The 48,729-nt window shown below is 73.1% G+C and carries 43 protein-coding genes, 2 tRNA genes, 1 pseudogene and 1 riboswitch (1 of these 47 cut by a window edge); of the genes and pseudogenes, 20 read left to right on the top strand and 26 right to left on the bottom strand.

The features are described 5' to 3' along the window. Positions 1–46: 46 nt before the first annotated feature. Positions 47–1,516 (bottom strand): FAD-dependent monooxygenase, encoded by a 1,470-nt coding sequence (locus ACIQGZ_RS06365; protein ID WP_402599666.1) that lies wholly within the window; start codon positions 1,514–1,516, stop codon positions 47–49. A 127-nt stretch (positions 1,517–1,643) separates the two neighbouring features. On the opposite strand from ACIQGZ_RS06365, the gene ACIQGZ_RS06360 reads away from it, so the two are divergent. Next, positions 1,644–2,297, top strand: a complete 654-nt coding sequence (locus ACIQGZ_RS06360; RefSeq protein ID WP_402599665.1) for a TetR/AcrR family transcriptional regulator C-terminal domain-containing protein — start codon at positions 1,644–1,646, stop codon at positions 2,295–2,297. Between the two features lie 90 nt (positions 2,298–2,387). On the opposite strand, the gene ACIQGZ_RS06355 is transcribed toward ACIQGZ_RS06360, so the two are convergent. The 5 genes from ACIQGZ_RS06355 to ACIQGZ_RS06335 all read right to left on the bottom strand — a co-directional run bounded on the left by ACIQGZ_RS06355 (position 2,388) and on the right by ACIQGZ_RS06335 (position 8,297). Further along, positions 2,388–3,449 (bottom strand): SIS domain-containing protein, encoded by a 1,062-nt coding sequence (locus tag ACIQGZ_RS06355; RefSeq protein ID WP_402599664.1) that lies wholly within the window; start codon positions 3,447–3,449, stop codon positions 2,388–2,390. 25 nt (positions 3,450–3,474) lie between these two features. Further along, positions 3,475–5,031, bottom strand: coding sequence for a glycoside hydrolase family 3 protein (locus ACIQGZ_RS06350; RefSeq protein WP_402599663.1), 1,557 nt, complete (start codon positions 5,029–5,031; stop codon positions 3,475–3,477). Between the two features lie 8 nt (positions 5,032–5,039). Then, complete coding sequence (locus ACIQGZ_RS06345) at positions 5,040–5,870, bottom strand: carbohydrate ABC transporter permease (protein ID WP_402599662.1); 831 nt, start codon at positions 5,868–5,870, stop codon at positions 5,040–5,042. After that, positions 5,867–6,883, bottom strand: a complete 1,017-nt coding sequence (locus ACIQGZ_RS06340; RefSeq protein ID WP_402599661.1) for a carbohydrate ABC transporter permease — start codon at positions 6,881–6,883, stop codon at positions 5,867–5,869. Before ACIQGZ_RS06340 ends, ACIQGZ_RS06345 begins: the two co-directional genes overlap by 4 nt. Positions 6,884–6,989: 106 nt before the next feature. Continuing rightward, on the bottom strand, positions 6,990–8,297 hold the full coding sequence (locus ACIQGZ_RS06335) for an extracellular solute-binding protein (RefSeq protein ID WP_402599660.1): 1,308 nt from the start codon (positions 8,295–8,297) through the stop codon (positions 6,990–6,992). 332 nt (positions 8,298–8,629) lie between these two features. On the opposite strand from ACIQGZ_RS06335, the gene ACIQGZ_RS06330 reads away from it, so the two are divergent. The 4 genes from ACIQGZ_RS06330 (at position 8,630) to ACIQGZ_RS06315 (ending at position 12,417) form a co-directional block, all read left to right on the top strand. Beyond that, positions 8,630–9,418 carry a GntR family transcriptional regulator gene (locus ACIQGZ_RS06330; protein ID WP_402600005.1) on the top strand — a complete coding sequence of 263 codons (789 nt, stop codon included), beginning with the start codon at positions 8,630–8,632 and terminating at the stop codon, positions 9,416–9,418. A 306-nt stretch (positions 9,419–9,724) separates the two neighbouring features. Further along, a complete protein-coding gene (locus ACIQGZ_RS06325) occupies positions 9,725–10,003 on the top strand; it encodes a DUF3311 domain-containing protein (protein WP_402599659.1) in 279 nt (92 codons plus the stop codon). After that, positions 10,000–11,634, top strand: coding sequence for a monocarboxylate uptake permease MctP (gene mctP / locus ACIQGZ_RS06320; protein WP_402599658.1), 1,635 nt, complete (start codon positions 10,000–10,002; stop codon positions 11,632–11,634). The genes ACIQGZ_RS06325 and mctP overlap by 4 nt, the downstream gene beginning before the upstream one ends. A gap of 84 nt (positions 11,635–11,718) precedes the next feature. Continuing rightward, positions 11,719–12,417, top strand: coding sequence for a histidine phosphatase family protein (locus ACIQGZ_RS06315; RefSeq protein ID WP_402599657.1), 699 nt, complete (start codon positions 11,719–11,721; stop codon positions 12,415–12,417). A gap of 176 nt (positions 12,418–12,593) precedes the next feature. Here ACIQGZ_RS06315 and ACIQGZ_RS06310 read toward each other — a convergent pair whose 3' ends face one another. After that, positions 12,594–13,556 carry a helix-turn-helix domain-containing protein gene (locus tag ACIQGZ_RS06310; protein ID WP_402599656.1) on the bottom strand — a complete coding sequence of 321 codons (963 nt, stop codon included), beginning with the start codon at positions 13,554–13,556 and terminating at the stop codon, positions 12,594–12,596. A gap of 322 nt (positions 13,557–13,878) precedes the next feature. Here ACIQGZ_RS06310 and ACIQGZ_RS06305 point away from each other — a divergent pair, with 322 nt between their 5' ends. The 3 genes from ACIQGZ_RS06305 to ACIQGZ_RS06295 all read left to right on the top strand — a co-directional run bounded on the left by ACIQGZ_RS06305 (position 13,879) and on the right by ACIQGZ_RS06295 (position 18,168). Next, positions 13,879–14,421, top strand: a complete 543-nt coding sequence (locus ACIQGZ_RS06305; protein ID WP_402599655.1) for a GNAT family N-acetyltransferase — start codon at positions 13,879–13,881, stop codon at positions 14,419–14,421. Between the two features lie 77 nt (positions 14,422–14,498). Then, positions 14,499–14,621, top strand: a riboswitch (cobalamin riboswitch). 155 nt (positions 14,622–14,776) lie between these two features. Next, on the top strand, positions 14,777–17,152 hold the full coding sequence (locus ACIQGZ_RS06300; RefSeq protein WP_402599654.1) for a ribonucleoside-diphosphate reductase subunit alpha: 2,376 nt from the start codon (positions 14,777–14,779) through the stop codon (positions 17,150–17,152). Between the two features lie 59 nt (positions 17,153–17,211). Beyond that, positions 17,212–18,168: a ribonucleotide-diphosphate reductase subunit beta gene (locus ACIQGZ_RS06295; protein WP_402600004.1), complete on the top strand. Its 957-nt coding sequence runs from the start codon at positions 17,212–17,214 to the stop codon at positions 18,166–18,168. Positions 18,169–18,250: 82 nt separating this feature from the next. Here ACIQGZ_RS06295 and def read toward each other — a convergent pair. The 9 genes and pseudogenes from def to ACIQGZ_RS06250 form a co-directional block, all read right to left on the bottom strand. Beyond that, positions 18,251–18,793: pseudogene (gene def / locus ACIQGZ_RS06290) on the bottom strand (peptide deformylase); the annotation flags it as partial. A gap of 226 nt (positions 18,794–19,019) precedes the next feature. After that, positions 19,020–19,994, bottom strand: coding sequence for a tetratricopeptide repeat protein (locus tag ACIQGZ_RS06285; protein ID WP_402599653.1), 975 nt, complete (start codon positions 19,992–19,994; stop codon positions 19,020–19,022). 177 nt (positions 19,995–20,171) lie between these two features. Next, positions 20,172–20,375, bottom strand: a complete 204-nt coding sequence (locus ACIQGZ_RS06280) for a hypothetical protein (protein WP_402599652.1) — start codon at positions 20,373–20,375, stop codon at positions 20,172–20,174. A gap of 116 nt (positions 20,376–20,491) precedes the next feature. Next, on the bottom strand, positions 20,492–21,910 hold the full coding sequence (locus ACIQGZ_RS06275) for an HD-GYP domain-containing protein (protein ID WP_402599651.1): 1,419 nt from the start codon (positions 21,908–21,910) through the stop codon (positions 20,492–20,494). Continuing rightward, positions 21,907–23,439, bottom strand: a complete 1,533-nt coding sequence (locus ACIQGZ_RS06270; RefSeq protein WP_402600003.1) for an HD-GYP domain-containing protein — start codon at positions 23,437–23,439, stop codon at positions 21,907–21,909. The genes ACIQGZ_RS06275 and ACIQGZ_RS06270 overlap by 4 nt, the downstream gene beginning before the upstream one ends. Positions 23,440–23,717: 278 nt before the next feature. Further along, complete coding sequence (gene rsrA, locus ACIQGZ_RS06265; RefSeq protein ID WP_402599650.1) at positions 23,718–24,029, bottom strand: mycothiol system anti-sigma-R factor; 312 nt, start codon at positions 24,027–24,029, stop codon at positions 23,718–23,720. Then, positions 24,026–24,670, bottom strand: coding sequence for a sigma-70 family RNA polymerase sigma factor (locus ACIQGZ_RS06260; protein WP_402600002.1), 645 nt, complete (start codon positions 24,668–24,670; stop codon positions 24,026–24,028). The genes rsrA and ACIQGZ_RS06260 overlap by 4 nt, the downstream gene beginning before the upstream one ends. A 344-nt stretch (positions 24,671–25,014) precedes the next feature. Beyond that, positions 25,015–25,686 carry an alpha/beta family hydrolase gene (locus tag ACIQGZ_RS06255; RefSeq protein WP_402599649.1) on the bottom strand — a complete coding sequence of 224 codons (672 nt, stop codon included), beginning with the start codon at positions 25,684–25,686 and terminating at the stop codon, positions 25,015–25,017. Between the two features lie 62 nt (positions 25,687–25,748). Beyond that, on the bottom strand, positions 25,749–26,522 hold the full coding sequence (locus tag ACIQGZ_RS06250) for an SOS response-associated peptidase (RefSeq protein ID WP_402599648.1): 774 nt from the start codon (positions 26,520–26,522) through the stop codon (positions 25,749–25,751). 491 nt (positions 26,523–27,013) lie between these two features. Between ACIQGZ_RS06250 and ACIQGZ_RS06245 the strand changes: the two genes are divergently transcribed. The 6 genes from ACIQGZ_RS06245 to ACIQGZ_RS06220 all read left to right on the top strand — a co-directional run bounded on the left by ACIQGZ_RS06245 (position 27,014) and on the right by ACIQGZ_RS06220 (position 32,812). After that, complete coding sequence (locus tag ACIQGZ_RS06245; RefSeq protein ID WP_402599647.1) at positions 27,014–28,426, top strand: FG-GAP repeat domain-containing protein; 1,413 nt, start codon at positions 27,014–27,016, stop codon at positions 28,424–28,426. Positions 28,427–28,608: 182 nt separating this feature from the next. Next, on the top strand, positions 28,609–29,337 hold the full coding sequence (locus ACIQGZ_RS06240) for a M50 family metallopeptidase (RefSeq protein WP_402599646.1): 729 nt from the start codon (positions 28,609–28,611) through the stop codon (positions 29,335–29,337). Positions 29,338–29,412: 75 nt separating this feature from the next. Further along, positions 29,413–30,747 (top strand): 3-phosphoshikimate 1-carboxyvinyltransferase, encoded by a 1,335-nt coding sequence (gene aroA / locus ACIQGZ_RS06235; protein ID WP_402599645.1) that lies wholly within the window; start codon positions 29,413–29,415, stop codon positions 30,745–30,747. A gap of 58 nt (positions 30,748–30,805) precedes the next feature. After that, positions 30,806–31,861 (top strand): ribosome small subunit-dependent GTPase A, encoded by a 1,056-nt coding sequence (gene rsgA / locus ACIQGZ_RS06230; protein ID WP_402599644.1) that lies wholly within the window; start codon positions 30,806–30,808, stop codon positions 31,859–31,861. A 129-nt stretch (positions 31,862–31,990) separates the two neighbouring features. Continuing rightward, positions 31,991–32,314, top strand: a complete 324-nt coding sequence (locus ACIQGZ_RS06225) for a DMT family transporter (protein WP_402599643.1) — start codon at positions 31,991–31,993, stop codon at positions 32,312–32,314. Positions 32,315–32,488: 174 nt separating this feature from the next. Beyond that, entirely contained in the window at positions 32,489–32,812 is a 324-nt protein-coding gene (locus ACIQGZ_RS06220) for a DMT family transporter (RefSeq protein WP_402599642.1), read from the top strand. Between the two features lie 13 nt (positions 32,813–32,825). Here ACIQGZ_RS06220 and ACIQGZ_RS06215 read toward each other — a convergent pair whose 3' ends face one another. Beyond that, positions 32,826–33,323 (bottom strand): MarR family winged helix-turn-helix transcriptional regulator, encoded by a 498-nt coding sequence (locus ACIQGZ_RS06215; RefSeq protein WP_402599641.1) that lies wholly within the window; start codon positions 33,321–33,323, stop codon positions 32,826–32,828. Positions 33,324–33,439: 116 nt separating this feature from the next. Here ACIQGZ_RS06215 and hisN point away from each other — a divergent pair, with 116 nt between their 5' ends. Next, positions 33,440–34,234 (top strand): histidinol-phosphatase, encoded by a 795-nt coding sequence (gene hisN, locus ACIQGZ_RS06210; protein ID WP_402599640.1) that lies wholly within the window; start codon positions 33,440–33,442, stop codon positions 34,232–34,234. A gap of 178 nt (positions 34,235–34,412) precedes the next feature. Next, positions 34,413–34,808, top strand: a complete 396-nt coding sequence (locus ACIQGZ_RS06205; RefSeq protein ID WP_402599639.1) for a cyclic nucleotide-binding/CBS domain-containing protein — start codon at positions 34,413–34,415, stop codon at positions 34,806–34,808. 148 nt (positions 34,809–34,956) lie between these two features. Here ACIQGZ_RS06205 and ACIQGZ_RS06200 read toward each other — a convergent pair whose 3' ends face one another. Beyond that, positions 34,957–36,429 (bottom strand): catalase, encoded by a 1,473-nt coding sequence (locus ACIQGZ_RS06200; RefSeq protein WP_402599638.1) that lies wholly within the window; start codon positions 36,427–36,429, stop codon positions 34,957–34,959. Positions 36,430–36,552: 123 nt separating this feature from the next. On the opposite strand from ACIQGZ_RS06200, the gene ACIQGZ_RS06195 reads away from it, so the two are divergent. Continuing rightward, positions 36,553–36,975, top strand: a complete 423-nt coding sequence (locus ACIQGZ_RS06195; RefSeq protein ID WP_402599637.1) for a Fur family transcriptional regulator — start codon at positions 36,553–36,555, stop codon at positions 36,973–36,975. 54 nt (positions 36,976–37,029) lie between these two features. Here the strand turns inward: ACIQGZ_RS06195 and ACIQGZ_RS06190 are convergent, their stop codons facing one another. The 4 genes from ACIQGZ_RS06190 to ACIQGZ_RS06175 form a co-directional block, all read right to left on the bottom strand. Next, positions 37,030–39,105: a tetratricopeptide repeat protein gene (locus tag ACIQGZ_RS06190; protein ID WP_402599636.1), complete on the bottom strand. Its 2,076-nt coding sequence runs from the start codon at positions 39,103–39,105 to the stop codon at positions 37,030–37,032. 245 nt (positions 39,106–39,350) lie between these two features. Further along, positions 39,351–39,424: transfer RNA gene (locus tag ACIQGZ_RS06185), tRNA-Met, on the bottom strand. A 223-nt stretch (positions 39,425–39,647) separates the two neighbouring features. Then, positions 39,648–39,721: transfer RNA gene (locus ACIQGZ_RS06180), tRNA-Met, on the bottom strand. 67 nt (positions 39,722–39,788) lie between these two features. Continuing rightward, positions 39,789–42,770 (bottom strand): UPF0182 family protein, encoded by a 2,982-nt coding sequence (locus tag ACIQGZ_RS06175; protein ID WP_402599635.1) that lies wholly within the window; start codon positions 42,768–42,770, stop codon positions 39,789–39,791. 214 nt (positions 42,771–42,984) lie between these two features. Here ACIQGZ_RS06175 and ACIQGZ_RS06170 point away from each other — a divergent pair, with 214 nt between their 5' ends. Next, positions 42,985–43,545, top strand: coding sequence for a PPA1309 family protein (locus ACIQGZ_RS06170; RefSeq protein ID WP_402599634.1), 561 nt, complete (start codon positions 42,985–42,987; stop codon positions 43,543–43,545). Between the two features lie 46 nt (positions 43,546–43,591). On the opposite strand, the gene ACIQGZ_RS06165 is transcribed toward ACIQGZ_RS06170, so the two are convergent. From ACIQGZ_RS06165 to ACIQGZ_RS06150, 4 genes are all read right to left on the bottom strand, one after another. Next, entirely contained in the window at positions 43,592–44,677 is a 1,086-nt protein-coding gene (locus ACIQGZ_RS06165; RefSeq protein WP_402599633.1) for a PDZ domain-containing protein, read from the bottom strand. 86 nt (positions 44,678–44,763) lie between these two features. Continuing rightward, positions 44,764–44,946: a hypothetical protein gene (locus tag ACIQGZ_RS06160; protein WP_402599632.1), complete on the bottom strand. Its 183-nt coding sequence runs from the start codon at positions 44,944–44,946 to the stop codon at positions 44,764–44,766. Positions 44,947–45,059: 113 nt separating this feature from the next. Next, positions 45,060–45,494: a molybdenum cofactor biosynthesis protein MoaE gene (locus tag ACIQGZ_RS06155; RefSeq protein WP_402599631.1), complete on the bottom strand. Its 435-nt coding sequence runs from the start codon at positions 45,492–45,494 to the stop codon at positions 45,060–45,062. A gap of 56 nt (positions 45,495–45,550) precedes the next feature. Further along, positions 45,551–46,642 (bottom strand): NAD-dependent epimerase/dehydratase family protein, encoded by a 1,092-nt coding sequence (locus ACIQGZ_RS06150; RefSeq protein WP_402599630.1) that lies wholly within the window; start codon positions 46,640–46,642, stop codon positions 45,551–45,553. A 334-nt stretch (positions 46,643–46,976) separates the two neighbouring features. Between ACIQGZ_RS06150 and ACIQGZ_RS06145 the strand changes: the two genes are divergently transcribed. Continuing rightward, on the top strand, positions 46,977–48,566 hold the full coding sequence (locus tag ACIQGZ_RS06145; protein WP_402600001.1) for a zinc-dependent metalloprotease: 1,590 nt from the start codon (positions 46,977–46,979) through the stop codon (positions 48,564–48,566). Next, positions 48,563–48,729, top strand: the beginning of a protein-coding gene (locus tag ACIQGZ_RS06140) for an NUDIX hydrolase (RefSeq protein ID WP_402599629.1). The gene runs 406 nt beyond the window's last position; the window shows 167 of its 573 coding nt (coding positions 1–167); the start codon lies at positions 48,563–48,565; its stop codon lies beyond the right edge, outside the window. Before ACIQGZ_RS06145 ends, ACIQGZ_RS06140 begins: the two co-directional genes overlap by 4 nt.

Raw genomic sequence — 48,729 nt, 5'->3', positions numbered from 1 at the left:
GTCCGGCTCACCACCTGAGCCGCCTGCCCCGGCCCGCCAGGACGGCTCAGCCCGTGAAGCGGGCGAGGTAGCCGGAGAGGTCGGCCGGGTCGGTGGCGGCCAGCCCGAGGTAGCCGTCGGGGCGTACCAGGAAGAGCCCCGCTCCGTAGGCGGCGCGGACGGCCGGGCCGTCCACCCGGTGGGCGCGGACGAAGGGGTGCCCGACGGCGGGCAGCGCGGTGCCCACCGCCAGCAGGGTGAAGTGCGGGCCGCGGAAGGCGTCGAAGAGCCGCAGCGGGGCGCCGTCCGGGGTGGTGCCCAGCGCGTCGGGGGCCCGGTCGCCCGCGTGCAGCGCGTCCTCGGGCAGGTCGGCGCGGTGCTCGGCGGCCAGCGGGCCGCCCCGGTAGCCGACGCCGAGCTGCCGCGTCTGCGGCCCGCTCCGCGCCATCCAGGCGGCCTGGCCGCCCTCCATGCCGGAGTGCAGGCGGGTGCTGATGCCCAGGACGTCGGCGGCGACCGGCAGCCGTTCGGCCTGGTAGCTGTCGAGCAGATCCGGGTGGGCGCCGTGCCGCAGCACCTGGCCGAGCTTCCAGCCGAGGTTGTACGCGTCCTGGACGCTGGTGTTCAGCCCCTGGCCGCCCGCCGGGGAGTGGATGTGCGCGGCGTCGCCCGCCAGGAAGGCGCGGCCGACCCGGAAGCGGTCGGCCAGTGCGGCACGCGGGCGGAAGTCGGAGGCCCAGCGCACCTCGGTGACCTGCTCAGCGGTGAGGTGGCTGCGGGCGGCGAGCACCGCCCGGACGCCGTCGGGGGTGGTGTCGGGGACGGCCTGCGGGTCGACGTACCGGGCGACCAGCTGGAACTGGTCGGTGCCGGCCAGCGGGCAGAGCAGCAGCTGACCGACCTCGGGGACGTGCCAGACGTGCCAGTTGCGCCGGTCCAGGCCGTCGACGCGGACGTCCGCGACCAGCATCGGCGCCGGGTCGACGGTCTCCCCCGCCATGCCGATGCCCAGCGCCCGGCGGACGGTGCTGCGGCCGCCGTCCCCGCCGACCAGGTAGTCGGCGCGTACGGTCACCGCCGGGCCGCCGCCGGTCGACAGCCGGGCGTGCACGGCGTCCGCGTCCTGGTCCAGCCCGGTCAGCCGGGTGCCGAACTCGACGCTGCCGCCCAGCTCCCGCAGCCGGTCGTACAGGATCTCCTGGGTGCGCCACTGCGGCAGCATGCAGGCGTCGCCGTACGGCACCCGGGGGTCGGCGGGGAAGCTCTCCTCCAGCGCCCACTCATGGCCCCGCTCGCCGTCCTGCCAGTGGACCAGCAGCGGGTACGGTCCGCCGTCCGCGAGCACGGCGTCGATCACCCCGAGGTCGTCGAAGACCTCCTGGGTGCGGGGCTGGAGCCCCTTGCCCCGGGAGCCGGGGAAGAGGCCGGGGGCGGCCTCCACGATGCGGGCGCGCACCCCGCGCCTGGCCAGGTCGCAGCCCAGGACGAGGCCGGTCGGGCCCGCGCCCACGATGAGGACGTCCGGGTGGGTGGTCATCGGCGATCTCCTTAACAGCGTTAAATCCGATGCCCCCAGCGTCTCCTTAACGCCGTTAAATTGTCAACCCGCCGATCGGCACCCCCGGGCACGGCGGCGGTCGGGGCGGGCCTGCGAGGATGAGGGGGTGGCAACGCGACTTGACCGGCTGACGGTGGTGGAGACCGCCCTGCGGCTGCTGAACGAGACCGGTCTCGACGGGCTGACCCTGCGCCGGATCGCCACCGAGCTGGACGTCAAGGCGCCCGCGCTCTACTGGCACTTCGCCGGCAAGCAGGCACTGCTGGACGAGATGGCCACCGAGATGCTCCGCCGGATGGTGCGCGCCGGGGAGGCGGCCCAGCAGGCGGAGCCGCCCTGCTGGCAGCAGTGGCTGGCCGACGGGATGCGGCAGCTGCGCGCCACCCTGCTCTCCTACCGCGACGGCGCCAAGGTGTTCAGCGGCACCCGGCTCACCGACAGCAGCCACGCCCCGCCGATGGAGCGGACGCTGCGCACACTGGTGGACCAGGGGTTCAGCGTCGAGGCGGCCGGACGGGCCTGGTTCACCGGGTACACGTACACCATCGGCTTCGTGATCGAGGAGCAGGCGGTGTACCCGGCGCCCGGCGAGCGTGACCCGCGCTATGAGTCCGAGCGGCGGGCCGGGCAGCTCGGCCCGGAGTACCCGCTGGCCGGCGCGGTCGGGCCGACCTTCTTCACCGGGCACGACGAGGGCTTCGAGGCGGGCCTGGCGATCATCGTGGCCGGGATCGAGGCCACCCTGCACGGGCGCGGGTAAGGCGGGAGGGCCCCGGCGGATCGGGTGATCCACCGGGGCCCTCCGGGTCGTACGGGTCATGCGGGGTCGTACGGGTCGTACGGGCAGCCGTCAGCGCGTCTCGGTGACCTTGGCCAGTGCACGCGGCGCGTCCGGGTCCTGGCCACGGGCGATGGTGACCTCGTAGGCCAGCAGCTGGAGCGGCAGGATCTCCAGGATCGGCTGCACCTCCTCGGGCACGCCCGCCGGGAGGACGAACCCGGCCGAGGCCGCGTCCACCTGGTCCTGCGGGCCGACGACGACCAGGTCGGCGCCCCGGCCGCGCAGCCGGTCCAGCACCGGCTGGAGGGCCGCGCCGCCCTTGCCGTCCGGCACGATCGCGATCACCGGCGAGACGTTGTCCACCATGGCGAGCGGGCCGTGCAGCAGGTCGGCGCCGGAGAACGGGGAGGCCGGGATGTACGTGGTCTCCATGAGCTTCAGCGCCGCCTCACGGGCGGTCGGGTAGCCGTAGCCGCGCGAGGTGAGCACCAGCCGCTGCGCGAAGCGGTACCGCTCCGCCAGCGTGCGCACCTCGCCCTGCCGGGCCAGCACCGCCGCCGCCAGCTCCGGCAGGTCCTTGGCGGCCGCCCCGTCGCCGCCGCGCAGCCCCTCCACGAAGAGGTAGAGGGCGAGCAGCTCGGCGGTGTATGTCTTGGTCGCCGGGAGGGCCTTCTCCGGGCCCGCGAGAACGTCGATGTGGTACTCGGAGACCTCGGCCAGCGGGGAGGCGGCGTTGTTGGTGACGGCCAGCGTGATGGCCCCGGCCTCCCGGGCGGCCCGGGTGGAGGCCACCAGGTCCGGCGAGCCGCCGGACTGGCTGACCGTGATCACCAGGCAGTCGGTGAGGTCCGGCTTGGCGCCGTACGCGGTGGTGGTGGACATCGAGGTCAGACCGGCCGGCTTGCCGAGCAGGACCTCGATCAGGTACTTGGCGTACAGCGCCGCGTTGTCGGACGTGCCGCGTGCGGTGAGCAGCACGAAGCGCGGGTTGCGGGCCGCGATCTCGGCGGCGATCTCGCGAATCCGCGGGGCGCCCTCGTCGAGGATGCGCCGCAGGACGGCCGGCTGCTCGGCCATCTCCCCCGCCATGATGCGGCCGGGGGCGGGAGGGACGGCGAGAGTGTCGGGCATCTGGTGGGCCTCCAGAGAGATGGTTCTACCCCAGCGCGGGCGGCTGCCCGGTGAGGACCTCGACGGCGGCCAGTCCGCACACACGGGCCGCGCCATGGGTGGCGATGTGCAATGCCCCGACCGGCGGCGCCTGCGGGACGCCCATCTCGACGACGATCGCGTCGGGACGGGCGGACAGCAGGGCGTCCACCGCGGCAGCCATCCAGGCGTGCCGGTGCACATCGCGTACTACGAGCACGATCCTACGGTCCGCCGCGGCGGCGAGGACAGCGCCCACCAGCGCGGGAATCCGCTCCGGGGTGGCGTCGTCCGGTCCGAAGCTCTCCGCGCGGGTGCCGGGGAAGCGGGCGGCGAGCATGCCGGCCACGCCCCAGGGGGTCTCCGCGCCGACCGCGATGTTGGCGACCGGCGAGAACGAGGCGACGTACGGGCGCTCCAGCACCGGGGTGTAGAGCCGCCCGGGGGCGCGCACCACCCGCAGGGCGCGGCGGGCGGCGCGCAGCCCGATGGCGAGGTCGGGCTCGGTGCCGTCGGAGTCGGTGGCGGCGGCCCTGGCCCAGGCGCCGAGGGTGCGGACCCGCTCGGCGGCCTCCGCGAGGCGCTGCTCGGGAATCCGCCCGGAGCGCACGGCCGCCACGATGGCGTCGCGCAGCAGCAGCACCGTCTCCTCGTCGGCCAGCCCGCCGCCGACGCAGATGGCGTCGGCCCCGGCGGCCAGGGCCAGGACGGTGCCCTCGGCGGTGCCGTAGGTGTCGGCGATGGCGCCCATCTCGATGCCGTCGGTGACGATCAGGCCGTCGTAGCCGAGGCCGCCGTCCTCGGGGCGGGCCCGCAGCAGGTCGTGCAGCACGGCGCGGCTGAGGGTGGCCGGGTGGTCGGTGTCCAGCGCGGGGACCACGATGTGGGCGGTCATCACGGCCTTGGCACCGGCCTGGATGGCGGCCTTGAACGGGACCAGGTCCCGGGAGTGCAGCAGGTCGACGTCGGCGTCCACCACCGGCAGGCCGAGGTGGGAGTCGACGGCGGTGTCGCCGTGGCCGGGGAAGTGCTTGGCGCAGGCGGCGACGGCGGCCGACTGGAGGCCCTCCACCCAGGCGGCGGTGTGCCGGGCGCACAGCTCGGGGTCGGCGCCGAAGGAGCGCACGCCGATGACCGGGTTGCCCGGGTTGGAGTTGACGTCGGCGGACGGCGCCCAGTTGTAGTTGACGCCGCAGGCGGCCAGCGCGCGGCCGAGTTCGCGGGCGACGTCGCGGGTGAGGGCCGGGTCGTCGATGGCGCCGAGGGCGAGGTTGCCGGGCCAGGAGGAGCCGGAGCCGGCCTCCAGCCGGGTGACGTCGCCGCCCTCCTCGTCGATGGCGACCAGGATGTCCGGGTTGTCCTCGCGCAGCGCGGCGGTGAGGGCCGCGAGCTGTACGGGGTCGGTGACATTGCGGGCGAAGAGGGCCACCGAGCCGAGGCCGGCCGCCAGGTGGCGGCGGAGCCAGTCGGGCGGGGTGGTGCCGACGAAGCCGGGCTGGAGGACGGTGAGGGCGTCCCGGTGCAGCGAGCCTGCGTCCGGGGAGGCCGGAATGAGGATGCTCACGGCAGGTGTCAGCCCTTCACGGCGCCGGAGGTGAGGCCGCCGACGGCCTTGCGCTGGAGGAAGAGGAAGACGACGAGGACCGGAATGGCGAAGAGGCTGGAGGCGGCCATGGTGGCGCCCCAGTCGCTGCCGAAGTTGGTCTGGAACTGGGTCAGCCACACCGGCAGGGTCTGCGCCTCGGCCTGCTTGTTGAGGATGAGCACCAGTGGGAACTCGTTCCAGGCGGTGATGAAGCCGAACAGCGAGGTGGACATCAGGCCCGGGGCCAGCAGCGGGAAGATCACCTTGATGAACGCCTGGGTGCGGGTGCACCCGTCGACCATCGCGGACTCCTCCAGCTCCCGGGGCACCGCCGCGATGAAGCCGCGCAGCGTCCAGATGGTGAACGGCAGCACCATCATCATGTAGAAGAGGGTCAGCGGCACCAGGCTGTTGAGGTAGTCGGCATCCCGGACGATCATGTAGATGCAGATCGTCATGACCTCCCAGGGCGCCATCTGGGCCAGCATGATCACCACGATGAACGCCTTGCGCCCCTTGAACCGCATCCGCGCGATGGCGAAGGACGCCAGCAGCGCGATCACCAGCGAGCCCAGCACCGCGATGACGGTGACGGTGAAGCTGTTGCGCACCAGGGTCCAGAAGCCGGCGGCGTGGAACGCGGTGGAGAAGTGCGAGAAGGTGCCGTGCAGCGGCAGGAAGACCGGCGTCTTGCTGATGATGTCGTTGTTCTGCTTGAAGGCGGTCGACACCATCCAGTACACCGGGAAGGCGAAGACGGCGAAGAGGACGACGGCGACCGCGTTGGGCCAGATGCGTCCGGCGAGGGAGCGCCTCACAGCTCGTCCTCCTGCTTGACGATGATCCGGAAGTAGTAGGCCATCAGGGCCACCAGCATCAGGATGGTGAGCACCGAGATGGCGGCGCCCATCCCGTAGTGCTGGTTGCTGATGCCCACGACATAGGCGTAGACGGGGAGGGTCTGGGTGGTCCCCTCGGGTCCGCCGCCGTTGATCGCGAACACCTGGGTGAAGCACTTGAAGACCCAGATGACCTCAAGGAACGTGGTGCTCAGGAAGAACGGCTTCAGCACCGGGAACGTCACCTGGCTGAAGGTCCGCCGCGCGGTGGCGCCGTCCATCGCGGCCGCCTCGTAGAGCTCCTTGGGGATGGTCGTCAGACCGGCGTACATGTTGAACGCCACAAACGGGATCGAGCCCCAGACGATCAGCAGGGTGATCACCGTGAAGGTGGTGAACTGGGTGCTCATCCAGTTGTACTCGGCCATGCTGTGCCAGCCGAGCTTGTCCAGGAACCAGTTGACGACGCCGTACTGGGAGTCGAACAGCCAGGTGAAGACGGTGGTGGAGGCCACGATCGGCATCGCCCAGGCCAGGATCAGGCCGATCGACAGCAGCAGCCGCATCCGCTTGCCCAGCTTGTTCAGCAGCAGGCCGACCAGCGTGCCGCCGACCATGATGAGGGCGACGTTGGCGACCGTGAAGACCAGCGACCGCAGCGTGGTGTGCCAGAAGTCCGGGCTGGAGAGGACTTCCCGGAAGTTGTCGACGCCGTTCCACTCGGTGAGGTGCTGGATCAGCTGCCGCATGTTGAGGTTCTGGAACGACAGCAGCAGGTTCTTCAGCAGCGGGTAGCCCAGCAGCCCCACCGTGGCGACGATGGCCGGCAGCAGCAGCAGGTAGGGCGTGCTTCTGCCGAGGACGCCTCGGCCGTCGTCGGCGCGCCTGCGTCTGCGCCCCCGATTCCGGTGCTCGGCCGGGTCGGCCGAAACGGCGGCACTCTGCTGCCCGCCGGAGGAGCGTGTCTGCACCCGCTCCGCATCCACAGCCATGTGGTTCTCTCTTCTCTCTGCCCTGCGCCCTGCTGCTGCCGGCGTGGCGGCGCCGTCCGCCCGCCCCGCCGGGTGGGGCGGAGCGGGCGGACGGCGCCGCGCGGTACTACTGCTTCTGCGACAGACGCTTGTTCATCTCGTCGTCGTACTTCTTGGCCGTGGAGTCGTAGTCCTTGCCCTGGAGAGCCGCGGTCAGGAAGTCCTTGATCGGGTTCGGGGTGTTCTCGACGGCGGCCCACTCCGGGACGCCCGGCGTGGTGGCGCCGGAAGCGGAGGCAGCGATGGCCGCGACGGCGAAGGGGTTGTCCTTGGCCTGGTCGTTCAGCTGCGGGTTGTTCGGGACGATGCCGGCCTCCTTGGCCATGGCGCCCTCGAACTGGTCGGACAGCGCCAGCTTCAGGAAGCCCTTGGCCAGCTCGGGGTTCTTGCTGTTGGCCGAGATCGCCAGGTTGGAGCCGCCGAGGAAGACGCCGGCCGGCTTGCCCGCCTCCTTGCTGGGCAGCGGGAAGTAGCCGATGTCGTCCTTGAGCGCGGGGTTCGCGGTGATCGCGCCGCCGGCCTCCCAGCCGAGGCCGATCATGGCGCCGACGTTGCCCTTGGCGAAGACGTCGGACTGCTGCGGGGTGGCCTCGTCCTTGTCCTTGGGCGCCTTGCTGAAGCTCTGCAGCTTGGCGTACGTCTGGAAGGCGGCCTTGGCGGCGGGGGTGTCCAGCGCGCCGACCCACTTGTCACCGGACAGCTGGGCGACGGAGCCGCCCTCGCTCAGCACCAGGCCGAAGTAGGTGTACCACTCCTGGCCCGGCAGGTAGAGGGCCTGGTCGACACCGCTGGTCTTGTTGAGCTTGCCGAGGTCGTCGTAGAACTCGTCCAGCGTCTTCGGGGTGTCGCTGAGCCCGGCCTTCGACCAGAGCTTCTTGTTGTAGATGACCACGCGGTTGGCGAAGTACCACGGGGCGGCGTACTGCTTGCCGTCGTAGACCGACGCCTTGTTCAGGTTCTCCGCCCAGTTGTCACCGCCCAGCGAGGACTTGTCGGCGGTCAGGTCCATCAGGCCGCCGGTGGCCGCGTAGCTGGCGGTCTGGGTGTTGCCGATCTCCAGCACGTCCGGCGGGGTGTCCTCGGACAGCGCCGTGGTCACCTTCTGGCCGATGCCGTTCCAGCCCTGGACCTCGATCTTGAGCTTGGCGCCCGGGTACTGCTTCTCGAAGGCGGCGGTCAGGTCGGTGGTCCACTGCTTGGGGTTGGACCCGTCCATGAACCAGACGGTCAGGGTCTTGCCGCTGTAGTCGGCCGCCTTGCTGCTGCCACCGGTCGCCTTGCCCGCATCGGAGGTCTTGTCACCATCCGAACTACAAGCCGCAACACCGACCACCATGGCCGCGACGCCGACTGCCGCGATGAGCTGACGCTTCACGCCATCCTCCTGGGATGCCCGAGGTTTCCCCCTCCCGTAGGCGAGCGACGGCCTTCGGGACGAAGGTGAGGGTGTCGCGTGCCCGAACTGGTCCGGGGATTATGCTGTCTCATTGGTCTAAACCAATGAGTTGGAGCTTGGCCTAGACCAATGCCGGTGTCAACGCCTCCAGGGCAAACCGCCGCAGCCGTTACCAAGCCGACACCGCTCCAGCGTCATCATGTGATGCACGACTCCGGCCCGGCGGCGGAGTCAGGGTGGACCATGCAACGATGAGCACCGCAAGCGAGGCGGAGGAGCCGGTGACGGCAGGGCGAGGAGTGATCGCGGCGATGACCACCGACGGGGAAGCCGGCCAGTCTCCGGCGGCAGTGCCCGGCACCGAGAGCGGAGAGGGCGCCGAACGCCCCGTCGCCCGGGTGCCCAAGTACTACCGGCTGAAGAAGCACCTGCTGGAAATGACCGACACGCTCCCGGCCGGCACACCCGTGCCCCCGGAGCGCACCCTCGCCGCAGAGTTCGACACCTCCCGCACCACGGTACGACAGGCACTCCAGGAACTGGTGGTCGAAGGCCGGCTGGAGCGCATCCAGGGCAAGGGCACCTTCGTCGCCAAACCCAAGGTGGCGCAGGCGCTCCAGCTCACCTCCTACACCGAGGACATGCGCGCCCAGGGCCTGGAGCCCACCTCCCGGCTGCTGGACGTGGGATACATCACGGCCGACGACCGACTGGCGACGCTGCTGGACATCAAGCCCGGCGGCCGGGTGCTGCGCATAGAGCGGCTGAGACTGGCCAACGGCGACCCGATGGCGATCGAGGCGGCCCACCTGTCGGCCAAGCGCTTCCCCGCACTCCGCCGCAACCTGGTGAAGTTCAACTCGCTCTACACCGCGCTGCGCGACGTCTACGGCGTCACGGTGGCCGAGGCGGAGGAGACCATCGAGACCTCGCTGGCCACCCCCCGCGAGGCGGGCGTGCTGGGCTCGGACGTCGGGCTGCCGATGCTGCTGCTCTCCCGGCACTCCTACGACGCCGACGGCGAGCCGGTGGAGTGGGTCCGCTCCCTCTACCGGGGCGACCGCTACAAGTTCGTGGCCCGACTGAACCGGCCGGAGTAGCCGGCACAATCCGGAATCATCCATTCCGGATTCTCCCAGCGCATCGGCAATCGTCGGACGGTGTTCAGAATCACCGGTTCGAGGGAATTCCGGGACGGCGACCAGGCACAGTCCGCTAATCGCGCGACAAATGCCGTGATTCACCCGACCGGTACGGGGGATTCCCAGGCCAAACCCGTGACATGGACACCAAAGATGCCCTAGATTCCGGGCCGTCAGACTTGCCGATCATCAGCGACGCCGCTCGGCGGGCACGGCGGTGACTCCGTGCTGCGGCGGCGCGGGTGCCAGACGCTGGAGCCGCTCATGACCGAGACACCGCAGGCCCAGGCACCACCGGGCCGCCCGCCGATCGTCACCCCCGCCCGGGTGGTGGCCGGGCTCTGCCTGCTCGCGCCGTTCATCGGCACACTCTGGGTGTCCACGTACGCCAGGACCGGGCCCGAGCTGGGCGGGGTGCCGTTCTTCTACTGGTACCAGCTGCTCTGGGTGCCGCTCTCCGCCGCGCTGACCGTCTCCGCCTATCTGCTGATGCGCCGCGAGGAGCGGCGGCGCAGGGCGTCGGAGGCGGGTGACCTGCGATGAAGGACGGCGTCAACACCCTCGCCCTGGTCATCTTCATCCTGTTCTTCGCGGCCGTCACCGTGATGGGCTTCCTGGCCGCCCGCTGGCGCCGGGCGGACAACGCGCTGCACCTGGACGAGTGGGGGCTCGGCGGCCGGAGCTTCGGCACCTGGGTCACCTGGTTCCTGCTCGGCGGCGACCTGTACACCGCGTACACCTTCGTCGCCGTCCCGGCGTTGATCTACGGCGCGGGCGCGTCCGGCTTCTTCGCGGTGCCGTACACGATCATCGCCTATCCGCTGGTCTTCCTCTTCCTGCCACGGCTCTGGTCGGTCTCGCACCGGCACGGCTACGTCACGCCCGCCGACTTCGTCCGCGGCCGGTACGGCTCCCGGGGGCTGTCGCTGGCGGTGGCCCTCACCGGCATCCTGGCCACCATGCCGTACATCGCGCTCCAACTGGTCGGCATCCAGGCGGTGCTGGACGTGCTCGGGGTCGGCGGCGGCGCCGGCAGCAGCTGGTTCGTCAAGGACCTGCCGCTCTTCATCGCCTTCGCGGTGCTCGCCGCCTACACCTACTCCTCGGGGCTGCGCGCCCCGGCGCTGATCGCCTTCGTCAAGGACGGGCTGATCTACCTGGTGATAATCGTCGCGGTGATCTACATTCCGCTGCGACTCGGCGGTTACGGGCACATCTTCGACGCCGCCGCGCATAAATTCTCCACGGTCAATCCGGCCACCGGGAAACCGCTGGGCTCACTGGTCACCGGGCCCAACGCGCAGTGGGGCTATGCCACGCTGGCACTGGGCTCCGCCATGGCGCTGTTCATGTATCCGCACTCGGTGACCGGCGTACTGGCCGCCAAATCGCGGGACACCGTACGGCGCAACACCGCCATCCTGCCCGCCTACTCGCTGATGCTCGGCTTTCTGGCGCTGCTGGGCTTCATGGCCATCGCGGCCGGGGTCGGCTCCGGCGTCAAGGGCTACAACGCCCAGCTGGCGGTGCCGCAGCTGTTCGAGAACATCTTCCCGGACTGGTTCACCGGGGTGGCCTTCGCCGCCATCGGCATCGGCGCCCTGGTGCCCGCCGCAATCATGTCCATCGCGGCGGCCAACCTCTTCACCCGCAACGTCTACAAGGAGTTCCTGAAGCGCGACGCCACCCCCGAGCAGGAGACCAGGGTCTCCAAGCTGGTCTCCCTGGTGGTGAAGGTCGGCGCGCTGGCCTTCGTGCTCGGCATGGACAAGCAGTTCGCGATCAACCTCCAGCTGCTGGGCGGCATCTGGATCCTCCAGACGTTCGTCTCCATCGTGGCGGGCCTGTTCACCCGCTGGTTCCACCGCTGGGCGCTGCTGGCGGGCTGGGCGGCCGGCATGGCGTACGGCACCTGGAAGGCGTACGAGATCGCCACGCCCGCCACCAGGCACTTCGGCGGCAGCTCCGCGAACATCCCGGTGATCGGGCAGATCGGCTACATCGGTCTGACCGCCTTCGTCCTCAACCTGGTGATCGCGGTGCTGCTCACCCTGGTGCTGCGGAGCGCCAAGGCGCCCGAAGGCATGGACGAGACCACCCCGGGCGACTACACCGCGGAAGCCGGTGCGCCCCAGGTCGTGGAGGAGAAGCCGCTGGTCGCCCCGGCCGGCTGAGCGATCCGACTGCGATCCGACCGCCGCCTCCGGGAGACTGGGGGCGGCGGTCCCACGTCGGGGCCCGGACGGAGGGGTACGGCGATGGGTCACCCGGAGCGGCGGCCGGCCGCGCTGCTCGCGGTACGGCACGGCGAGTCCACGGCCAACGCGGCGTTCGCCGTCGCGGAGGCGAGCGGCGCCACCGAGGTACCGATCAGCTGCCGGGACGCCGACATCCCGCTCACCCCGCTCGGCCACCGGCAGGCCGCCGCGCTCGCCGGGCGGCTGGCCGCGCTGCCGCCGGAGCGGCGGCCGCAGAGCATCTGGTGCTCCCCGTACGACCGGGCCCGGCAGACCGCGCAGCCGGTCGCGGCGGCGCTCGGCGGCCTGCCGGTCCGGATCGACGAGCGGCTGCGGGACCGGGAGCTGGGCGTCCTGGAGATGCTCACCTCCGCCGCGATCCTGGCCCGGCACCCCGACGAGGCGGCCCGGCGGCGGAGGCTGGGCGAGCTGTACTACCGGCCGCCGGGCGGTGAGTCCTGGGCGGATGTGGCGCTGCGGCTGCGCAGCGTGCTCGCGGACCTGGCCGAGCGGGAGGGCGGGCGGCGGGTGCTGCTGGTCTGCCACGACGTGGTGGTGCTGATGCTGCGGCAGGTGCTGGAGGGGCTGGACGAGGCGGCGCTGCTGGCGGTGCACGCGGCGGAGGGGCCGGTACGGAACGCCTCACTCAGCGAATGGCTCCTCCCGCCCGGCCCCCCGCACCGGACCCGCTTCAACGACACCGCCCACCTCACCCCCTGACCGATCGCCGGCCCCCGCGGGGGGCGCGAGGACCCTGCCCCGCCAGGGGCGCGAGGAACTGCGCGAACAACCCACCACCGCGCCGCACCCTGCCGCCTCCTCAGCCACAGGCGAAATGCTCTACGAAGGTGCATGGTTTCCCGCGCAGTTCCTCGCGCCCCTGCGGAGCGCTCCGGTCAGGGGGCGGTCGGCGTGGGCCCGCGGAAGGTGCGGCGGTAGGCCACGGGGGTGGTGCCGAGCCAGCGGCCGAAGTGGTGGCGCAGTGCCGCCGCACTGCCGAAGCCGGTCCGGGCCGCGATGGCGTCCACCGTCTCGTCGGTGCCCTCCAGCAGCCGCTGGGCCTGGAGCAGCCGCTGCCCGACCAGCCACCGGTGCGGCGTCGTCCCGGTCTCCTGCTGGAACCGCCGGGCGAAGGTACGCGGCGACATGTGCACCCGGGCCGCCAGCTGCTTGACGGTCGCCTCCCGGTCGAGGTTGCGCCGCATCCAGTCCAGCACCCCGGCCAGCGAGTCGCCCTGGGCCTCGGGCAGCGGGCGGTCGACGTACTGCGCCTGGCCGCCGTCCCGGTGCGGGGCGACCACCATCCGACGGGCGATGGCCAGGGCCACCTCGCTGCCCTGCTCCTGGCGGACCACGTGCAGGCAGGCGTCGATGCCCGCCGCGGTGCCGGCCGAGGTGACCACCTGGCCCGCGTCCACGTAGAGCACGTCCGGTTCCAGGGTGGCCAGCGGGAACCGCGCCGCCAGCAGGTCGGTGTGCCGCCAGTGGGTGGTGCAGCGGCGGCCGTCCAGCAGCCCGGCCGCGCCCAGCAGGAACGCCCCGGAGCAGATGGAGAGCACCCGGGCGCCGCGCTCCACGGCCTGCCGCAGCGCCAGCAGCAGCTCCGGCGGGTACTCGTCGCGGATGTGGGTGGCGGCGGCGATGACCAGGTCGGCGCTGGCCAGCCGCTCGGGACCGTACGGGGCGTCGATGCTGAACCCGGCGTGGGTGCGCACCGGCCCGGGGCGGTCGGCGGCGAGCGCGAAGTCGTAGCGCGGCAGCCCCTGCTCGCTGCGGTCCAGCCCGAAGACCTCGCAGGCGACACCCAGCTCGAACGGATGGGCCTCCTCCAGCACCACCGCGACGACATCCTTCAGCATGCCGCCCAGCTTGCCCGCTCCGGGCCGTGGACACCAGGCCCTGGTGGCAGTTTTTCGCGGAGATGTGACATTGCTGCCACTCGTTGCAGGCGCAAGCAGGGAGCCACCCTGGAGCCATGGAATCGGTAGGGGCAATCCTCGCGGTCGTCGGCGGCTTCGGCCTCCTCGGCCTGCTCGTCGGCCTGGACGCCAGGCACCACCGCAGCATCGGCGGCCACCGGACCACCGGCTATCCGGACGACCCCGACCACCGGCCGGCCCGCGAGGGCGGCCGCGACGACCTCCCGGCCGAGCGGTGGCGGCTCTCGGTCACACTGGGCGGATGGACATCGCCGTACGGACCGCACGCGAGGAGGACCTCGACGCTGCGGGCCGCATCACCGCCGCCGTCTTCGTCGGAGACGGCCACACCTCGGCGGACAGCGACTACGTCGCCCTGCTCCGCGACGCCCGCACCCGGGCCGCCGAGGCGGAACTCCTCGTCGCCGTCGACCGGGCAGCCGCCGACCGCCCAGCCGCCGACCGCCCAGCCGGCCCCCGGGACGCCCCGGCAGCCGTGCTCGGCTCCGTGACGCTCGCCCTGCCCGGCTCCGCCTGGGCGGACATCGCCCGGCCCGACGAGGGCGAGCTGCGGATGCTGGCGGTCTCCCCCGCCGCCCGGGGCCGGGGCGTGGGCGAGGCGCTGGTCCGGGCGGCCATGGACCGGGTCCGCGCGCAGGGGCTGCCCCGGATGGCGTTCTCCACCCAGCAGGGCATGCACGCCGCCCACCGGCTGTACGAGCGGGTGGGCTTCCGGCGGGCCCCGGAGCGCGACTGGTCGCCCTTCCCGGGCGTCGACCTGTGGGTGTACGCGGCCGATCTGTGACCCTCCGCAGCCGCTCTCTCCGGGAAGCCCGTCCGGCGCGCGCCACTACATGTGGTGGTGCATCGCACACCCGCCACTAGATGTATGCTCACTTCCGCTGTCGACGCAGGGGAACCCGGTGCGAATCCGGGACTGCCCCGCAGCGGTGAGCGGGCCTGGCCCCGCGAGTCCGACTACCTGCCGACGGTCCGCCCGGCGCGCTTCACCACGCCGTCGAGCGGTGTACGTCCGGGCCTCGCGGGTGGGCCGGGGACGCAGCGCGCAACCAGGGCGGCCGTCGGCCGTCGGGTGCGCGCCGGCGCTCCCTGCTCCCGTGCGGTCCCGGTGCCCCTCAGGCCGGAGGAGAGAGAGCGCCTTGACCACCGCTGCCCCCGCAGAAGCCGCCTCGGCAGTCCCGGATCGGGACGAGCCCGGTACCGCGCTGCTGCGCGTGCTCACCGACTGCGCCGCCGATCTGCCCCAGGTCGACCCCGGCCATGTCGCCGCCGCCGCGCTGCGCGGCCGGCACGCCGGGTCCGACTTCGCCGAGCTGCGCGGACTCGCCGTGGAGGCCGCCGCCGCGCTGATCGCGGAGGACCCCCAGTACTCCCGGCTCGCGGCCCGGCTGCTGGCCCGGGAGATCGCGGACGAGGCCGCCGACGAGGGCGCGGTGTGCTTCACCGCCTCCATCGCCCTCGGCCACCGCGAGGGGCTGATCGGTGACAGCACGGCCGACTTCGTGGCCCGGCACGCCGACGCGCTGGACGCGCTGATCGACCAGGACGGCGACGGCCGCTTCGAGTACTTCGGCCTGCGCACCGTGCAGTCCCGCTACCTGCTGCGCCACCCGATCACCCGCCGGGTGATCGAGACCCCGCAGCACTTCCTGCTCCGGGTCGCCTGCGGGCTGGCGAACGAGGACTCCACGGACGCGGTCGCCGAGCTGTACCGGCTGATGAGCCGACTGGACTACCTGCCCTCCTCCCCCACCCTGTTCAACTCCGGCACCCGGCATCCGCAGATGTCCTCCTGCTACCTGCTGGACTCCCCGCTGGACGAGCTGGACTCGATCTACAGCCGCTACGCCCAGATCGCCCGGCTCTCCAAGCACGCTGGCGGCATCGGCCTCTCGTACAGCCGCATCCGCTCCCGGGGCTCGCTGATCCGGGGCACCAACGGCAAGTCCAACGGCATCGTGCCGTTCCTGCGCACCCTGGACTCCTCGGTCGCCGCCGTGAACCAGGGCGGCCGGCGCAAGGGCGCGGCCTGCGTCTACCTGGAGACCTGGCACGCCGACATCGAGGAGTTCCTGGAGCTGCGGGACAGCACCGGCGAGGAGGCGCGGCGCACCCACAACCTCAACCTGGCGCACTGGATTCCGGACGAGTTCATGCGCCGGGTCGAGGCCGACGCCGAGTGGTCGCTGTTCTCCCCGGTCGACACGCCCGAGCTGGTCGACCTGTGGGGCGCCGACTTCGACGCCGCGTACCTGAAGGCCGAGCAGGCCGGCAAGGCGGTGCGGACCATCCCCGCCCGCACCCTGTACGCCCGGATGATGCGCACCCTGGCGCAGACCGGCAACGGCTGGATGACCTTCAAGGACGCCTCCAACCGGGCCGCCAACCAGACCGCGTTGCCCGGCCGCACGGTGCACTCCTCCAATCTGTGCACCGAGATCCTGGAGGTGACGGACGACTCGGAGACGGCCGTCTGCAACCTGGGGTCGATCAACCTGGCCACCCACCTCGCGGAGCACCCCACCGGCCTGCTGGACGCGCTGGACTGGGAGCGGCTGGACGCCACCGTGCGCACCGCCGTGACGTTCCTGGACCGCGTGGTGGACATCAACTTCTATCCGACGCCCGAGTCCGGCGCCTCCAACTCCCGCTGGCGGCCGGTGGGCCTGGGCGCGATGGGCTTGCAGGACGTCTTCTTCCGGCTGCGGCTGCCCTTCGACTCGCCCGAGGCGGCGCAGCTCTCCACGCTGATCGCCGAGCGCATCATGCTGGCCGCGTACGAGACCTCCTGCGACCTGGCGGAGTCGCTCGGCCGGCACCCCGCGTACGAGGAGACCCGGGCCGCGCGCGGACAGCTGCACATCGACCACTTCCCGACCGCCGCCCCGCACTGGACCGGCCGCTGGGAGGCGCTGCGCGCCCGGCTGGCCGAGACCGGGCTGCGCAACTCGCTGCTGCTGGCCATCGCGCCGACCGCCACCATCGCGTCCATCGCGGGCGTCTATGAGTGCATCGAGCCGCAGGTCTCCAACCTCTTCAAGCGCGAGACGCTCAGCGGGGAGTTCCTCCAGGTCAACCCGTACCTGGTGGCCGACCTCAAGAGCCGGGGCCTGTGGACGGCCGCCACCCGCGACGCGCTGCGCGCCGCCAACGGCTCCGCCCAGGACCTCCCCGGGGTGCCCGCCGACCTCAAGTCGCTCTACCGCACGGCCTGGGAGCTGCCGCAGCGGGCGCTGATCGACCTGGCCGCCGAGCGGATGCCGTACCTGGACCAGAGCCAGTCGCTCAACCTGTTCCTGGCCGCGCCCACCATCGGCAAACTCAGCTCGATGTACGCGTACGCCTGGAAGAAGGGGCTGAAGACCACCTACTACCTGCGTTCGCGCCCGGCGACCCGGATCGCCCAGGCCGCCGCGGGTGCCGCCGCCCCCGCCACCGTCCCCGCCCCCACCACGGAGGAGCAGGCCATCGCCTGCTCCCTGGAGAACCCCGAGTCCTGCGAGGCCTGCCAGTGACCACCCCCGCCGCCAAGAAGAACCTGCTCAACCCGGGCTTCGAGCTGACGCTGCGCCCGATGCGCTACCCGGACTTCTACGACCGCTACCGGGACGCGATCAAGAACACCTGGACCGTGGAGGAGGTGGACCTGCACTCCGACGTGGCGGACCTGGCCAAGCTCAGCGACGGCGAGCGGCACCTGCTGGGGCGGCTGATCGCGTTCTTCGCGACCGGTGACTCCATCGTCTCCAACAACCTGGTGCTGACGCTCTACAAGCACATCAACTCGCCCGAGGCGCGGCTCTACCTCTCCCGGCAGCTGTTCGAGGAGGCGGTGCACGTCCAGTTCTATCTGACGCTGCTGGACACCTACCTGCCCGACCCGGACGACCGCGCGGCCGCCTTCGACGCGGTGGAGTCCATCCCCTCCATCCGGGAGAAGGCGCAGTTCTGCTTCCGCTGGATGGACTCGGTGGAGAAGCTGGACCGGCTGGAGACCCGGGAGGACCGCCGCCGGTTCCTGCTCAACCTGATCTGCTTCGCGGCGTGCATCGAGGGGCTGTTCTTCTACGGCGCCTTCGCCTATGTGTACTGGTTCCGCAGCCGCGGCCTGCTGCACGGGCTGGCCACCGGCACCAACTGGGTGTTCCGCGACGAGTCCATGCACATGGAGTTCGCCTACTCGGTGGTGGACACCGTCCGCGCCGAGGAGCCCGACCTCTTCGACGAGGAGATGGGGCGGCAGGTCACCACGATGCTGGAGGAGGCCGTCGCGGCGGAGCTCCAGTTCGCCCGCGACCTGTGCGGCGACGGGCTGCCGGGGATGAACACCGACTCCATGCGGCAGTACCTGGAGTGCGTCGCGGACCAGCGCCTCGCCCGGCTCGGGCTGCCGATCCGCTACGGCTCGGCCAACCCGTTCGGGTTCATGGAGCTGCAGAACGTCCAGGAGCTGACCAACTTCTTCGAGCGCCGCGTCTCGGCCTACCAGGTCGCGGTGGAGGGCTCGGTCTCCTTCGACGACGACTTCTGACCGGCGACATCTGACCGGCGACATCTGACCGGCCGCGGTGGGGGGGGGCGGGCCGACCGGCCCGCCCCCGCCCACCGTCCGCTCAGTCGTTGGGGACGGTGGCGTACTTGGGGGTGAGCTCCGCCATCTGCCGCAGCGCGTCCTTGCGGTCGCGCTTGGAAAGCCGGTCGATGTAGAGGTAGCCGTTCAGGTGGTCGGTCTCGTGCTGGAGGCAGCGGGCGAAGAAGCCGGTGCCCTCCAGCCGGATCTCATTGCCGTCCTTGTCCCGGCCGGTGACCGCCGCGTAGTCCGGGCGGGCCAGGTCGGCGTAGGCGCCGGGGACGGACAGGCAGCCCTCGGGGGACTCGTCCAGCAGCCGGCGGCCGGCGTCCAGCTCCTCCAGCACCGGGTTGACGATGTGCCCGACGTGGCGGACGCCCTCGTCGTCCGGGCAGTCGTAGACGAAGACCCGGCTGTCCACGCCGATCTGGTTGGCGGCCAGGCCGACGCCGTCGGCGGCGTACATCGAGACGAACATGTCGTCGATCAGCGCGGCGAGGTCGGTGCCGAAGTCGGTGACGACCTGGCAGGGGCGGTGCAGCACCGGGTTGCCGACGACCGTGATCGGCCGGGCCGTCCCCCGGGAGGTGTCCGGCTCCTCACCGACCACCCGCTGGGGCTGCTCGGGGGTCTCGGCCGGGTCGTGCTGGTGCTCGTGCTGCTCCGCCATCGCTGTTCCGCTTCGTCTTCCTACTGGTGACCGGGCTGCTGGTGGCCCGGCCACTGCTGACCGGGCTGTCTGTGGGCCGTGCGGGACCAAGCGTACGGCCCCGATGCCGGGCCGCGCCCCTTACCTGCGGGCCTGCGGACGGTCAGCAGACCTCTTCCAGGTCCCGGTAGGCCCTGCTGCCGGGGCAGGCCGCCACCCAGCGGTCCAGCAGCGGCCGCACCAGGTCGGCGGGGGCCGCGAGGCCGCACTCCCGCTCGGCTATCCAGGACAGGCCCTCGCCGCGGTGGCTGAGGTGGCTGAGGTGCCCCGGGTGGGCGGCGTCGCCGTCGTCGTGCGGGTCGTGGTGCTCGGTGCTGCCGTCGTCGGTGTCCATCCGGCTCTCCGAACAGGCCCGGCAGAGCAGCCGTACCGAGGACGTCCAGTCCTCCGCCGCATAGCCGGCGTCGGAGACCAGCCGCTCCAGCGCGTCGCGGTCCGGCTCGGTGGCGGCGTGCAGCAGCACCACATGGGTGGGCACCGGGGAGGGCGCCCACAGCTCGATCTCGTCGAAGACCGGGTACGCCACGCCGTCCGCGACCCGCTCGCCGTGCGGGGCGCCGTCGTGCAGCACCACCTCGCCCCAGCGGCGGCCGGAGGACGGCAGCGGGATGGAGAGCACCTCGACCCGGGCCGGATCGAGCCGGCGGCCCCAGACCACCTCGGACTCCCCCTCCGGGGAGAGCCGCACCGGGGTGGTGCCGAAGTCCAGCCGTACCGGGCCCTCGCCGGTCGGCACCCGCAGGCCGTACGCCTGCCAGGCGCGGCGGGCCAGCGCCCAGTCCTGGAGGGCGGTGGCCGCTATGCCGAGGTTCCACCAGTCGGGGGCGCCCTGCTCGCGGTCGAGCAGCGCCACCGCGCGCAGCCCGGCGGCCCTGGCCTGCTCCCAGTCACGGCGGAACTTGTGCAGCAGCGCGAGGTTGTACCAGGAGTCGGAGAGCCACGGCTCCAGGTCGGCGGCCATCACCAGCAGCGCGCCCGCGTCCTCGTACCGCCCGTTGCCGATGAGCGTGAAAGCCCGGTCGGTCGTCTGCCGCCAGGTGGCGGACGGCCGGTGTCTCGCCCGGTGGAAGATCCTCACGTCATCCCTGCCGATGTCCTCTGGGTCGGTCCGCTGGGCCGCTGTCCTGTCGTTCGTCGTGCCGCTGTGCTGCCGCCCGGTCCCGTGCCGGACGCGTGGCCCGGTGGGAGCGGCCCCGCCCGCACAGTACGGCGGGCCGCTGCGGCGCGCTACGCGATAACGCGCCCTGCCGTGCCGTCAGGCGGCGACCGCCGGGCCACGCTGCCCGGCCGTGCTGTCCTGCCCCACTGCCCGCCGCCGCTCCGGCGGCTGCGGACCGGGCCGGTCGTGCTGCCCCGTCCGCCGGGCGACCACACTGTCGCCGACCCGCACCGTACCGCTCTCGCGGGCCGCTATCTCCCGGGGACCGGCCATGAGTCCCGCCGTGATCCGCATGCCCATGACGGCTCCTTGCCCGTTTCCCGGTCGACAATGCGCGGGCCGGGGCCCGCGCGGCCTCGTGGTGCTCCTCCCACCCTGCCGCCGCATCCAACCACGCGGAACATACCGGACGCGGGTTACCGATGGGTTCTCCCGGTCCTCGGACGGCCCCGGGGCGCGGCCGGGAGCGCCGGGGCGGGCGGCGGACCGCCGGCGGAGACCTGGGCGAGCGCCTGGACCACCAGCGGGTCGTACTGGCGTCCGGTGTCCAGTCGGAGCTGTTCGAGCACCTCCAGCCGCCGGGCCGGGCCGGGGTCGTCGCAGACCAGGTCGTCGAAGGCGTTGGCGGCGCGCAAAATGCGGGAGGCGGCCGGCAGCGCCCGGTCGCGGCGGCCGTCCGCCCCCCGGTACGGCTCGGCCTGCCGCTCCACATAGCCGGCCACCGCCGCCGGTACGCCGGTGTGCCGGATCACCTCGCCGCCGAGCCGGGCGATCCGGCGCTGCTCGTCCGGCGGCAGCAGCGCGGTGGCGCCGCCGGGGACCGGCTCGACCAGGGACAGCTGCCCGATGTCGTGCATCAGCGCCGCGCACTCCAGCAGCTCCAGCTCCCGGCCGCCCAGCCCCAGCTGCCGGCCGACCGCCCGGGAGAGCGCCGCCACCCGGCGGGTGTGGCCGGGCAGCGTGTACCCGGCGACCTCGGTGGCCCTGGCCAGCGAGGCGATGCACTGCCAGTGCGCGGCCCGGGTCGCGCCCCGGCGGCGGAAGGAGAGCTGGGTGAGCAGCAGCGGAGCCGAGAAGACCGGCAGCACCCAGAGCCCGATCTCCCCCGCGCCCAGGCTGATCACCAGGCCGGTGGCGGCGATGGCGGAGCCGATGCCGAGCAGGGCGCGCAGCTCCTCGCGGAGCGCCGGGCCGAAGCGGTGGCCGGTGCGGGCGCTGTGCAGCCCGGCGGCGAGCACCACGTCGCACAGCGCGGCGAGCACCGCGACGGCGGCCAGCAGCAGGCCGTACTGGGCGCCGTGGGTGGCGACCCGGTCCAGCGCGCCCGAGTTGTAGAGCGGCTGGAAGAGCATGGCGGCGAAGCCGGCGGTGAGGATGCGGCGGGCGACCCGGTCGGGCTGCGGGGCGCGGCCCCGGAGGGCGTACGGCAGCTGGCCGACCAGGGCGGCGGCGGTGCTGACGGCGACCACCTGGAGGACGCCGTGGGCGGTGGGCAGGCCGCGCAGCGGGCCGAGCAGGGCGTAGGCGAGGGCGCCGGCGGCGCCGATCGGGGCCTGCTCGCGGTCGTCGGGCAGGGTGATCCGGACGGCTTCGCCGACCGCGATCAGGGCGCCGAACGCCAGGGCGGTGCGGATCTCGACCAGGCCGCCGGCCAGCGCGTCGGTGCCTGCGGCGAGCAGCAGCGTGGCGGCGGCGGCGTGCACGGCGGTGACCGGGGCGTGGTGCCGCGCCCCGCGCTGCGGCTGCGTGCGGCGCGGCGGCCGGGGGCGTACAGGGGGCCGCCGTACGGGGGTGCGGCGGGCGGGGGCGCGGCGGGCCGGGGGGACGGCGCTCATCGGCGGTGGGCCTGGGCGGACCGGGACGGGGTGGACCCGGTCGGGGCGGGCTGGGCCTGGGCGGACCCGGTCGGGGCAGGACTGGCTGCTGTGGGCGCGGGCCGGGCCGGGGGGCCGGGCGCGGGCCGGCTGGGCTCGGGGACGCCCAGCGGGATGTCCGGGATGGCGCCGCCGCCGCCCGCCGCCGGGGCCTCGGCCGGCTCCGGGGGCGGCTCGGCGGGCCGCCAGCCGTGGGTGGCCACCGCGCTGACCAGGGCGTCCACCATCACCGGGTCGAACTGCGTCCCGGCGCAGCGCCGCAGCTCGGTGACCGCCTCCGGGACCGGGCGGCCACGCCGGTAGGAGCGGGTGGAGGTCATCGAGTCGAAGGCGTCGGCCACCGCGATCACCCGGGCGAACTCGGGGATCTCCGCGCCCGTCAGGCCGTACGGATAGCCCCGCCCGTCCATCCGCTCATGGTGGTGCAGGATGCCCGCCCTGGCCTCACCGAGGAAGCGGATGCCGCGCACCATCTCATGGCCGTACTCGGGGTGCAGCTCCACCGCCCGCCGCTCGGCCGGGGTGAGCGGGCCGTTCTTGCGCAGCAGCGGGGTGGGCACGCCGAGCTTGCCGACGTCGTGCAGGATGCCCGCGAACCGCAGGCAGTGCATCCGGTCCTCGGCCATGCCGATCTCCCGGGCGATCAGCACCGACGCCCGGCCCACCCGCTCGCTGTGGCCCCGGGTGTACTCGTCCTTGATCTCCACGGCCTGCACCAGGGCCCGTACGGTGGCGCGGTGCGCGGCCTGCTCGCGGTGGTACTCCCCGTACACCCAGCAGGAGACGGAGAGCGGCAGCAGCGCCACCACGGCGGCGAAGGCGCCGTACGGGCCCTGCCAGAGGGCGGCCGTCATCAGCGCGACCAGGCCGTGTGCGAGGCAGGGGACGGCGCTGCGCAGCAGTACGGCCCGGCCGGTGGCCAGCGGGCGCGGCGGGCGGGTGGCGACGGCGGTGATGGTGCTGAGCAGTACCCCGTTGACCAGGCAGAACGTCATGGCGGCGGTGGCGGCGGGGGCCAGTGCGCTGGGGAAGCGGGCGCCGAGCAGCAGCTGTGGGCCGTGCAGCAGCCGGAAGACGGCGGCGGTGGCGAAGGCGGCGAGGCCGAGCTGTGCGGAGTTCCACAGCCTGCGGGCCGCGCGGGGCGGCGGCGCCGGGCCGAGCAGCGCCCCGGGGACGGCGGCCAGCGCGGCGGCGGCCGGTGGCAGCAGCAGCGCCCCGGCCAGCAGCACCGGCAGGAAGGCGCCGGTGGTGGCGGCGTCGGACCGGGCGGGGGTCAGGTCGTCCGGCGCGGGTCGGCCGGGGTGGCGGCGGGTGAGCAGATGGCAGCCCGCGTAGAGCAGGGCGAGAACGCCGAGGGTGGCCCAGGGCACCGGGGCGCCCAGCCAGCGGGCGGCGGCGGAGCGCTGCTGGATCTGCGGCAGCAGCGGGAGCAGCCCGGCGGCGGCGGCAGGTGCGGCGGCGGTCAGGCAGGCACGGGCGGCGGGCGGCAGTGCGGCGGCCGGCCCCGGGACGGCGCCCGGGGGGCCGGCCGTCCGAGGGCTCGCGGTCTGAACGGCGATGACGGCCTCCGTACCGGTCGGGCACGGCGGCCCCGGTGACGCGCGGACCGCCCGCCACGGAGGATAGGCGGCGGGCGGTGTGTGCACCGGTGGTACGGCGGTTCTGCGTGGTCGGCGCAGCAGGATTCACTCGTACGAGTGAGCCGGTGCTGCGCGGCCGGTGACCTGGCGTCAGTCCTGGGTGACGGGCTCAGTCCTGGGTGACGGGCTCAGTCCTGGGTGACGGTCTCGGCGGCGGCGTAGGTGGTGTCCGCCCGCTCCCGCTGGGCCGTCCGGATGGTGTCGATCCGGGCCAGCACCTTGCTGCGCAGGTCGGAGGGCGGCGCATCGCAGCCGCAGGACCGCTTGATCAGCGCCTTGATGGCCTGCTCCAGGCCATACTTCTCCAGGCACGGCGAGCACTCCTCGAAGTGCTCGCGGAGCTTGGCGCAGTCGCCCTCGGCCATCTCGTTGTCGAGGTACTCGTAGAGGTGGTCGAGCACCTCTCCGCAGTCCGTTTCATGCGGGTTGCCGCAGCTCATGTGCCCGAGCCTTTCCCCTCGTCCCCCGCACCCGCACCACTGCCGGCCGGGACGAGACCGCGCTCCCTGGCGTAGTCCTCCAGCAGCTCGCGGAGCTGCCGGCGACCCCGGTGGAGACGGGACATCACCGTACCGATGGGCGTACCCATGATGTCGGCGATCTCCTTGTAGGCAAAACCCTCCACGTCCGCGAGGTAGACCGCGATGCGGAACTCCTCGGGGATCGCCTGGAGCGCCTGCTTCACATCGCTGTCGGGGAGGTGGTCCAGCGCCTGGGCCTCCGCCGAGCGCAGCCCGGTCGACATGTGCGACTCGGCGCGCGCCAGCTGCCAGTCCTCGATCTCCTCGGCACCCGTCCGCTGCGGCTCGCGCTGCTTCTTGCGGTAGGAGTTGATGAAGGTGTTGGTGAGAATCCGGTACAGCCACGCCTTGAGGTTGGTGCCCTCGCGGAACTGGTGGAAGGAGGCGTACGCCTTGGCGAACGTCTCCTGGAGCAGGTCCTCGGCGTCCGCGGGGTTGCGCGTCATCCGCAGCGCGGCCGAGTACATCTGGTCCAGGTAGCCGAGCGCGTCGCGCTCGAACCGCTCGCGGCGGCTGTCCTCCGACTCCTCGTCGGAGGCACGGAAGGTCTCCTCGCCGATGGCGTCGGCGAGCTCCTCTCCGACGAGCTCCGGACCCGTGTGCTGCGTGGCTCCGGCGTCATCCTCGGTCCCGGCGACCGGACCCACCTCCTCGGTGTTGCGTGGACGGCCCACGACGGCCCGCCCAGAAACGGAGGATATCGGGCCCTGGGTCTTCTCGCCCGCGATAACCCACTCGGCCCAGTAGGCGGCAGGCTCACCTGCCTTCTTCCCGGAGCGTTCGGGGCAAGCGATGGAGCCCATGGGCACTGCCTTTCCACCGACGTGTGTACCGACAAGGCGGACAACCTCGGCGGCCGGCGATTCATTCCCGCGCCCCGGCTCCCCGGTCTGGGCTTTCGGGGTCAGCCGGTGTGGCGCAGCGCCCAGTCCGCGACCGTACGGGTGATCACGGCCAGCGCCTCCTGCTGGGTCACGGGCCCCCGCTTGGGGACCGCGAAGCCGTGGTCGGCGCCGGGGACGGCGACCAGCTCGGCTCCTTCGGGCAGCTCCGGGAACTCCGCCGGCCGCCCGAACGGGTCGCGCTCCCCCTGGAGCACCAGGGTCGGCAGTGCGGCGCCGGTCAGCTCCTCGGCCCTGCTCCGCTCCGGCTTGCCCGGGGGATGCAGCGGAAACGCCAGCGCCAGCACCGCCGCCGCGCCGCTCGCCCGCCCGGTGCGGCAGGCCACCCTGGCCCCGGCGCTGCGGCCGCCGACCAGCAGCGGGACGCCCTCGGCGGCCAGCTCGGCGGCGACGGGCAGCCAGCCCGCGTCCAGGGTCTTGGGGGCAGGGGCGACCCGGCGGCCGGCCACCCGCCAGGGCTGCTCCACCAGTGCCACGGTCAGGCCCAGCGGCGGCAGCGCGGTGGCCAGCGCCCGCAGGTCCCGCGCCTCGACGCCGCCGCCCGCCCCGTGGCCGAGCGCCAGCACCCCGCTGGGCCGCTCCGCCCTGGCGAAGGTGATCCGGGCCGGTCCGGCGGGTGTGTCGACGGTCCGGTACGCGTCGGCCCTGTGTTCCTCGGTCCCGTACTCGTCCATGCGGCGCCCTTCCGCGCTCGGTGCCGCGGCCATTGTCCACCGCTGCGGCCGGGCGGCCCGGCTCAGAACAGCGTGGCGTCGCCCAGCGCGTCCTCGGCGGGGATGGGCTCGGTGAGCTGCGGGCCGTTGTTGCGGACGCTGTTCACCGCCGTGGACACCGGCCGCGCGTCCAGCCGGCCGGCCAGCGGCGGCACCAGCAGCGGGCGCAGCTCGTCGGGGTCGCTGCGGGCCGGGTCCAGCCAGGCGTCGTACCCGGTGGGCTCCACCAGCAGCGGCATCCGGGGGTGGATGCGGCCGAGGGCGTCCTCGGCGTCGGTGGTGAGCACGGTGCAGGTGCACAGCCAGGCGCCGGGGTCGTCGGCCGGCCGGGAGCGGTCGCGCCAGAACTCGTACAGCCCAGCCATCGCCATCACCGAGCCGTCGGCCGGGGTGATGAAGAACGGCTGCTTGCGGGAGCTGCCCTTCGGGCCGTCCGGGGCGGTCTCCGGGGTGAACCACTCGTAGTAGCCGTCGGCGGGCAGCAGGCAGCGGCGGGAGGCGAACGCCTGGCGGTAGGCGGGCTTCTCATGGACGGTCTCCGACCGGGCGTTGATCATCTTCACCCCGGTCTCCGCCGACTTGGACCAGGCGGGCACCAGCCCCCACCGCAGCACGTGCAACTGCCGCACCGGCTGCGGCCCGGCCCCCTTCACCGCCCGGTCGAGCACCGCCCACACCGGCTTGGTGGGCGCCACGTTCCAGTCCGGCTCCATGGTCTCGGTGGGGTCCCACTTCTCCACCCCGAACAGCTCGACCAGGTCCTCCGGCTCCCGGCTCGACGCATACCGGCCGCACATCCCAGACACCACCTCTCCCCCGGGGACGTCACCCCCGACACCCCTCGGACCCCAAGTCTCCCAGCAGCCGCGACGAACGAGACAACCCCCGCCGGCCGGCGACGGCATCCGCACCGACTTCGGCGGGCCGACCCTCCCCCACCCGATGAGGAAATCAACCGACCCAGGGCGCTCTGCGAATGACACCCCGACGGTCAGCCGTATTTCCCGCCGGGAATCCTCCGCCTCCCCGCGCTGCGGCCCGCAATGACGCGGATTTCCCGTATATGTGAATTCCCGCCCCGGCCCTCGGGCGGCAGGCATCGCCCGTGAACCCGCTTGCAGCACAGGGCAGTTCCGCGCCGGGAGCACCAGGCCGAACAGGAGGTACGCACCACGTCCTCACGGCCGACCGGAAGGGGAGAAGTCATTGCGGGCAGGCTGCCGACCCGGATAGCGTGCTCGGGCGCCAGACAGTTCGCATGAATTCGAATCGCAGGGATCGAGGGGGCATGGGGTACTTCAGCAATCCGCGGGCAAGGACCGTACGCGGAATCACCAGCGTTATCCTGGCAACCGGACTGATAACGTCCGCATTCACCGCCACCGCGCAGGCCGCAGGCGCGGCGGGCAGCACCGGCGCGAAGACCCACCGGTGCCATGACACCCACGGCCGACCGGGCGACGGCGGCCGCTGCCACGCGCCGGGGCGCGACACGACCGCCCCCGTCGTCGACGGCACCGCCACCTTCGACGGGGTCGCCGGTGACACCGCGACCCTGCACATCACCGGCACCGACCCGGTACCCGCAGGTGGCGGCCGGGCCAGCGGGATCGACCACTTCACCTACACGCTCAGCGGCGACCCGAACGACCTGTACGGCGGCGGCGGGACCGTGATCCCCGCCGACGGCACCCTCTCCTTCCACGCCACCACCTGGGGTACCCAGGTGATCTGGGTGCAGGCGACCGACCGGGCGGGCAACCAGAGCCGACCCACCATGGTGACCTTCTATGTGGTGGACGCGCCGATCGCCAGCACCGCCGGTGACATCGACGGTGTCCGGGACGCCCAGGGCCGGACGCACCCCGACCTGGTCGCCGTCGACGCCTCCGGCGCCCTGCGGCTCTACCCGACGGCCGAGCAGCCCGCCACCCCCGGCCCCGCCGCCGAACCAGCCGACGCACCGGACGACACCAGCTGGACCGACACCCTCGTCACCCACCGGCTCAGCACCAGCGGCGCCGACCTCGACGACCTGTGGGCCCACACACAGGGCAGCAGCGACCTCTACGTCTATGTCAACCAGGCCACCCTGCACAGCGTCGACCCCGCCAACGGCGGCTACTACTCCCGCGCCCGCCGCCACGCCGTGAGCCGCCCCGGCTGCGCCACCGACTGCACCGGCTACGCCGACGACTGGTCCCAGGTCAGCAGCATGGTCGCCCCTGGGGACGTCAATCAGGACGGCACCCCGGACCTGTTCACCGTGGAGAACGGCCGGCTCTGGTTCTTCCCCGCCAACTTCTTCGGCGGCTTCAACGCGCCGCAGCTCGTGGGCGCCACCGGCTGGGGCGACGGCGACCTGATCGCGCCGGGCGACGACACCGGCGACGGCACCCCAGACCTGTGGTTCCGCGACACCGCCAGCGGCGCGCTGCTGCGCCACCCCGTCGTGTACGACGCCGCCACCCGCACGGTCAGCACGTCCGCCGGGACGCGGATCGGCACCGTCGACTCCACCGGCTATCCGCTGGTCGCCTCGGTCCGTGACGTCGACGGCGCGGCGGGCGCCGCCCACAGCGACCTGTGGTCCACCGGCGCCGACGGCAACCTCTACTCCTGGGCCGGTACCGACACCGGCCTCGGCGCCCCCGTCCTGAAGGGCAGCGGCGGCTGGACCGCCATCACCGCCCTCGCCTGACCCGTACTCTCCCCTACTCCCGCAGTTCCCGGGGCCGGACGCACACCCGCGCGCGGCCCCGGGCCGCGCGCCGGGCGGCCCGGGTGAAACCGGAGGCTGGTCGGGGTTCGTCCTCCCGTGCGAAGCTGCCGGTTCACGGGGAGGGCCCGGACGGGCATCGGCACGGAGGCACGGCGGTAGAGATGGACGGACACAGCATCGGCGACGCCTGGCAGCGCGTCGTCGGCACCCAGCCCGACCCGCCGGGCTGGCTGGTGCTGGCGACCGGGGCCGTGGCGCTGGCGGCGATCCTGCCCGCGCCGCTGTGGCGGCTGAGCCGGAACATCGTCACCATCGCCCATGAGGGCGGCCACGGCCTGGTGGCGCTGCTCACCGGGCGGCGGCTCTCCGGCATCCGGCTGCACTCGGACACCTCCGGCCTCACCGTCTCCTCCGGCAAGCCCACCGGCACCGGCATGATCCTCACCGCCGCCGCCGGCTACCTCGCGCCGCCGCTGCTGGGCCTGGGCGGCGCCGCGCTGCTGGCCGCCGGGCACATCACCGCGCTGCTGTGGACGGCGATCGTGCTGCTGGCCGGGCTGCTGGTGATGATCCGCAACGCCTTCGGCGTGCTGTCGGTGCTGGCCACCGGGGCCGCGTTCCTGCTGGTCTCCTGGTACGCGGGCGACCGCACCCAGGCCGCGTTCGCCTACCTGGGGGTCTGGTTCCTGCTGCTGGCGGGCGTCCGGCCGGTGGTGGAGCTGCAACGCAAGCGGCGGTACGGCGGCGCCCCTGACTCCGACGCCGACCAGCTGGCCCGGCTCACCGGGGTGGCGGCGGTGCTCTGGGTCGGCCTCTTCGCGGTGACGGCGCTGGCCAGCCTGCTGGCGGGCGGCAGCTGGCTCATCGGCGGCTGGACGGCCGGCGGCTGAGAGCGCACGGTCCGGCTGTCCACCGGGTGGGACGGACCACCGGACCGCCGGGCCCGAACCCTCTAGGCTTGCGCCATGACCGACACTCTCTGGCCCGCCCCGACCGCGTCCGCCGCCGTTCACGCGACCGTTACCGTGCCCGGCTCCAAGTCGGTCACCAACCGTGCCCTGGTCCTCGCCGCCCTGGCCGCCGAGCCCGGCTGGGTCCGCCGCCCGCTGCGCAGCCGCGACACCCTGCTGATGGCCGCCGCCCTGCGGGCGCTGGGCGTCGGCATCGAGGACACCGTCAACAACAGCACCGGCGGCACCGGCGGCGGTGACGCCTGGCGGGTGATCCCGGCCGGTCTGCACGGCCCGGTGACGGTGGACGTGGGCAACGCCGGTACGGTGATGCGCTTCCTGCCGCCGCTGGCCGCGCTGGCCGACGGCCCGGTGCACTTCGACGGCGACCCCCGCTCCCACGAGCGCCCGCTGCACGGCGTGATCGACGCCCTGCGCGGGCTGGGCGCCCGGATCGAGGACGGGGGGCGCGGCGCGCTGCCGCTCACCGTGTACGGCACCGGTGCGCTGGACGGCGGCCAGGTCACCGTGGACGCGTCGTCGTCCTCCCAGTTCGTGAGCGCGCTGCTGCTCTCCGGTGCCCGGTACAACCAGGGGGTGGAGGTACGCCACCAGGGCGGCCCGCTGCCGTCGCTGCCGCACATCCGGATGACGGTGGAGATGCTGCGCGCCGCCGGTGTGCAGGTGGACGCCCCCGAGGACGGCGGCGAGCCCGACGTCTGGCGGGTCACCCCCGGCGCGCTGCTCGGCCGTGACCTGGTCGTCGAGCCGGACCTCTCCAACGCCGCGCCCTTCCTGGCCGCCGCGCTGGTCACCGGCGGCCGGGTCGCCGTACGGGACTGGCCGGAGCGCACCACCCAGCCGGGCGACCAGCTGCGGGAGATCTTCACCCGGATGGGCGGCGAGTGCGAGTTCATTGACGGGGCACTGGCCCTCACCGGCTCCGGACGCGTCCACGGCATCGAGGCCGACCTGCACGACGTGGGCGAGCTGACGCCGGTGATCGCCGCGGTCGCCGCGCTGGCCGACTCCGAGTCGCACCTGTACGGCATCGCCCACCTGCGGCTGCACGAGACCGACCGGCTGGCCGCGCTCGCCAAGGAGATCAACGACCTCGGCGGCGACGTCACCGAGACCGAGGACGGGCTGCGCATCCGCCCCCGGCCGCTGCACGGCGGGGTGTTCCACACCTACGAGGACCACCGGCTGGCCACCGCCGCCGCCGTGCTGGGCCTGACCGTCCCCGGCGTCCAGGTGGAGAACGTCGCCACCACCGCCAAGACCCTGCCCGACTTCCCCGAGCTGTGGACCGGCCTGCTGACCGGGGCCGACGCCCCGGCCACGGCCTGACCAGGGAGCCCAGCATGACGTACCACCACCTGAACCACCCGAAGGTCTGACACTCCGTATGCGCCGTTACGGCAAGGACGCCGACGAGGACGACATCCGGGCCCGCCCCGGCCGCCGGGGCTCCCGCCCCCGCACCCGCACCCGGCCCAAGCACGAGGACGCCGCCGAGGCGATGGTCCTCACCGTGGACCGGGGGCGGCTGACCTGCCTGGTCGACGCCGGCACCCGCCAGGAGCGCGCGATCACCGCCATGAAGTCCCGCGAGCTGGGGCGCACCGGCGTAGTGGTCGGCGACCTGGTGGCGGTGGTCGGCGACCTGTCGGGCGAGCCCGACAGCCTGGCCCGGATCGTCCGCGTCGAGGAGCGCGACTCGGTACTGCGCCGCACCGCCGACGACGACGACCCGTACGAGCGGGTGGTGGTCGCCAACGCCGACCAGCTGGCCATCGTCACCGCGCTGGCCGACCCCGAGCCCCGCCCCCGGCTGATCGACCGCTGCCTGGTGGCGGCGTACGACGCGGGGATGGAGCCGCTGCTGATCCTCACCAAGGCCGATCTGGCACCGGCCGACCCGCTGCTGGAGGTGTACGCGCCACTGGGCGTCCGCCATGTGGTCACCCGCCGTGACGAGCTGGCCGAGGACGACGCGGAGACCGTGCGGGCGCTGCTGCGCGGGCGCTCCACGGTCTTCGTCGGGCACTCCGGGGTCGGCAAGACCACGCTGGTCAACGGGCTGGTCCCGGCGCACCAGCGGGCCACCGGCGTGGTCAACGCGGTCACCGGCCGGGGCCGGCACACCACCGTCTCGGCGCTGGCGCTGCGGCTGCCGCCGCCGCCCGGGGCCAAGCCCGGCTCCAAGAAGGCGCTCGACCCCGGCTGGGTGATCGACACCCCCGGCTTCCGGTCCTTCGGCCTGTCGCACATCGACCCGTCCCGGGTGATCCACGCCTTCCCCGACCTGGAGCCGGGCACGGTCGACTGCCCCCGGGCCTGTAGCCACGACGAGCAGGACTGCGCGCTGGACGCCTGGGTGGCCGCCGGGCACGCCGACCCGGCCCGGCTCTACTCGCTGCGCCGGCTGCTCTCCACCCGCGAGGCCCGCGAGGGCGACTGACCGGGCCCGGCCCGCCCGGCCGTACCCCGGATGCGTGATCCCCCACCGGCTTGATCGAATGGGCCTGGGGCAGCCCGCCGAGGCCGCCCCGCCGGACCGGACGAGCGGACGAGCGGGCAGGAGCGCGCCATGGCGTGGGCACTGGTGATCTGCGCCGGGCTGCTGGAGACGGGCTTCGCGGTCTGCCTCAAGCTCAGCAACGGCTTCAGCCGGCTGTGGCCGACCGTCGCCTTCTGCCTGTTCGCGCTGGGCAGCTTCGGCCTGCTGACGCTCTCGCTGCGGCGGCTCCCGGTGGGCAGCGCGTACGCGGTGTGGACCGGCATCGGCGCGGCCGGCACCGCCGCCTACGGCATGATCTGGCTCGGCGAGTCGTCGTCCGCGCTCAAGCTGCTCTCCATCACCCTGGTGGTGGCCGGGGTGGTCGGGCTCCAGATCAGCGGCTCGGCGCACTGACCGGCACCGCCGGAGAAGTCCGCCGGAGAAGTGCCGAGACCCATCCGGAGGCCGGGCCGTATGATCACCGCCCGTATGATCGCTGGCAGTACGGGGACACAGGCCGCCGGGTGGGTAGGGAACCCGGAGCCCGGCGGCGGAGCGCGGCCGGGCCCGAGTGTGGGGGATTCGTAGATGGCATGGCTGCTGGTGGTCTGCGCGGGCCTGTTCGAGACGGGCTTCGCGGTCTGCCTCAAGCTCAGCAACGGCTTCAGCCGGCTGTGGCCGACCGTCGCCTTCTGCTGCTTCGCGCTGGCCAGCTTCGGGCTGCTCACGCTCTCCCTGAAGCATCTGCCGGTGGGTCCGGCGTACGCGGTGTGGACCGGCATCGGCGCGGCCGGCACCGCCAGCTACGGCATGATCTGGCTCGGCGAGAGCAGCACCACCCTCAAGCTGGTCTCCATCGGCCTGGTGGTGGCCGGGGTGATCGGACTCCAGATCAGCGGCTCGGCCCACTGACCTCCCGGCCCCGTCAGCGGTCGGGTCCGCCGTTGGCGTCCCGGAGCACCGCCATCAGCTCGCCCAGCCGGGCCGCCTGCTCGGGGCCGAGCGGGGCCAGGAAGTGCCGGCGCAGCAGTTCGGCGTAGCGGCGGTGGCCCTCCTCGGCCAGCCCGGCGCCGTGTGCGGTGAGCACGGTGTAGGTGACCCGGCGGTCGGTGGCGCACGGCTCGCGGTCGATCAGCCCGGCCGCCGCCATCCGGTCGGCGAGCTTGGTGAAGCCGCCGCTGGTCAGCGAGACGTCATGGGCCAGCCTGGTCATCGGCAGCCGGTGGCCGGGGGCGCGCAGCAGGGCCAGCAGCACCTCGAACCACGGGCCGGGCAGGTCCACCCCGGCCCCCAGCTCCGCCCGGACCCGGCGCTCGGTACGGGCGCTGCCGGCCAGCAGCAGCCCGTAGAGGTCGACCAGGTCGCGGTCGGAGAGGTCCGCTCCGGCCGCGCCGGGGACCGGTGCCGCTGCCCGCTGTGCCATGGGCCCACAGTAGCCATGCCGTGCCGCGTGGCGGAGCCCCCCGAACGGAGGTCCTGCGGCTGTCCGCTGTGCGAGCCGGGCTGGCCCGGGGCCGGGCCGGTGGCTACGGTGAGCCCATGCCGGACTACCACGATGACCTGCGTCTCGCCCATGTCCTCGCCGACTCGGCCGACTCGATCACCATGGAGCGCTTCAAGGCGCTCGACCTGAAGGTGGAGACCAAGCCGGACCTGACACCGGTCAGCGACGCCGACAAGGCGGCGGAGGAGGCGGTGCGCGGGGTGCTCCAGCGCGCCCGGCCCCGGGACGCGGTGATGGGCGAGGAGTTCGGCACCCGGGGCGGCGGGCCGCGCCGCTGGGTGATCGACCCGATCGACGGCACCAAGAACTACGTGCGCGGGGTCCCGGTGTGGGCCACCCTGATCGCGCTGCTGGAGCAGGGTCCGGACGGCGAGCAGCCGGTGGTGGGCATCGTCTCCGCGCCGGCGCTGGGCCGGCGCTGGTGGGCGGCCAAGGGCGCGGGGGCGTACTCGGGGCGTGACCTGACCCGGGCGAGCCGCATCCAGGTGTCCCAGGTGTCGCGGCTGGAGGACGCCTCGTTCTCGTATTCCTCGCTGTCCGGCTGGGAGGAGCGCGGCCGGCTGGAACCGCTGCTGGATCTCACCCGAGGGTGCTGGCGGACTAGGGCGTACGGCGATTTCTGGTCCTACATGATGGTGGCCGAGGGGGCGGTGGACATCGCGGCGGAGCCGGAGCTGTCGCTCTGGGACATGGCGGCGCCGTGCATCGTGGTGCAGGAGGCGGGCGGCCGGTTCACCGGGCTGGACGGGGTGGACGGGCCCGGCGGCGCGGACGCGGCGGCGTCCAACGGGCTGCTGCACCGGGAGCTGCTGACCCGGCTGAGCTGCTGATCACACCGGCTGACGTACGGGGCGCGCGGGCGGTGCCGTGCGCCGGTGCGGCCGGGCTGGCACCCGGTGGCCCTGGCCAGCCGGGGGGTGCGCATGTGAACATGAGAATTCCGGAGCTTGTGAATGTGTGAAGCGCTTCGCCGGCTCATCCGCCCCCCTCGTCAGGAGGTGGCCGTACATGCTCGTCCGTGACGCCATGAGTCCGGTGGTCCTCACCATCGGGCCCGCCCACACCCTGCGCCATGCCGCCCGGCTGATGTCCGGGCGCCGGATCGGCGCCGCCGTCGTCCTCGATCCCGACACCTACGGGATCGGCATCCTCACCGAGCGGGACGTCCTCAACGCCCTGGGGCGCGGCCAGGACCCCGACATCGAGACCGCCCACGCCCATGTCACCGCCGACGTGGTCTTCGCCGGCCCCGACTGGACCCTCGACCGGGCCGCCGCCGCCATGCTGCGGGGCGGCTTCCGCCACCTGGTGGTGCTGGACGGCCCCGAGGTGGTCGGCATCATCTCGGCCCGGGACGTCCTCCGCTGCTGGGTCGCCGCCGCCCGCCCGGCCGTCCCGGCCTGATCCCGCCCCCTCGCCCAGCTTCGCCGCCCGCCCAGGGGCGCGAGGAACCGCGCGAACAACCCTCCGTAGAGCGCCGATCGCCCAGCTCCCCCGCCCCCGGGAGGCTGCCCTTCAGAGCCGAACCCCCGGTCGGCCGTCAGGGCCGAGCTCAGCCGCGCCGCTCGCTGACCGCCTCTTCGAGCCGCTTGCCGTAGTCGGCGTCGGCCCGGCGGAAGTTCTCGATGGCCCGCTGGACGATGTCCTCGCGGTCGGCCGAGACCCCGGCCAGCGCGTCGGCCAGGTTGGCGACCAGCCGCTCCTGCTCCTCCTGGGACATCAGCCGGTAGAGGTCGCCCGCCTGTACGAAGTCGTTGTCCTCGGCGTGCAGCGGCGCCTCATGGGTCCCGGTGAGGCCGGAGACGTCGATGGCCGACCAGAGCGGGCGGCCGGTCTGCACCGGGCCGTTGAAGCTGTTGGGCTCGTAGTTCTTGGCCCGGCCGTGCCGCCCGTCGTACAGGCCGCCGTCCCGGTGGTTGGCGCGCGCCTCGGTGGCGTGCGGCCGGTTCACCGGCAGCTGGTCGGCGTTGATGCCGACGCGGTAGCGGTGGGCGTCCGCGTACGCGAACAGCCGGCCCTGGAGCATCTTGTCCGGCGACGGGCCGATGCCCGGCACGAAGTGGGCCGGCGAGAAGACCGACTGCTCGACCTCGGCGAAGATGTTCTCCGGGTTGCGGTTGAGCTCCAGCTTGCCGATCTGGATCAGCGGGTAGTCCGCGTGCGACCAGACCTTGGTGAGGTCGAACGGGTTGAAGCGGTACGTCGCCGCCTCGGCCACCGGCATGATCTGCACGTAGGCCGTCCAGCTCGGGAAGTCGCCGCGCTCGATGGCCTCGCGCAGGTCCCGCTGGTGCGAGTCCGGGTCGCTGCCGGCCAGCACCGCCGCCTCCTGGGCGGTGAGGTTCTTGATGCCCTGGTCGGTCTTGAAGTGGTACTTGACCCAGAACGCCTCGCCGGACTCGTTCTGCCACTGGTAGGTGTGCGAGCCGAAGCCGTGCATGTGGCGGTAGGAGGCCGGGATGCCCCGGTCACCGAAGAGCCAGGTCACCTGGTGGGTCGACTCGGGAGACAGGCCCCAGAAGTCGAAGACGTTGTCCGCCTCCTGCGAGCCGGTGTACGGGTCGCGCTTCTGGGTGTGGATGAAGTCGGGGAACTTGCTCGCGTCCTTGATGAAGAAGACCGGAGTGTTGTTGCCCACCAGGTCGTAGTTGCCGTCCTCGGTGTAGAACTTCAGCGCGAAGCCGCGCGGGTCGCGCACCGCGTCCGCCGCGCCCAGGTTGCCGGCGACGGTGGAGAACCGCAGGAAGGTCTCGGTCTGCTTGCCGACCTCCGACAGGAACTTCGCCCTGGTCCAGCGGGAGACGTCGGCGGTCACCGTGAAGGTGCCGTACGCGCCGGCGCCACGGGCGTGCACCACCCGCTCCGGGATGCGCTCACGGTTGAAGTGGGCCAGCTTCTCGAACAGCTGCTGGTCCTGTATGAGCAGTGGGCCGCCGGGTCCTGCGGTCTCACTGTTCTGGTTGTCCGCCACGGGCGCGCCCGCTTCGGTGGTGAGGGTGGGACGCAGTTCGTCCTGGGCCGTCACGTGAGCACCTCCGCTGTGATCCGGTCTGATGGGCCCGATCTTACATTGGACAAAGTCCAAGTCAACATGCTGACCAAGTCACGACCTATTACGAGTCCGGACACCCCCTGTTATCCTGAACCCATGAGTGACCTGCTGGAACGACTGAGAAGCCGCGGCTGGCGGCTGACCGCTCAGCGGAGGGTCGTGGCTGAGGTACTCGAAGGCGACCACGTCCACCTGACCGCCGACGAGGTGCACGCGCGCGCCGTGCGGCGCCTGCCGGAGATCAGCCGCGCCACCGTCTACAACACCCTGGGCGAACTGGTGACCCTCGGCGAGGTGCTGGAGGTCAGCACCGACGGCCGGGCCAAGCGCTACGACCCCAACGCCCACCATGCCCACCAGCACCTGGTCTGCTCACGCTGCGGCACCATCCGCGACGTCCATCCGACCGGCGACCCGATGGCGGCGCTGCCGTCCGGTGAGCGGTTCGGCTTCGTCGTCTCCGCCGTCGAGGTGACCTACCGGGGCCTCTGTCCGGACTGCGCCGCCGTCACCGCATAGCCCCCCGCACCGGCAGTCCGGCCCGGCAGCCCTGACCGGCAGCCCTGACCGGGCTCAGGCGCTGAGTTCGGTACGGAGCGCCTCCAGCAGCCGGCCGGCCCGCTCGGCCACCTCCGCCGGGCCGTACTCCGTCGCCCGCAGGCACCAGTTCCGGGCCTGGGTCAGCTCGCCCCGGCGTACCGAGATCAGCGCCAGCCGCAGCGCGGCCCGGCCATGGCCCGCGTCCGCCGCCCGCGAGTACCAGAGCATCGCCTCCGGCTCGGCGCCCTCCCGGGCCAGCAGCAGGCCCAGGTTGAAGGCGGCGCTGCGGCTGCCGCTCTCCGCCGCCCGGCGGTACCAGCCCTCCGCGACCTGCACCGCGCCGCGCTCCGCCGCCCGGACGCCCAGCCGGACCTGCGCCCGCGCGTGCCCGGCGTCGGCCGCGACCGCGTACCAGTGCTCCGCCTCGTCGTCCGCCTCGCCCTGCCGGTCCAGCAGCGAGCCCAGCCGGAAGGCCCCCTCCGCCGAACCGCCCTCGGCCGCCTGCCGGTAGCGGTACATCGCCGCGGCCAGCTCGCCGCGCCGCTCCTTGACCACGGCCAGCTGGAGGGCGGCCTCGCCGTGGCCCTCGGCCGCCGCGCGGGCGTACCACTCCTGGGCCTCGTGCTGTTCACCGCGCCCGGCGTGCAGGATGCCCAGGTTGAAGGCGGCGTCGGTGCTGCCCGCCTCGGCGGCCTTGGAGAACCAGGGCGCCGCACCCGACGGGTCGTCACGCTGGAGCAGCAGTACGGCGAGTGCGTTGCACGCCTCCCGGTGACCGGCGTACGCCGCCCGCCGGTACCACTGCTCGGCCTGCGCCTCCCGGCCGGCCGACGCGCAGAGCAGCCCCAGGTTGAAGGCGCCGTTGTGGTCGCCGGCCTCCAGGGCGGCCCGGTACCAGTGCTCCGCGAGCGCCGTCTCACCCCGGTTGGCGTGCAGGGCGCCCAGCGCGTTGGCGGCGTTGCCGTCGCCGTCCTCGGCGGCCTCCCGCCACCAGTCGGCGGCGGCCTGCGCGTCGCCCGCGTCGCTGAGCAGGAAGCCCAGCGCGCAGGCGGCCCGGGGCTCGCCGTTCTGCGCGGACTGCCGGTACCAGCGGGCCGCCTCCTCGCGCTCGCCGCGCTCCTCCAGCAGCACGCCGAGCCGCAGTGCGGAGCGGGCGTGGCTGCGGGCGGCGGCGGTGCGGTACCAGGTCTCGGCGGTCGCCCGGTCACCGGACGCCTCCCGCATCCGGCCCAGCCGGTACGCCGCCTCGCGGTGGCCCGCGTCGGCGGCCATCCGGAACCAGCGCTCGGCGCGCACGTCGCGGCGGTGCTCCAGCAGGTCGGCCAGCGCGTAGGCGCCCAGCGCATGGCCGTGCTCGGCGGCGAAGTGCAGCCAGTACTCGGCGCCGGACTCGTCGCCGTGGTCGCGCAGGTGCAGGCCGAGCGCATGGGCGGCGGGGGCGCTGCCCGCGACGGCCGCCTGGCGCCACCACTCGGCGGCCTCCTCTCGGTGGCCGCGCCGGTGCAGCAGCACGCCCAGGTTGTTGACGGCGGCTCGCAGGCCGGCCCCGGCGGCGCGGCGCAGCAGGGTCTCGGCCTCCTCCAGCTCGCCACGGCGCAGCAGCAGCGCGCCGAGCAGGCTGGCGGCGCCCGGGTCGCCCGCGGTGGCGGCCGTGCGGTAGCGGGCCTCCAGGGCGGCCTCCTCGCGGGCGGCGAGGGCGGCTTCGAAGCTGCTGCCGGACCGGTCGGGAGCCTCCTCGGCGGAGGGGCCGTCGGCGCTGCCGGGGCCGTCGCCGCCGGGGGCCGGGGCAGCGGGGGGGTCGGGCGGGTCGGCGGGCAGTGCGGGGGCGCGGTCGGGCAGCGGGCGGCGGGGCGGGAGCAGCGTGGCGGCGCGTGGGGCGGGCAGGTGGATCAGGGCGGCGGCGCCGGTACGGCGGGCGGTGTCGGCCGAGCGGTGGCTGTCGGCCGGTCGGTGGCTGTCGGTCCGCTGGGCGGGGAGCGCGCCGGAGGGGGTGTCGTCGGACGGGTCGTTGAAGACGGAGGCAAGCGTGTCCGCGAGTCGGCCGAGCAGGGTACCCGGGCCGCCCGCCGCACGCTCTCGGCCGCTCACCGGCTCTGCACCGTCCCCCATGGGATCCATCGTCGCACCACCCGCAACCCGCGTACACCTGGTATACCGCAGCTCGTGATGTTACTTCAGCGTTTTGTCGACTTCCCGATACATCAACTGTGCAAACACCACTTGTGGGGGACGCCCGACCCTCCGGCGGCCGCCCGGGACCGCCCGGAGCCGCCCCGACCGGTCGGGCCTGGACGAGTCCGCGCGGGCACAGCGAAAGGGTCCGCAGCCTGTTGGCTGCGGACCCTTCGACCGAGTAGCGGGGACAGGATTTGAACCTGCGACCTCTGGGTTATGAGCCCAGCGAGCTACCGAGCTGCTCCACCCCGCGTCGTTGTGTCTTAACCGTAGCACGAACCGGGCGGGGACCACGAATCGATTCCCCGACCATGCTGGTGAGCAGCGCTTGTGAGCAGTGCTTGTGAGCAGTGCTTCGGGCACGGTACTTCCGGGCAGAGCTCCGAGGCGGAGCGCCATTCGCGCACAAAGCCTCGAAGCAAACCTCGGGGCAAAGCGAAGGGCCCGGTGCGATTGCACCGGGCCCTTCGACCGAGTAGCGGGGACAGGATTTGAACCTGCGACCTCTGGGTTATGAGCCCAGCGAGCTACCGAGCTGCTCCACCCCGCGTCGTTGTGCCTTAACCGTAGCACGAACCGGGCGGGGGACGTCCCACAGGACGCCCCCCGCCCCGCCGTCACGGCGTGGGGGTGGTCGACGGCGCGGGTGTCGTCGCCGGCGTCCCCGTCGGGGGCGTCGTGGCCGGCGTCGACGGCCGGCCCGCCTGCACCGCTGCGTTCAGCGCGTCCCGCAGCTTCTGCTGCTCGGCGCCGTACGTGGCCCAGTCGCCGTCCTTGAGGGCCTTCTGACCTGCTTCGAACGCCTGCTGGGCGTCATCGAGGGCCCTCTGGACCTGCGGGCTCACCGGGGTACCGGTCCCGCCGCCGGTGCTCGGCGGCGCGGTGGTACCGCCACCGGTGCTCGGCGGCGTGGTGCTGCTGCCACCGCCCTGCTCCGGGCCGGCGCCCACTCCCAGCACCTGCTTGAGCGCCTCCTGGAGGGTGTCGGTGTAGGCGATGTTGTCGCTGCCGCCGAAGACCGCCAGCACCTTCCGCAGCCGGGGATAGTTCACGCCGGCGCCGCGCACATACACGGGCTCCACATAGAGCAGGCCGTTTCCGACCGGCAGGGTGAGCAGGTTCCCGTATTCGAGCGTGGAGTCACCTTGCTTGAGCAGGTTGATGTCGGTGGCGATACCCGGATACGAGTTGAACTTCGCCTGCACCTGCTTGGGTCCGGGAATGGTGTTCCCGTCGCTCTTCTCCGGCATCGTGAGAATGTGCATCTTGCCGTAGTCCGGCCCGGGGTTGGCGTTCACCGCCATGAAGGCGGCCAGGTTGTCCCGGCGGTTGGGCACGAAGCTGGTGGTGAGCGAGAATGCCGCGTCCTCCCCCGGCATCCGCACCGTCAGGTAGTACGGCGGCTGGTCGGCGTGGGAGTTGCTGGTCGGGTCGGTCGGCACCTTCCACACGTCGCTGCTGGCGTAGAAGGCCGCCGGGTCGGTGACGTGGTACCGGGTCAGCAGGTCGCGCTGCACCTTGAAGAGGTCCTGCGGGTAGCGCAGGTGCGGCAGCAGGTCCGCGCCGATGGCCGAACGCGGCTTGACGGTGCCCGGGAACGCCTTCATCCAGGTCTTCAGCACCGGGTCCTTGTCATCCCACTGGTAGAGGGTGACGGCGCCGGTGAAGGCGTCCACGGTGGCCTTGACCGAGTTGCGGATGTAGTTGACCTGGTTGGCCTGGGCCAGCACCTCGCGCCCGGAGCCGGTGAGCGAGTCGGCGGTGGCGTCGCCCAGCGTGGTGCGCGAGGAGTACGGGTAGCCGTTGCTGGTGGTGTAGCCGTCGACCACCCACTGCACCCTGCCGTCCACCACGACCGGGTACGGGTCGCCGTCGATGGAGAGCCAGGGCGCGACGGCCTCGACCCGCTCCTTGGGCGTCCGCTCGTACATGATCTTGGCGCCGGAGGTGATGGCCCCGGAGTAGAGGATCTGCGGCTCGGAGAACTTCACCGCGTACGCGGCCCGGGTGAACGGGTTGTCCAGCGAGACGCCGCCGCTGCCGTCGTACTTGTAGGTGACCTCCTTGCCGGCGTCGCTGTCGTAGTAGTCCAGCTCCTCGTTGCTGCCGCCGACGATGGAGTAGTCGGTGGTCTGCTCGCCGTAGTAGACCCGCCACTGGGTGTCGCTGGGGAACTGCCCCTTGGGCGGCAGGCCGGACTGGGTGAAGTCCGGGTCGCCGTCCTTGGTGACGCTGTTGCCCTTGGCCGTCACGGCGGCGTACCCGTGGGTGTACTTGAAGTGGTCGTTGAGCCAGCTCCTGGCCGGCACGCCGGCCAGGTTGAGTTCGCGGACGCCGACCACCGTGTCCTGGACGTTGTCACCGGTGCCGTAGCGGTCGATGTCCAGCGGGGAGGCGAAGGAGTAGTAGCCGCGCTGCTGCTCCAGCTGGGTGAAGGTCGGGGAGACGATGTTGGGGTCCAGCACCCGGATGTTGTTGAGCGTCCCGGTGTCCTTGGCCAGCACGCTCTTGTCCGCACTCCCGGACGCCGTGTACTGCTCGACGGTGGCGTCGTCGATGTCGTACGCGGCTCTGGTGGCGTCGATGTTCTTCTTGATGTACGGCCGCTCCTTGGCCGCCTCGTTCGGCTTGACCTGGAACTGCTGGACGATCGTCGGGTAGAGCCCGCCGATCAGCAGCGCCGAGAGGACCATCAGCCCGAAGCCGGTGAGCGGCAGCGCCCAGGTGCGGCGCAGCGGGGTGATGAAGAACAGCACCGCGCAGATGATGGCGACGCAGAACAGGATGGTCTTGGCGGGCAGGTACGCGTTGGCGTCCACGAACCGCAGACCGGTCCAGGCGTCGGTGTCCTTGATCGAGCTGGACTTCAGCGCCAGCGCGTACCGGTCCAGCCAGTACGCCACCGCCTTCAGCGCCACGAAGGCGCCCAGCAGCACCGCCAGGTGGCCCTGGGCCGCCGTGCTGACCCGGCGCCCCGGGCCCTGGAGGCGCAGGCCCCCGTACAGGTAGTGCACCAGCAGCGACGCCAGCAGCGCCACGATCACCGCGCTGAAGCCGAAGTTGAGCAGGAAGCGGTACCAGGGCAGGTCGAAGGTGTAGAAGGAGATGTCCTTGTGGAACTGCGGGTCCCTGGTGCCGAAGGACGTGGCGTTGACCCACTGCAGCCAGGTGCGCCACTGGCCGGAGGCGGTGCCGCCGGCGATCAGGCCGACCACCACCGAGAAGCCCAGCAGCAGCCAGCGGCGGTAGGGGGCGACGCCCAGCCGGTAGCGGTCCAGGCTCTGCTGCTCGACGGACATCGCGCTCAGCGGCGGCCGCAGCCGGTGGGCGAGCCAGATGTTCAGCCCGACCACCAGGGCCATCAGCAGCCCGAAGACGGCGAAGAGGCCGAGCTTGGTCTCCAGCCGGGTGCTGAACACCGAGGAGTAGTGGACCGACCGATACCACAGCCAGTCGGTCCAGAAGCCGGCGAAGACGACGAAGACCAGTGCCAGCACCGCGAGCACGGCGGCCGTCAGCAGCAGGGCCCGAGAGCGTCGGGATGACGCGCCGGCTCTGAACCGGGGACCGGCGGGTCCGGACCCTCCGCGGTCCGGCATCTGGAATACCAAGGGGAGCACCTCTGTCGTCTGTCCGGCAGGTCGCCTGCCGACCGTGGCGCCGTCTCATCGACACCAGATAGGCAACTTACCCGGCCTTTACCTGAGTTCCCGACCCCGTGTACGCATTGCCCGGACCCGGGCGGCCCGGGAGCCGGCCGGGGCCGCCCGGGGCGGCCCCGGCGGGGGTGCCGGGCGTGTGAGGATAGGGGCCATGTCCGAGCATCCCGAGACTTCCGACGCGGCCCTGCCCCCCGCCGCGACCCCGCTGACCCGCGCCGTGCTGGAGATGGACGGCTATGTGGCCACCATGGGCTGGGACCTGCCCGCGCGGCTGTTCGCCCTGGTGGACACCGGGCAGCTGCTGGCCAGCGAGCCGGGCCTGGCCGCGCAGCTGGGCCTGGCGGAGGGCCAGGCCGGCGGCCTGACCCCGGTGGAGCAGGAGGAGCTGCCGGACGGGATGGCGCTGGACGAGTTCCTGGGCACCATCGCCTGGCCGGAGGTGGTGGCCGGCTGCGCGCTGGTGGTGGAGCGGCTGATGCTGCCGCCGGGCGCCGAGGCCAAGGTGCCCGACGAGGTGGACGAGGACCGGCTGGCGGCCTGGGTCGCGGAGCACCCCGACCGCCAGGAGGTGCGGATCACGGCGGCGGTGCTGCGGGACGGCAGCCGCGAGACGGCGCTGCGGCTGCGGGCCAAGGACTCCGAGCGCGAGGTGCTGACCGGCGCCGACCTGGTGCCGGCGCTGTCGGAAGCACTGCTGGCGACCTTCGCCTGACGCCCGGGGCGCGGGCGCTCAGGCGCAGGACGTCAGCAGTAGGGCGTCAGGAGCAGGACGGCAGTGCGGCGGTGTCGCCGGACCGGATCGCCTCCAGCGCCTTGAGCGCGTCGCCCAGACTCTTCACCTTCACCAGCGTGAGGCCGCCGGGGATGTCCTTGGCGGCCTCCGCGCAGTTGTCGGCCGGGGTGAGGAAGTACTGCGCCCCGGCGCCGCGCGCGGCGATGGTCTTCATGGAGATGCCGCCGATCGGCCCGACCTGGCCGGTGTCGCTGATGGTGCCGGTGCCGGCCACGAACTTGCCGCCGGTCAGATCGGTGGGCTGAAGCTTGTCGATGATGCCCAGCGAGAACATCAGCCCGGCGCTGGGCCCGCCGACGTCCTGGAGGCCGATGTCGATGCTGAACGGGAAGGTGTGCTTGGTGCCGGGCTGGATGCCGACCATGGCCCGGTCGGCGCCGGGCGCCTTGACGGTGCGGATGGTCACCTGGGTGGTCTGGGGGCTGTTGTCGCGGGTGCTCCGGGAGCCCGCCTTGCCGACCGGCACCACGGTGAAGACGACGTCCTCGCCGGGCTTGTGCTTGGTGACCAGCTCGGCGACCTGCTCCGGCTTGGTGACGGTGGTGCCGTCCACCGCCTTGATCGTCTCACCGGCGTGCAGCTTGCCCTGCGAGGGCGAGCCGGCCACCACCGACTCCACGATCACATCGGTGCCCACCGGGTAGCCGAGCTGGCGCAGCGCGGCGGACTTGGCGCTGTCCTGCGAGGATGCGAACTCCTCGGCGTTCTGCTGCTCGGCCTGCTGCTCGGTCTGGTTGTCCGGGTAGAGGTTGGCGTGCGGCACCACGTCCACGTCGTCCCGCAGCCAGCCGACCACCGCGGCGACCAGGCTGGGCCGGTAGTCGGCGCCGGTGACCTGGACGGTGGTCATGTTCAGGTGTCCGCTGGTGGGGTAGGTCTTGCGGCCCTCGATGCTGATCACCGGTTTGCCGTTCTGCTGGCCCAGGGTGTTGTACGTGGGCCCGGGGCTCATCTCGGCGTACGGGACGCTCATGATGGGCAGCACAGAGGCGCACAGCATCGCTATCAGCAACAGGGTGGCGGCGAGCATCGTCGCAGAGCGGCGTGGCATGCCACGACAGTACGGGACGGGAACGGGCCTGCGCGTCCCGGCCCGCACAACCGGCCCGGCCCGCAGGACAGCCCGGGACGGCGGAACTAGCGGGGTTCGCCGTGCCCGGCGGGGGTGGTGCTGCGCTCCATCGCGGCGCGGAACCGCTCGTAGTCGGCGAGCGAGGCTCCGTCGCCGGCGGCACGCGGCGGCCGGGCGGCCCAGGCCGCCCAGACGGCGGCGGCGAGCGCCGCGACGACCGGAATGACCAACCAGGCAAGCGCGCCCATACCGTACTCCCAGCTCATGGTGCCTATGAGCAGATTATCCACTCGGTCGACGGGCGCTGCTCGCGCCGGGGTCCGCGTACGCCCGTTCGGGTGAGGAGCGGGCGGTGCGGGGTTCAGCAGGCGCCTACCCACTCCTGCTCGCCGTCCGCGAACACCTGGCGCTTCCAGATCGGCACCTCCTGCTTGAGGTCGTCGATCAGCCGTCGGCAGGCGGCGAACGCCTCCGCCCGGTGCGGGCAGGAGACCGCCACGATCACGGCCGGCTCGGTGATCTCCAGCAGGCCGACCCGGTGCACGGCGGCCAGCGCCCGGACCGGCAGGTCCGCGGCGACCTTCTCCGCCACCCGGCGCAGCTCGGCCTCGGCGGTCGGATGGGCGGTGTACTCCAGCGAGGCCACCGAACGGCCGCCGTCGTGGTCGCGCACGGTGCCGACGAAGACGGCGGTGCCACCGGCGGCGGTGTCACCCACCGCCGCGTACACCTCGTCCAGCGAGAGCGGGGTGTCACGCAGGGCCAGCAGGCGGATCGGGTCGGCGGTGTCCGGCATGCGTTCCACGATACGGGGTGCGCGCGGCCCGGCGGACCATGATCGCCGGTGCCGGGTCAGGCGCGTCGCCGCCGTCTGGCCCGGCGGACCAGGGCGGCGGTGCCGACCAGCGCGACCGTGGCACCGGCGGCGCCCAGCGTGGTCGCCGCGTCCTTGCCGCCGAGGCGGCGGCCGGCCACCGCGTGGTTGCCCTGCACCTGGCTGAGCAGCTCCGCCAGCACCTCCTCGTTGGTGTACCGGGGACGCCAGCCGGCCTCGTGCAGCCGGCTGCCGGAGACCACCCAGGGGTACATCGTGTACGCCAGGTCCCCGGCCGGTGCCGGGGTGAGGCCCAGCCGGTGCAGCCGGGCGGCGGTGCCCAGTGCCAGCGAGGCGGGCAGCTCCATCCGCCGGATGCCGGTCAGCTGCTCCACCTCCTCCTGCTCCAGCCAGCCGTCGCAGCCGACCGTGACCTCCCCCTCGACCCTGCCGAGCACGGCGTACTCCAGCGCGGCGGCCAGGTCCTCGACGTGGCAGAACTGCCAGCACGGCCGGGAGCCGGAGACCACCAGCAGCCGTGGCGCCTCGAAGTGCCGGGTGAGCACGGTGTCCACCCCCGGACCGACCACCACGGCGGGCCGCAGCACGGTGACGTTCAGCCCCGGGTGGGCGCGCGGCGCGCGGCGGCCCAGCCGCTCTATCTCCAGCAGGTCCCCGACCAGCGACGCCTCCTCGGTGGCCCGCAGCTCGGCGTCCTCCGCGAGCGGCACCTCGTTGTCGGCGAGCGCGCCGTAGACCATGGCGGAGGTGCAGAGCACCACCCGGTGCACCCCGGCGGCAGCGGCGGCGGTCAGCACGGTCTGCGTACCGCGCACGTTGTAGGCGCTGCGGGCCTTGGGCTCGGACTCCATGCCCAGGTCGAGCGCCAGGTGCACCACCACGTCGACGCCGCGCAGCCGCTCGGCCACGGCCGGGTCGCGGACGTCCAGCACCCGCCAGTGCACGCCGGGCACATCGCCGCGCCGCTCGTCGACGGCCAGCACCCGGCGCACCCCCGGCGAGTCGACCAGCCGGGCGGCCAGCAGCCGGCCCACCCCGGAGGCGGCGCCGGTGACGGCGACCACCAGCGGCCTGCCGTCGTACGGTACGGGGGCGGCCTCGGGCCGCACGGCGCCGGCGGACTCCTCGGACGGGGCGGCCGGGCCTTCCCCGTCCCCGGTCAGCCCGGACCCGGTATGCCCGGACCCGGTCAGCCCAGAGCGAACGTCCGAAGGCGGGGAACTCACCGGCCATCCTCCACGGTTAGTTTTGTTGCGTACGTACGTGTGTCACGTACCGACCATCCTGCCCGAGGCGGGGGCCTGGCGGTGCACCCGGCACGGGCGGACCGCCGAGAGGCCGCCCGCACCGCGCCGCCTGCACCATGCCGGGGGCCGCGCGGCCTCGGACGGGTCAGACGCCCGCCACGGCAACCCGGTGACGGCCGACGAGATCGAGGAACTCGTGAGCGACATCCCCTTCGGATTCGGTGTCCCCCCTGAGGAGCCCGAGGACGGAAAGCCCGGCGAGGGCGGCAAGGGGTCCGGCTCCGGTCAGGGCTCCGGCGGCGGAAAGGGCGGTCCCGGGCAGGGCTCCGGCGGTACGCCCCAGAACCCCTTCGGCTTCGGCGGCAACCCGTTCGGCGGCCTCTTCGGCATGGGCGGCGCCCAGGGCGCCGGGGCCGGCGACAACCCGTTCGCCGCGATGATGGGCGGCGCCTTCAACCCGGCCGACCTGGGCGCGGCCTTCCAGCAGCTCGGCCAGATGCTCTCCTTCGAGGGCGGCCCGGTCAACTGGGACCTGGCCAAGGACATCGCCCGGCAGGCCGTGGTCACCGGGGACGCCGAGGGCGGCGGCAAGGACCGCTCGGTGAGCGACGGCGAGAAGGCCGCCGTCTCCGAAGCGGTCCGGCTGGCCGACCTCTGGCTGGACTCGGTGACCGACTTCCCGTCCGGCGCGGGCACCGCCGTGGCCTGGAGCCGGGCGGAGTGGATCGAGGCCACCATCCCCGTCTGGAAGGACCTGGTGGACCCGCTCGCCGAGCGGGTGGCCGGTGCCATGGGCGGTGTGGTGCCCGAGGAGATGCAGGCCATGGCGGGCCCGCTCTTGGGCGTGATGCGCAGCATGGGCGGCGCCATGTTCGGCACCCAGATCGGGCAGGCGCTGGGCGCGCTGGCGGGCGAGGTGGTCGGCTCGGCGGATGTCGGGCTGCCGCTGGGCCCGGCCGGGCGGGCGGCGCTGCTGCCGCAGAACATCGAGCGGTTCGGCGCGGGGCTGAGCGTCCCCGCCGAGGAGGTGCGGCTCTACCTGGCGCTGCGCGAGGCCGCCCACCAGCGGCTCTTCGCCCATGTGCCCTGGCTGCGGCAGCACCTGTTCGGCGCGGTCGAGGCGTATGCGCGCGGCATCAAGGTCGACACCTCCCGGCTGGAGGACCTGGTCGGCCAGCTGGACCCGTCCAATCCCGAGGCGTTGCAGGAGGCACTGCAGGGCGGCGTCTTCCAGCCGGAGGACACCCCCGAGCAGAAGACCGCGCTGGCCCGGCTGGAGACGGCGCTGGCCCTGGTCGAGGGCTGGGTGGACGCGGTGGTGCACGCGGCAGCCGCCCCGCATCTGCCGCAGGCCGCCGCGCTGCGGGAGACGCTGCGCCGCCGCCGGGCGACCGGCGGGCCGGCCGAGCAGACCTTCGCCACCCTGGTGGGCCTGGAGCTGCGGCCGCGCCGGCTGCGGGACGCCTCGCGGCTGTGGGCGTCGCTGGCGGACGCCCGGGGTCTGGAGGGCCGCGACGCGCTCTGGGGCCACCCGGACATGCTCCCGACGGCGGACGACCTGGACGACCCGGACGGCTTTGTGCACCGCGAGGAGCTGGATCTGAGCGGCTTCGACTTCTCCGAGCTGGAGAGGCCCGACCTGGAGAAGCACGACCAGCAGGGGGCGGACGGGCAGCAGGGGGCGGACGGGCAGCAGGACACAGGCCGCGAGAGCGGCCAGCAGGGCAAGGGCGACAGCGGGCAGGACCCGGAGGGCGATGAGGGGAAGGGCGAGCCCACCGCATGACACTGCACGACGACGCCGTACGGGCGCTGAAGGACTGGACGGCGCCCGAGGAGCCGGAGAGCGGACAGGAGCGGCTGCGGCTGGACTACCTGGACCATCTCGCCGCGCACCGGGACGGCCTGTGGCGCCAGTGCCTGCCCGCACACCTCACCGCCAGCGCCCT

The organism is Streptomyces sp. NPDC092296 (genome assembly GCF_044755465.1).
In the GTDB taxonomy this organism is placed as follows: domain Bacteria; phylum Actinomycetota; class Actinomycetes; order Streptomycetales; family Streptomycetaceae; genus Peterkaempfera.
Note: the sequence above shows the minus strand (reverse complement) of the source record. Positions and strands in the feature narration are given on the sequence as shown.

Bases quoted from the DNA above. Each gene is read 5' to 3' on its own strand.
- ACIQGZ_RS06225 (WP_402599643.1), top strand. From the start codon at position 31,991: ATGGCGTGGGCACTGGTGATCTGCGCCGGGCTGCTGGAGACGGGCTTC.
- ACIQGZ_RS06205 (WP_402599639.1), top strand. From the start codon at position 34,413: ATGCTCGTCCGTGACGCCATGAGTCCGGTGGTCCTCACCATCGGGCCC.
- ACIQGZ_RS06280 (WP_402599652.1), bottom strand. From the start codon at position 20,375: ATGGGCATGCGGATCACGGCGGGACTCATGGCCGGTCCCCGGGAGATA.
- ACIQGZ_RS06365 (WP_402599666.1), bottom strand. From the start codon at position 1,516: ATGACCACCCACCCGGACGTCCTCATCGTGGGCGCGGGCCCGACCGGC.
- ACIQGZ_RS06160 (WP_402599632.1), bottom strand. From the start codon at position 44,946: ATGGGCGCGCTTGCCTGGTTGGTCATTCCGGTCGTCGCGGCGCTCGCC.
- ACIQGZ_RS06315 (WP_402599657.1), top strand. From the start codon at position 11,719: ATGGGTCACCCGGAGCGGCGGCCGGCCGCGCTGCTCGCGGTACGGCAC.
- ACIQGZ_RS06325 (WP_402599659.1), top strand. From the start codon at position 9,725: ATGACCGAGACACCGCAGGCCCAGGCACCACCGGGCCGCCCGCCGATC.
- ACIQGZ_RS06340 (WP_402599661.1), bottom strand. From the start codon at position 6,883: ATGGCTGTGGATGCGGAGCGGGTGCAGACACGCTCCTCCGGCGGGCAG.
- ACIQGZ_RS06220 (WP_402599642.1), top strand. From the start codon at position 32,489: ATGGCATGGCTGCTGGTGGTCTGCGCGGGCCTGTTCGAGACGGGCTTC.
- ACIQGZ_RS06215 (WP_402599641.1), bottom strand. From the start codon at position 33,323: ATGGCACAGCGGGCAGCGGCACCGGTCCCCGGCGCGGCCGGAGCGGAC.
- ACIQGZ_RS06305 (WP_402599655.1), top strand. From the start codon at position 13,879: ATGGACATCGCCGTACGGACCGCACGCGAGGAGGACCTCGACGCTGCG.
- ACIQGZ_RS06175 (WP_402599635.1), bottom strand. From the start codon at position 42,770: ATGCCGGACCGCGGAGGGTCCGGACCCGCCGGTCCCCGGTTCAGAGCC.
- ACIQGZ_RS06295 (WP_402600004.1), top strand. From the start codon at position 17,212: ATGCGCTACCCGGACTTCTACGACCGCTACCGGGACGCGATCAAGAAC.
- ACIQGZ_RS06170 (WP_402599634.1), top strand. From the start codon at position 42,985: ATGTCCGAGCATCCCGAGACTTCCGACGCGGCCCTGCCCCCCGCCGCG.
- ACIQGZ_RS06245 (WP_402599647.1), top strand. From the start codon at position 27,014: ATGGGGTACTTCAGCAATCCGCGGGCAAGGACCGTACGCGGAATCACC.
- mctP (WP_402599658.1), top strand. From the start codon at position 10,000: ATGAAGGACGGCGTCAACACCCTCGCCCTGGTCATCTTCATCCTGTTC.
- ACIQGZ_RS06195 (WP_402599637.1), top strand. From the start codon at position 36,553: ATGAGTGACCTGCTGGAACGACTGAGAAGCCGCGGCTGGCGGCTGACC.
- ACIQGZ_RS06330 (WP_402600005.1), top strand. From the start codon at position 8,630: ATGACCACCGACGGGGAAGCCGGCCAGTCTCCGGCGGCAGTGCCCGGC.
- hisN (WP_402599640.1), top strand. From the start codon at position 33,440: ATGCCGGACTACCACGATGACCTGCGTCTCGCCCATGTCCTCGCCGAC.
- ACIQGZ_RS06165 (WP_402599633.1), bottom strand. From the start codon at position 44,677: ATGCCACGCCGCTCTGCGACGATGCTCGCCGCCACCCTGTTGCTGATA.
- ACIQGZ_RS06255 (WP_402599649.1), bottom strand. From the start codon at position 25,686: ATGGACGAGTACGGGACCGAGGAACACAGGGCCGACGCGTACCGGACC.
- ACIQGZ_RS06250 (WP_402599648.1), bottom strand. From the start codon at position 26,522: ATGTGCGGCCGGTATGCGTCGAGCCGGGAGCCGGAGGACCTGGTCGAG.
- ACIQGZ_RS06155 (WP_402599631.1), bottom strand. From the start codon at position 45,494: ATGCCGGACACCGCCGACCCGATCCGCCTGCTGGCCCTGCGTGACACC.
- ACIQGZ_RS06190 (WP_402599636.1), bottom strand. From the start codon at position 39,105: ATGGGGGACGGTGCAGAGCCGGTGAGCGGCCGAGAGCGTGCGGCGGGC.
- ACIQGZ_RS06355 (WP_402599664.1), bottom strand. From the start codon at position 3,449: ATGCCCGACACTCTCGCCGTCCCTCCCGCCCCCGGCCGCATCATGGCG.
- ACIQGZ_RS06310 (WP_402599656.1), bottom strand. From the start codon at position 13,556: ATGCTGAAGGATGTCGTCGCGGTGGTGCTGGAGGAGGCCCATCCGTTC.
- rsgA (WP_402599644.1), top strand. From the start codon at position 30,806: ATGCGCCGTTACGGCAAGGACGCCGACGAGGACGACATCCGGGCCCGC.
- ACIQGZ_RS06240 (WP_402599646.1), top strand. From the start codon at position 28,609: ATGGACGGACACAGCATCGGCGACGCCTGGCAGCGCGTCGTCGGCACC.
- aroA (WP_402599645.1), top strand. From the start codon at position 29,413: ATGACCGACACTCTCTGGCCCGCCCCGACCGCGTCCGCCGCCGTTCAC.
- rsrA (WP_402599650.1), bottom strand. From the start codon at position 24,029: ATGAGCTGCGGCAACCCGCATGAAACGGACTGCGGAGAGGTGCTCGAC.
- ACIQGZ_RS06275 (WP_402599651.1), bottom strand. From the start codon at position 21,910: ATGAGCGCCGTCCCCCCGGCCCGCCGCGCCCCCGCCCGCCGCACCCCC.